The sequence below is a fragment of the Paraburkholderia xenovorans LB400 genome (assembly GCF_000013645.1).
Classification (GTDB): Bacteria; Pseudomonadota; Gammaproteobacteria; order Burkholderiales; family Burkholderiaceae; genus Paraburkholderia; species Paraburkholderia xenovorans.
In genome coordinates this window covers 2,584,530-2,641,826 of sequence record NC_007952.1, presented here as the reverse complement: position 1 = coordinate 2,641,826, position 57,297 = coordinate 2,584,530, and the positions used below count along the sequence as shown (strand labels likewise).

Sequence of the window (57,297 nt, the reverse complement as noted above, 5' to 3'; positions counted from 1 at the left end):
CTGCTGGGCTTCGCGATCCTGCTGCTGGTGATCGCGTTTCCGCAGGGGATCGTCGGCTTCATTCGCGAGCGTTTCGGCGACGATACTTTCGACCCGCCGGAAAAGAGCACCGTTTCGCCGTCTCAACGCGCGGCGATCGAGGAGGGGCTATGAGCTTGCTGCGCGTCAGCGGTCTCTCCAGATCGTTCGGCGGCCTCAAGGCGGTCGACAACGTCTCGTTCGATCTCGAAGCCGGTCAATTGCTGGCTCTGCTCGGGCCGAACGGCGCGGGCAAGTCCACCTGTTTCAACATGGTCAACGGGCAATTGCCGCCTTCATCCGGATCGATTCGCCTCGACGGTCACGAACTGGTCGGCATGCGTCCGCGTGAGATCTGGCGGCTGGGCGTGGGCCGCACGTTTCAGATCGCCGCGACCTTCAATTCCATGACCGTGATCGAGAACGTGCAGATGGCCCTGGTCTCGCGCGAACGCAAGACTTTCGGGCTATGGAAGGCCGCCCGCTCGCGCTACGCCGACGAAGCCTTCACGTTGCTCGAACAGGTCGGCATGGCCGCGGACGCGAACCGCGCGTGCGGCGTGCTCGCTTATGGCGACGTCAAGCGCGTGGAACTCGCGATTGCGCTTGCCAACCGCCCCCGGCTGCTATTGATGGATGAACCCACCGCCGGCATGGCGCCGAAGGAGCGTAATGAATTGATGGCGCTAACGAAGCGTCTCGTCACCGAACACAAGATCGGCGTGCTTTTTACCGAGCACAGCATGGACGTGGTATTCGCCTACGCCGATCGCATGATCGTGCTCGCGCGCGGCAAGCTGATCGCCGAGGGCGACGCCGACACGATCCGCAACGACCCGCGCGTCCAGGAAGTCTATTTCGGCACCGGCAAGACCTTCCAGCCGCACGCGCCGCTGCACGAGGCAGCGGGCGGTCATCAAGGCCAGGGAGCGCTGCAATGAGCGAGCCAATGCTGAAAGTCTCCGGTCTCAACGCGTTCTATGGCCGCGCGCATATTCTGTTCGACGTCGGCCTCGAAGTCGGCCGCGGTGAAGTCGTCGCGCTGATGGGCCGCAACGGCGCCGGCAAATCCACCACGATGAAAGCAGTGATGGGTCTGCTGCCGCGCCGCCAGGGCGAAGTGAATTTTCGCGGGCAGAACATCGCGGCGTTGCCGCCGTACAGGATCGCGCGCATGGGCATGGGCTTCGTGCCCGAGGATCGTCGCGTGTTCGCCGATCTGACCGTGATGGAGAACCTCGACACCGGCCGTCAGCCGCCGCGCGAAGGCGCACCGCAATGGACGCCGGAAAAACTGTTCCGGCTCTTTCCCAATCTCGGCGAAATGCCGCAGCGTCCGGGCGGCCAGATGAGCGGCGGCGAGCAGCAGATGCTCACCGTGTCGCGCACGCTGATGGGCAATCCGTATCTGGTGCTGCTCGACGAACCGTCCGAAGGCGTGGCGCCGGTGATCGTCGAACAGATGGCGAACATGATTCTCGAACTCAAGCGCGAAGGCCTGTCGATTCTGTTGTCCGAACAGAACCTGCACTTCGCCGAGCTGGTCAGCGACCGCGCGTATGTGCTCGAAAAAGGGCAGATCCGCTTCAGCGGCACGATCGGCGAACTCGCACAGAACGAAACAGTGAGGCGCGCTTATCTGAGCGTGTGATTTCTTCCATTGGCGCATGCGAAGTGCACGCTGTGGCACTTCGTGAGCGCCGGGCAGTCGTTGCGAAAGGAGAAGCAGATGGCAGCAGAGACGTTGACAGGCTTGTCGGGCAAGGTCGCGGTAACGAACATCGGGCTGCTGTTATCCGGCGACATCGACCGGCCGATTCTCGACGCCGACACGCTGGTGATCGACGACGGCGTGATCGTCGCGGTCGGCAAGGAAAAGGACTGCGATCTCGAAGGCGCGCGCACGACGGTGGATTGCAAAGGGACCACGGTCGCGCCCGGCCTGATCGACTCGCATGTGCATCCGGTATTCGGCGACTGGACGCCGCGCCAGAATCAGATGGGCTGGATCGAATCGAATCTGAACGGCGGCGTCACCACGATGATTTCCGCCGGCGAAGTGCATTTGCCTGGCCGTCCGAAGGATGTGCTCGGCGTGAAGGCGCTTGCGATTACCGCGCAACGCTCGTTCGAAGGCATGCGTGGCGCGGGTGTCGGCGGCGGCGTCAAGGTCATGGCGGGCGCGCCGGTGATCGAGAAGGGCATGGTCGAAGAGGACTTCAAGGAGCTCTCGGAAGCGGGCGTCAAACTGCTCGGCGAAGTCGGCCTCGGCAGCGTGAAGGGCGGCGAGGAAGCCGCGCAGATGGTCGCGTGGGCGCGCAAGTACGGCATTCAGAGCACGATTCACACGGGTGGTCCGTCGATTCCCGGCTCAGGGCTGATCGATCGCGACGTGGTGCTCGCCGCCGACGCGGACGTGATCGGCCACATCAACGGCGGCCATACGTCGCTGTCTTACCGGCATGTGTGCGACCTGTGCGAGCAATCGAGCCGCGCGCTGGAAATCGTCCACAACGGCAACGAACGGATCGCATTGCTGACGGCGCGTCATGCGATCGAATTGAAGTGTCCGCACCGGATCATTCTCGGCACGGACAGTCCCGCCGGCTCCGGCGTGCAGCCGCTCGGCATTTTGCGGATGATCGCGCTGATCTCGAGCCTCGCCGACGTGCCCGCGGAAATCGCCTTCTGCTTCGCGACCGGCAACACCGCGCGGCAACGCAATCTGCGGCAAGGGCTGATCGAAGTGGGCCGCCCCGCCGACCTCGTGTTCATGGATCGCGCGCAGCATACGGCGGCCGATACGCTGCTAGAAAGCGTTCAGCTCGGCGACATTCCGGGCGTGGGCATGGTGATGATCGACGGACTGATCCGTTGCCGGAGGAGCCGCAACACGCCACCGGCTACCGAAGTGCCGGTGGTGCTGTGAACGCGCTTCGCACGGTCAGGCCGGCACTGACATGAACCGCCCGGCGCCTCTTGCGCTGAACGTGAACGGCGCGACGCATCTCGTCAGCGCTGCCGCCGACACGCCGCTGCTCTACCTGCTGCGCAACGACCTCGCGCTGAACGGTCCGAAGTTCGGCTGCGGTCTCGGCGAATGCGGTGCATGCACGGTCCTGCTCGACGGCATGCCCACGCGTGCCTGCGTCACCACCGCGAAGGTCGCGTTGGGCCGCGAGATCACCACGCTGGAAGGTCTGGGCACGCGCTCCGCGCTGCATCCGGTGCAGCAGGCGTTTATCGAAGAACAGGCCGCGCAGTGCGGCTATTGTCTGAACGGCATGATCATGACGGTCAAGGCGCTGCTCGATCGCGATCCGCATCCGGACGTCGAGACGATCCGGCGCGAGTTGTCGCGCAATCTGTGCCGTTGCGGCACGCATGTCGAGATCGTGCGCGCGGTGCAGCGCGCCGCCGAATTGCTTGCCGCGCAAACGGCGGCGCAATCGGCCGTGCATGAAGGAGCGCGTGCATGACCGGGCCGGATTTCAGCATCGATCGGCGCACCGCGCCGCCGTCGCGGCAGCAGCTCTACGACGCGCAGAGTGTGCTGATCGTCGTGCGGCCGCCGCAGGCACCGGCGAAGCCGGCGATCGGTCAGCCGGGCTCGCGTTCGTCGTTCGTGCCGACCGAGGCGGACATGTTCCTCGTGGTGCGCGACGACGGCAGCGTGGTCGCGTTCAACGGCCACGTCGATCTCGGCACGGGCATTGGCACGGCGCTCGCGCAGATCGTCGCGGAAGAACTGGATGTGCCGTTGACGCGCGTGTCGATCGTGCTCGGCCATACCCGCGAAGCGCCGAACCAGGGGCCGACGATCGCCAGCGCGACGATCCAGATTTCGGCCGTGCCGTTGCGGCACGCGGCGGCGCAGGCGCGGCAATTTCTTCTAAAGGAAGCGGCTGCGCGGCTCAACGTTGGCGCCGAACAACTCGACGTGCGTGACGGTATCGTTTTTCCACGCGACGGCAACACTGCCGCGAAGGGCATCAGCTACGGCGGTCTGATCAGCGGAAAACGTGTCGAATTGCAACTCGCCACCGACGCGCCGCTGAAGTCGCCGGACACGTACAGAATAGTGGGTAGAAGCGCGCCGCGCATCGACATTCCGGCGAAGGCCACCGGCGAATTGAGTTTCGTGCATGACGTGCGCGTGCCGGGCATGTTGCACGGCCGCGTGGTTCGGCCGCCATATGCCGGCGTCGCGCAGGGCGAGTTCATGGGCAACACCCTGCTGCGCGTGGATGAAGATTCGGTCAGCGATCTGCCCGGCATCGTGAAGGTCGTGGTGATTCGCGATTTCGTCGGCATCGTGGCGGAGCGCGAGGAAGTCGCGCAGCAGGCCGTCAAGCGGCTTGGCGTGCAATGGAAAGCGGTTGAAGGTTTGCCGTCGCTCGAAACCAGCGAGGAAGTGGAAGCGGCCTTGCGCGCGAATCCCGCCAGCCGGCGCGATCTGGTGATCGAGGGCGATGTCGATGCGGCGCTCGCGCAGGAGTCCGCCCGCACGCTGGAACGCACTTACGTGTGGCCGTTCCAGATGCATGCATCGATTGGACCGTCGTGCGCGGTGGCGGACTATCGCGAGGGCGCGTTGAAGGTCTGGTCGGGCACGCAGAATCCGCATTCGCTGCGCGCCGATCTCGCGCTGCTGATGAACATGGACGAAGCGCGCATCGAGATCGTGCGGATGGACGCGGCGGGCTGCTACGGCCGCAATTGCGCGGACGACGTCGCCGCCGACGCCGCGCTGCTCTCGCGAGCCACCGGCAGTCCGGTGCGCGTGCAACTTTCGCGCGAAGACGAGCATGCGTGGGAGCCGAAAGGCGCCGCGCAATTGATGGACGTGCGCGGCGCGTTGACCGCCGAAGGCGAACTGGCCGCGTACGACTTTGCGACGCGCTATCCGTCGAACGACGCGCCTACGTTAGCGCTGTTGCTGACCGGCACGATCCCCGCGCGGCCGCAAGTGTTCGAAATGGGCGACCGTACGGCGGTGCCGCCGTACGACTACCGCACCATGCGCGTCGTTTGCGACGACACGCCGCCGATCGTGCGGGCGTCTTGGCTGCGCGGTGTGTCCGCGTTGCCGAACACGTTCGCGCACGAGTCGTTCATCGACGAACTCGCGGTGGAAGCTGGCGTTGATCCGGTCGAGTTCCGTTTGAAGCATCTGCGCGATCCACGCGCCATCGAACTGGTGAAGGCCGTCGCGGAGAAGGCCGGCTGGCAGCCGCGCAATACCGAGGCAAAAGAAGAAACGGGCGACATCGCGCGCGGACGGGGCATCGCGTACGCTCGCTACGTGCACAGCAAATTTCCCGGCTTCGGCGCGGCGTGGTCCGCGTGGGTGGCCGACGTCGAGGTCGATCGCAGGAGCGGCGAGCTCGCGGTGACGCGCGTGGTGGTCGGTCAGGATACCGGCACGATGGTGAATCCCGACGGCGTGCGTCATCAGATACACGGCAACGTGATCCAGGCGACGAGCCGCGCGCTGAAAGAGCGCGTGACGTTCGGCGAGAACGCGGTGACGAGCCAGGAGTGGGGTGCCTATCCGATCCTGACCTTCCGTGAAGTGCCGGTGATCGACGTGGTGATGATGCCGCGCCACGGCGAGCCGCCGATGGGCGCGGGCGAATCCGCGTCGCTGCCCGGCGCGGCGGCGATTGCCAATGCGCTCTTCGACGCCACGGGCGTGCGTTTTCGCAGACCGCCTTTCACGCCGGAAACGATTCGCGCCGCGCTCGCCGATGCGCAGGCCGAAGACCATGCGGCGCGCAAGAAGAAGCGCTGGCGATTGGGTTTTCTAGGCACGTTCGCGGCAGGCGCGCTCGGTTGGCTCGGCGCATTGTCGCTCGCGCCGCATGCTATCGCACCGGTCACGCCGCCGCTTGCTAGCGCGTTTGCGCCTGACCTGGTTGCGCGCGGCAAACTGCTTGCGTCGCTCGGCAATTGCGCGGTGTGCCATACGGCGCACAACGGCGTGCCGAACGCCGGCGGCAAACCGCTCGATACGCCTTTCGGCACCGTGTACAGCACCAATATCACGCCGGACGGCCAGACCGGCATCGGCAACTGGTCGCTCGAAGCGTTCATGCGGGCAATGCGGCAAGGCATCAGCCGCGATGGGCATCGTCTCTATCCAGCGTTCCCGTACACGTCGTTCCAGAACACCTCCGACGACGATCTGAAAGCGCTCTACGCGTATCTGATGGCGCAAACGCCGGTCCGCTCGCGTGCGCCGGAAACGAAGCTGGCGTATCCGTTCAGCGTGCGTCCGCTGATGGCCGCATGGAACGGACTCTTTCTCGGACGCACGGCATTCGCCGCCAGCGCGACGCAAAGCGCGCAATGGAATCGCGGCGCGTATCTGGTGAACGGGCTCGGCCATTGCAGCGCGTGCCACACGCCGCGCAACGCATTTGGTGCCGAGAAAACCGGCGCGGCGTTCATGGGCGGCGGGATCGCGGAAGGCTGGGAAGCGCCCGCCTTGTCGACGCTTTCGACCGCGCCCGTGCCCTGGAGCGAAGACGAACTGTTCAGCTATCTGCGCCACGGTCACGCGCCGCTGCACGGCGTCGCGGCGGGGCCGATGGCGCCGGTGGTCGGCGATCTGGCGGCGCTGCCCGACAGCGACATTCGCGCGATGGCCACGTATCTCGCATCGCTCAACCAACTCGAACCCAACGCGAATCCGGCAGCGACGGCGCATCAGGTCGAACAGGCCAGCGCGATCACGGGCATGCCTGCCGGCCTCGGTGCGCGGCTCTTCGACGGCGCGTGCGCCGCCTGTCATCACACGGGCAGCGGGCCGCAACTGTTCGGCGCGCATCCATCGCTCGCGCTGAATACGAATCTGCACAGCGCGACGCCCGATAACCTGATTCGCGTGATTCTCGACGGCATCGGCTCGCCTGCACGGCCCGAACTCGGTACGATGCCGGCTTACCGCGACAGTTTCAACGACGCCCAGGTCGCCGAACTCGTGTCGTACCTGCGTCAACAGTTTGCCGGCGGCAAGCCGGCATGGCAGGACGTCACGGCGAGCGTCGCCCGGATTCGCGCGACGCCGCGGGCCGAATGAGTCGCGAGCCGCTTGAACGCCTGATAACAACAACCCGCATTCCCGCAATTCTTTTGCTAACGGAGAAACGCATGACCACGCGCGCAGGATGGATTTCTCGCCTCATGGTGCCGACGGTACTCTCGCTCGCGGCTTTGAGCGCGAACGCACAGCAGACCATCAAGATCGGCGAGATCAATAGCTACAAGGCACAGCCCGCCTTTCTCGGGCCTTACAAGAACGGCTGGAATCTCGCGCTCGACCAGGTGAACGCCGCGGGCGGCGTGCTCGGCAAGCAGCTCGAAGTCGTATCACGCGACGACAACGGCAATCCTGGCGACACGATTCGCGTCGCGCAGGAACTGATCGCGCGCGAGCAGGTGCAATTGCTGTTCGGCGGCTTCCTGTCGAACACCGGCCTCGCACTGGCCGACTTCGCGAAGCAGAAGAGGATTTTCTTCCTGGCCGCTGAACCGTTGACCGACAAGATCGTCTGGGCCGACGGCAACAAATACACGTACCGTCTGCGTCCTTCCACGTATATGCAGGTGGCGATGCTCGTGCCGGAAGCGGTCAAGCTGAAGAAGAAGCGCTGGGCGCTGGTGTATCCGAACTACGAGTACGGGCAATCGGCGGTGGCGACCTTCAAGAAGCTGCTGACGGCGGCGCAGCCGGACGTGCAGTTCGTTGCCGAGCAGGCCACGCCGCTTGGCAACGTCGATGCGGGCGCGGTGACGCAGGCGATTGCCGACGCGAAGCCGGATGCGATTTTCAACGTGCTGTTCGGCGCCGACCTCGGCAAGTTCGTGCGCGAGGGCAATACGCGCGGGCTCTTCAAGGATCGCAGCGTGGTGTCCCTGCTGACGGGCGAGCCGGATTATCTGGACCCGTTGGGTGCTGAAGCGCCGACCGGCTGGATCGTCACGGGCTACCCGTGGTATTCGATCGATACGCCGGCCAACAAGAAGTTTGTCGATGCCTATCAGGCCAAATATCACGACTATCCGCGGCTCGGCTCGGTGGTGGGGTATTCGGCGTTGATGTCGCTTGCCGCGGGGATCAGGAAGGCTGGATCGGTCGATCCGGATAAGCTCGCCGCCGCGTTCAAGGGCCTCGGCGTGGAGACGCCGTTCGGGCCGATCACCTATCGCGCGCAGGACAATCAGTCGACCATGGGCGCGTATGTGGGCGTGACGGGCGTGAAGGACGGCAAGGGTGTGATGACGTCGTACCGGTATATCGACGGCGCGAGCGTTCAGCCGTCGGATGCCGAGGTCAGGAAGCTGCGGCCTGCCGAGTGAGGTTTTGACGCCTGCGGCGCGCGGCACCGCAGGCGTGTTTAAAAACGAACACAGTTACCTGAAGTGCCATAATTTTTAAATGCCGCTTTGCTTTTCGGACAACTCCGATTTCCGCGCACGCCGCTATTTAGCAAGGTACTGCTGGACCTCGGTGTTTTTCTGCTCGTTGGAACATTCGCAACAGAAATAGGCAACGCTGGGAAATACATAGTCACGACCGGAACCAGAATGGCTGACATTTTCATCAAGATCGACGGGATAGCGGGCGAATCGCAAGACGCGATACACCCCGACGAGATCGAAGTCTTAAGTTGGCATTGGAAGATGGCGCAGCAGTCCGCCATGCATTCGGGTTCTGGCGGCGGCGCGGGAAAGGCTACTGTTTCGGATTTGCATTTCATGCATGGGATTGACCGGGCGAGTCCCAATCTTGCGAGCTACTGTTTCCATGGAAAACATATACCGCAAGTTCTGCTCACCATGCGCAAAGCTGGTGGTATTCCTCTGGAGTATCTAAAAATCAGAATGTACGACGTGATCGTTTCGCACGTCGAGGCCGCGGTAGGTGATGGAATTGCCCTGGAACATGTGGCCTTATCTTTTGCCCGCATGAAAAAGGAATATGCGGTGCAAAGCGCTATAGGTGGCAGTCAAGGCATGGTGACAGCAATCATTGATGTGAAGCAAAACCTTGCCGATTGAAGACGGACTATTCAGGTGAGGAGAAAGCAAGCTGATGACTGAGTATGAGCATCTGATAAGCGACGCACCGATTCATTCGAATTTCTATCCCTATGGAGACGCAACGGGTCTCACACCGCAGCAACTTTATTTTGCAATACTGGTTGAGGAAACCTGCAATCGCCTGGGGGTTCACGATATTGCAGCTGCCGTTTCGATTGTCGCTGGCTGGCCTTTGCTTTCGACGCGCGCGAAACTGGCTGGAACAACAAAAGGAACATCCATTGCGTCACGTATCAGTCGGGAATTGCTCGATTGCAACGTGAGTATGCGTCTTCCTACGCTGACACTGAAGTCGATGCGGGAGTTGCGTTTCGCGTACACGCGAAATCTAGGAGCGTTCGTCGGGCGCTGGGTTCCCGGCATTGGCTATGCAATGACAGCATATGACGTTATCGCCATCAACATGCAAACCCTGAGGCGTTACAACCGATTGGTGAAACCCGAGGACCAGATAAATGACCTTGCAACCGGCACTCTCGGCTGAGTTGGTGGAGTTCATACGCGAACAGCTTGCGCTGAAGCCGGATCAACAGGTCAGCCCGTCAGACAGTCTCGAGGAAAAGTTTGGACTCACCGGAGATGATGCCGATGATTTTATGGGGGACTTTGGCAAGCGCTTTCACGTGGCGGGAGGCGATTTCGATTTCAATCGCTATTTCGTCACTGAAGGATTTCCTGGACCCTTCTTTATCGTTAGTTATCTTTGTTCGAAAAAAAAGCGCAGGAGATTAGAACGGGAACCCCTGACTGTTGCGATGCTTCAACATGCCATTAATCTTGGAGTATGGGACAGCCAACGTTTGATGGAATCGGCAAATCCCGGCCCGACAGATTGATTCCCGAAGCACTGAGGCTGGTGAGGTTTCTTCGGCCGGTGCTCGCAACCCGCGGACCGGACGGAAATACGCGTCACTCCCCAGGTTGCCAGCAACCGCGTCGCTACCCCAGCAGATCTGCCGGGGTGGGCCGCTTCAACTTTGCTCGACACGGTATGCGCGAGCGCACGCTATCAAGATCGCGGGCAAACCGTCTTCGCGGACCCAGTCAGGGAAACTTGATCTGAAACGGTGCACCGTTGGAAAGCGGGCCGGCGTATCGCCCTTGGGGCAAAGGAGGACTACTCCTCCGCGTCGTGCTCGATCACAAATCGTTTCAGATAAGCCAGTACGGCGGCCTCGACCGCGCGATGATCCGCGGTGCTTTTGGAGCCCGCGTTCTCCTCGTCGCCGAACAGCGTGGAGGGCGCGTTGTGCACATCCACTTCCTGGCCTTCGCGAAAGACGCGAATTTCATGGACGTCTTCGGCGTATTCGGCAATCCAGTGCACACCTTCAATGTGCGCGCCTGCGCGAACGGTAGGTATCTTCATGGACGTCTCCCGTCGGGCCGGACCACGCGCCAACCCTTACCAGCACCATACGCTGTCCGGATGCCCGGCGCGAGTCCTGGCCGGCCATTTCCTGAGCTTTCGCGGCGATTCGGTGCATTGCTCGAATTTTTGCCGGCGTACACGCGCGGCTTCGCAATTCCGTGCGCCGGGCGAAACGCCGCGACTATTCCCGCATGATGGCGTTCTCGCGGAGATTCGCCAGCGCAACCCGCCAAGGCACACCCGTTGCTGCATGACATAGGCCACAACCAACTGGAGGACTGTCATGCCCGAACAGAAAACCCTCAAGCGCGCCCACGCCGACAAGCGCGCCGGCAAGTCGTCGAGCACCCAGGCCGGCGAATTCGTCAAGGAACAGGTCGACAAGGTGCGTGCCGGCAAGCACGGTGTCAGGTCGGCCAAACAGGCGATTGCGATCGGTCTTTCGGAAGCGCGCCGCGCGGGCGTCGCCGTGAAGTCGCCGAAGAAGGGCGCGGCAAGCGAATCCACGCGTAAGAAAGCCGCCACGGATAACGCCGCGGGTCAGCACAGGAGCACGACGAAGAAGAGCACGGAGTCGACCGCGAAACGCTCACGCGCCGCGACCAATGCGTTGAAGCGGGAGGCAAGCGCCGGCGCGTCGCGCACGGCGTTGTCGAAGCAGACGAAGACGGCCGCGGCCAAACGTCCGGCGGCCAGCCGTTCCGCAGCGGCGAAGAAGGCTGCCGCGACCAAGGGTGCTGCAGGCCGTTCGGCGGCCGCGAAGAAAGCGGCTCAAACACGGGCTTCGCGCACGCATCATTGACGGCGGCACGCGTCTGAAAGAAGCGCATCCGGCAAAAGAAGGTGGCGCATGCAACATGCGCCGCCTTCTTTCTTGCGCTTCGGTTACGGCTTACTGCACCGTAGCCAGCACGTCGCCCACGGTCTTGAAGATGTGCGCGATCTGCTCTTCGTTGATGATGAGCGGCGGCGAGAACGCGAGAATGTCGCCCGTGAAGCGCACCAGCACGCCCGCTTCGAAGCATTTGACGAACGCTTCGTATGCCCGCGCGCCCGGCGCGCCGTCGCGCGATTCGAGTTCCACGCCGGCGATCAGGCCGATATTGCGCACATCCTTCACGTGCTTCGCGCCGCGCAGCGAATGGGCCGCAGCTTCGAACGTCGGCGCGAGCGTGGCGGCGCGTTCGAACAGACCCTCGCGGCGATACAGGTCGAGCGTGGCAATCGCGGCTGCCGTCGCGGCCGGGTGAGCCGAATACGTGTAGCCGTGGAACAGCTCGATTGCGCCTTGCGCGCCGCTGTTCACGATCGTGTCGTGGACCGTGCGGCTTGCGGCCACCGCGCCCATCGGAATCGCGGCATTGTTGATCGCCTTTGCCATCGTGATCAGATCCGGCGTCACGCCGAAGTACTCGCTTGCCGTGGCCTTGCCGACGCGGCCGAAACCGGTAATCACTTCGTCGAAAATCAGCAGGATGCCGTGCTTCGTGCAGATCTCGCGCAGCTTTTGCAAATAGCCTTGCGGGGGAATCAGCACGCCCGTCGAGCCGGCCACCGGTTCGACGATCACCGCCGCGATGGTCGAGGCATCGTGCAGCGTGACAATGCGCTCGAGTTCCTCGGCCAGGTGTGCACCCCACGCCGGCTGGCCTTTCGAAAACGCGTTCTGTTCGAGGTTATGCGTGTGCGGCAGATGATCGACCGCCGGCAGCAGCGCGCCCGAAAAGGTTTTGCGGTTCGGCGCGATGCCGCCGACGGAGATGCCGCCGAAGCCCACGCCGTGATAGCCGCGCTCGCGGCCGATCAGGCGGGTACGCTGGCCTTCGCCGCGCGAACGGTGATATGCCAGGGCGATTTTCAGGGCGGTGTCGACCGATTCCGAGCCCGAGTTCGTGAAGAAGATGCGGTCGAGGCCTTCCGGCATCAGTTCGGCGACTTTCGTGGCGGCTTCGAAGGCGAGCGGGTGGCCCATCTGGAAGGTCGGCGCGAAGTCGAGCGTGGAGAGCTGCTGGGTAATCGCGGCGATGATTTCCTCGCGGCCGTGGCCGGCGTTCACGCACCACAGACCCGCGCAGCCGTCGAGCACTTCACGCCCGTCCGTGCTGCGGTAATACATGCCCTTGGCCGATTCCAGCAGGCGCGGCGCGGCCTTGAACTGGCGGTTGGCGGTAAACGGCATCCAGAAAGACGACAGATCGTCGATGACGGGGCGCGAAGTCATGTGTATTTCCTCGAAGTGGGTTCCCCAAGGGGACTTCCTTTGGGGCATAGCAAAACTGTAGCGTTCGCGGTTTAATGGCGGCATAAACAGTTGACGCAGTGTGGCGCTAACTGTGTTGGTGGATCCGCACTAACTGTGCCGATGCGTGCCGGGGCTGAGCCTGGACACCGCATTCGCACGTCCGGCTGCCCGCCGCGGCCCGCTTCTTCATCCTGACCATGATCGAACTAGAACTCGAGCGCGACCGGCGCGCCGCTCCCACGCTCGTCGAGCAGGTGGTGCAAGGCTTCGCGTGCGCCATCGAGGCGCAATCGCTGCGCGCGGGCGCGCTCCTGCCGTCGGTGCGGCAACTCGCGCACAGCCACGACCTGAGCACCTTTACGGTCACGGAGGCTTACAACCGGCTCGTTTCTATGGGACTGGTGGTCGCGCGGCGTGGTTCCGGCTATCGCGTGGCGGCGCGTTCGCAGTCCGCGCGCGTCGCCGCGACCGACTGGCAGCCGCCGAGCCTCACCGCGACCTGGCTGCTGTCGGACGTGTTCGCCGACCATTCGGTGCCGATCAAGGCAGGCGGCGGCTGGCTGCCGAACGAGTGGATCAACGAGACCGGCTTGCAGCACGCGCTGAGGGCAGTGAGCCGGGTGCCGGCGGCGCGCCTCGGCGATTACGGGCATCCGTACGGATTCGCGCCGTTGCGCGAACGGATCGCCGAGCAACTCGACCGGCGCGGCCTGCCGGTGGATGTCTCCAACGTGCTGCTCACGCAAGGCGCGACTCAGGCGCTGGATCTGATCGTGCGCACCTTGCTGCGCGCGGGCGATGCGGTGATCGTCGAAGATCCCGGCTATTGCAATCTGCTGCAGATTCTCAAGCTGGCCGGGTTGGTGGTGCATGGCGTGCCGCGCACGCCGGCGGGCGTCGATACCGACGTGCTCGAAGCGCTGGTCGCCGAACACAAGCCCAAAGCGATCTTCGTCAACACGACGTTGCAAAATCCGACCGGCGCGACGTTCGGCATGTCGGCGGCGTTCCGCTTGCTGCAGATTGCCGAGCGGCAGCGCATGTGGGTGATCGAAGACGATGTGAGCCGCGAACTCGCGCCGTCCGGCGCCCCGCTTTTCGCGGCGATGGAAGGCTTGCAGCGCGTGCTCTATGTGGGCGGCTTTTCGAAGACGGTCACGCCGGGGCTGCGCTGCGGCTACGTGGTCGCCGAGCGCGCGGTGCTGCGCGAACTGGCGCGCACGAAGATGGCGGTGGGTTTGACCTCGTCGGAGGCGATCGAGCGGATCGTCGACAAGGTGTTGCTGGAGGGGCGCTACGCGCGTCACGTGGAAGCCGTCAACGAGCGCCTCAAGCTCGCCCACGCCACCGTTGAAGAGCGGCTCGATTCGCTCGGTCTCGAAGTGTTCCACCGGCCGCGCGCCGGGTTATTCCTGTGGGCGCGTTTGCCGATCGAAGCGGAGCGGGCCGGCGAAGTGGCGACGGCCGCGCTCACCCACGGCATCTGGCTCGCGCCGGGCTCCTACTTCCGTCCGGACGATGCCCCGAGCGCCTGGTTCCGCTTCAACGCGCCATACTCGACCGACGACGCGTTGTGGCGCTTCATCGAGCGAATCGGGCAGGGCGCGTTATAAAGGAGCGGCGGCAACCGCGCTCATGCAGATTCAGGCGCCCTGGCCGACCAGCTTCAGCGCGATCGGATACAGCGACAGCACCAGCAGCAGCGCCATCGCCACATTGAAGATGCGCAGGCGCTTCGGGTCCGACAACACCTGCCGCATGGCCGTGCCGAAACCTGCCCACAGGCAGATGCACGGAAAGCCGATCACGTAGAAGATCACCGCCATGACAACGGCGTTCACGCTGTAGCTCTCGCTGAGGTGGATCGTGGTGGCGGCGGTCAGCACCATCATCCATGCTTTTGGATTGACCCACTGGAAAGCAATCGCTTCGTAGAACTTCATGGGCCGGCGCTCGCCTTTTTTCACCTTCAACTCACCCGACGTGCCGATCTTCCACGCGAGATAGAGCAGATACGCGACGCTCGCGATCTCCAGCACGGTGTACAGCACGGGAAAATGGACGAAGGCTTCGCCTAGACCGATGCCGACCGACAGCATCAACAGCACGACACCGGCACTGATGCCCGCCAGATGCGGCAGCGTGCGGCGAAATCCGAAGTTGACTCCGGATGCCAGCAACATCGTGTTGTTGGGACCGGGCGTGATGGTGGTGACGAGCGCGAACAGGATGCCGGCGGGCAGCGCGCTGAGACTGAGATAAGACATGAGAAGCTCCGCTGTCGGTCGAGAGATATTGGGAGCATTCTAGCGATCGTGTCCGGTACAGTACCTGTACGGTTTTAAAGATGATGTCCGGTACGGGGGCGGCCGATTGCGGACGCCGACGCAGGAGTCGCCGGCAATCCCAGGCGAGAGCCGCCGGCGTGGAGTCAGGCGATTGCGGCCTTCGCCATCAGTCCCAGCGCAACGCATATCAGGATCGTCGCGAAACCGAGCTGAACCTGGTGTCCCGGCAGACGGTGCGACGCAATGCGTCCTCCCAGCATTCCGGCGGCAGTGGCGAGGCTGAACCACAGCACCACCTCCAGCGGCAGCGACGCGCCGTGATGCATCGTGGCGATCACACCGCCGCCGCCCACCAGCGTGATCACCATCAGCGAGGTGGCCACCACGCCGTGCATGGGCACGTTGGTCAGCTTGCGCATCATCGGCACGATGATGAATCCTCCGCCAACGCCGAGCAGGCCGGTCATCAGCCCGGTTACGGCGCCGGTTGCCGCGAGCGCCGCGCCCGTCGCCCACGACCAGGCGAGCCGGCCGGTCGCGGGGTTGAGACGCGCCACGCACAGCGCCGATTCGGGCTGCGGTGCCGCGCCGGCCCGCAGCGTCTGACGCAGCAGCCGAACCGCGACGATCAGCATCACGCCGGCAAAGAGCGCAAGCAGCAAACGCTGCGGCAACGCGCGTGCGAGGCGGGCGCCGAGCGCGGTCGCCGGAATGCCGGCGGCCGCCATGAACAGCGCGGCGCGATAGCGGACAAGGCGCTTGCGGAATGCTTCGAGCGCGCCGACCGCCGCGCTGCTCGATACGGCGACGAGCGCGACCGGCGTCGCCTGCTGGATCGGCCAGCCCATTCCGAACACCAGCGCGGGCACCGCCAGAATGCCGCCGCCGGCGCCCGTCAGACCAAGCAGCGCACCCACGATGGCGCCGAGAAGAACTGAGATCAGCATCGATAGCCTTAAACGATTGACGACGACAATCGGCCGCTCATTCGGCGAGCCGGGGATGGGCCAGCCATTCCTTGCCTTTGAGCATGCCGCGCCAATAGAGCGGGGGCAGGATGCGCTCCTTCAGCAGCCAGGCGAGCCTCGACGGACGCTTGCCGTCGATCAGCCAGGCGGGGAACGTCGGTGCGACCTTGCCGCCGTAGAGAAACTCGGCAAGCACGATCTTGCCGCGCTCGACCGTGAGCGGACACGAACCGTATCCGTCGTACGTTGCGATGCCCGACGTGCCGCCGAGCGCCGCGAGTACGTTGTGCGCGACGACGGGCGCCTGCTTGCGGGCGGCGGCGGCCGTCTTTGCGTTCGGGGTGTTCGTCACGTCGCCGAGCCCGTAGACGTTGTGAAAGCGCTTGTGCCGCAGCGTCGTTTGATCGACGTCGACCCAGCCCGCCGCGTCGGCGAGCGGACTGGCGCTGATAAAGTCGGGCGCCGTTTGAGGCGGTACTACGTGGATCATGTCGAATTCGGTCTCGAAGCGCTCGGCAGCGCCGCCCGCCACCGTGCGCGTGAAGGTCGCGCGCTTCGCCCGGCCGTCGATCGCGCTCAGGTTGAATCCGAAATTCAGCTTGATGCCGTAGCTCTCCACGTATTTCATCAGTGCCGGCACGTAGTCGGGCACGCCGAACAGCGCCGCGCCCGCGTTGTAGAACTCGACGTCGATGCCGTCGAGCCGCCCGCTGCGCTGCCAGTGATCGGAGGACAGGTACATTGCCTTTTGCGGCGCCCCGGCGCATTTGATCGGCATCGGCGGCTGCGTGAAGAGCGCGCGGCCGCCCTTCAGCTCCTGCACCAGACGCCACGTGTACGGGGCGAGGTCGTAGCGGTAGTTCGAGGTCACGCCATTGCGGCCGAGTGTCTGCGGCAATCCTTCGATCGCGTTCCAGTCGAGCTTGAGTCCCGGGCAGACGATCAGCTGACCGTATTTGACGACGCGGCAGCCCTCCAGCACCACTGCGTTGTTCTCCGGCTCGAATGCCGCCACGGCGGCCTTGATCCAGTGCACCTTGCCAGGCAGCACGTCGTCCATGGAGCGCGCCGTCGTCTCGGGCCGGAACACGCCCGCGCCGACCATCGTCCAGCCCGGCTGGTAGTAGTGCGTCGCGGCGGGGTCGAGCACGGCGATATCCAGACCGGGCGCGCGGGCGAGCAGGCTCGACGCCGTCGCGATACCCGCGGCGCCGGCCCCCACGATGACGATATCGTGCCGCTCCTGCGAAACCACGAGGGGCGACGCGATCCGTCCGGCGAGTCCGGTCAGATCGTAGCCGGCGGCATTCCCGGTGCCGACGATTTCCGTGAACGCCTTGCCGGAGGCGCAGGAGAGCGCCCACAGCGTCGCCGAGCGCATGCCGCTGCGGCAATACGCGAGCACCGGTCCCGGCAGGCTTCGCAGATGTTCGCCGAACAGCGCCGCGTCGCTGTCGTTCACCATCCCCGATTTGACGGGCAGATAGCGCGCCTCGATGCCTTCGTCGCGCGCGGCCTCGGCGATTTCGGCGAAGGTCGGCTGATCGGGGCCTTCGCCGTCAGGACGGTTGCATATCACGGTGCGAAAGCCCGCCGCGCGCAACGCGGGCAGGTCGGGCACCCGAATCTGCGGGGATACGCTCAGCGCATCCGTCAGCTTTTTGATTTCCATTGCTTCTCCTAACTGGTCTGCCGATGGTCAACGCCTGCGTCAAAGCGCATTCACCGGAATCTTGATGTACGAAACGCCGTTGCTTTCGGGCTCGGGCAGATGGCCGGCGCGCATGTTCACCTGCACGGACGGCAGGATCAGGACCGGCATGTCGAGCGTCGCATCGCGGGCCGTGCGCATTTCCACAAAGGCCTGCTCGGGCGTCCCTGTGCGTACGTGGATGTTGTGCTCGCGTTCGTCCGCCACGGAGCTCTCGTATTGCACCGGACGGCCGCCCGGCTGATAGTCGTGGCACATGTAAAGGCGGGTCTGCGGGGGCAGGCTGAGAACGCGGTTGATCGAGCGGTACAGCGTGGCTGCGTCGCCACCCGGAAAGTCGCAGCGGGCAGTGCCGTAGTCGGGCATGAAGAGCGTGTCGCCGACGAACGCCGCGTGATCGTCGCCGTCGCTTACCACATAGGTCACGCACGCCGGCGTGTGGCCGGGCGTGTGCATCACGCGCACGGGCAGTTGGCCCAGGCTGAAGGTTTCGCCGTCGGCAAAAAGATGATCGAACTGCGAGCCGTCGGTGGCGAATCCACAACCGGCGTTGAACAGCTTGCCGAACACCTGCTGCACGCGCGTCACCTGCTCGCCGATCGCGATTCGCCCGCCTAGCCGCGCCTTGAGATAGGGCGCGGCGGAAAGATGGTCCGCGTGCACGTGCGTCTCCAGCAACCATTGCACGCTCGCGCCGAGCGCTTCGACGCGTGCGGCGAGCCGGTCGGCCGACACGGTTCGCGTCCGGCCTGATTTCGGGTCGTAATCGAGCACGCTGTCGATCAGCGCGCATTGCCGTGTCTGAGGATCCAGCAGCAGGTAGCTGATGGTCCACGTGGCCGGATCGAAAAATCCTTCGACGATAAATTTGCTGGCGGTCATTGCAATCGTTCCCTTTGCCGGACAGGACGTCCGGCAGCTTCGGGAATGACATGAGTCAAGTTTCGTGCCAGTCGGGCCATCGCGTTGCGCCGCGATTGTAGATCCATGATCTGCATCGATTTTTATGCTTTGCACGCGGGCTTTGAAACGACATGCGCGTATGAGAATGCGCGACGTGAGACTGCCACTAACTGCCATTTGGCAGTCATGGCAGAAATGGCAGAAATGGCAGTCCGCGCGTATAGTGCGGGTTCTCCGCCATATGACCGGTCCGCGACCATGACCTTGCCCGAGCCCGCATCTCCTCCAGCCGCCGTGCCTGATTCGGCGCCTGCGCTGCCCGGCGCCCCCGAGATTGCCGCGCTCGTGTCCTATCTGGAATACGACCCGCAGCCCTCGATCGTGCTCGATCCGGACTACCGCATTCTTGCGGCCAATACCGCGTACCAGCGGCAGTTCGGCGTGGCAGGGCAGCCGCACGTGGGGCGCCGCTGCTACCAGGTATCGCACCACTACGAGGTGCCGTGCGATCAGGCCGGCGAGCATTGCCCGATGAAGCGCGCGTCCGATACGCGCAGCGCGGATCGCGTGCTGCACATCCATCACACGCCGCGCGGCCCCGAGCACGTGGACGTTGAACTGCGGCCGATCTTCGACACCCGGTCTGAGATCGTCGCGTATGTCGAGCGGCTCTCCACGGTGCGCGGCGCCTCCGCGCGGCCGAGCGTGGATGGCCTCGTCGGCCGCGCACCCGCATTCAACGAGGCGATCTCGGCATTGCAGCGTGTCGCGCCGTCGATGTTGCCCGTGCTGCTGCTCGGCGAGTCCGGCACCGGCAAGGAGCTGTTCGCCCATGCGCTGCACGAGGCAAGCGATCGGGCACAACGGCCGTTCGTCGTGGTCGATTGCTCCGGCATCACGGAGACGCTGTTCGAGAGCGAACTGTTCGGCTACGAGAAGGGCTCGTTTACCGGCGCCTCGACCCGCAAGCCGGGACTCGTCGAAACGGCCCAAGGCGGGACGCTGTTTCTCGACGAAATAGGCGACGTGCCGTTGTCGATGCAGGTCAAGCTGCTGCGTCTCATCGAGACGGGCGCGTTCCGCCGCGTGGGCAGCGTCGAGACGCAGCGCGCGGACTTCCGGCTCGTCGCGGCGACTCACAAGCCGCTCGAGCAGATGCTGGCGACCGGACAGTTCCGCTCGGACCTGTATTTCCGCATCAGCGCGTTCCCGATCCGCCTGCCGGCGCTGCGCGACCGTGCCGACGACATTCCGCTGCTGGTGGACTCGACTTTGCAGCGCATCGCCTCCGGGCGCAGCGCAGCACCGCGCAAGACCTCGGTCGCAGCGGATGCGCTCGCCCGGCTGTGCGCCTTTCGCTGGCCGGGCAACATCCGCGAGCTACGCAACGTGCTCGAACGCGCGAGCCTGCTGGCGGACGACGGTGTGATCCGCCCGGAACATTTGCCGGACACGGTCAGGGCCGACGTATCGCCGGCGAGTCCTGCGGCTGCGCCGCTGCGCCATTCCGCTCGCATCAAGCTCACGGACGCCGAACTGGCTCGCATGGCCGCGGATTTCGTGGGGAGGCGCAAGGAGCTCGCCGCACAACTCGGCATGAGCGAGCGCACGCTGTACCGGCGGCTAAAGGCTCTTGGCGAAGAGGACCCGCACGGCGAACGCTAAAAAAAGCATGATCATTTAAGACAGCCCGCAGTGACTGGCGCACATCCCTGCAAGCGAATCTCGCCTCGTCACGGAACCACAACTGCGTCCGGTTGCCTTGTCCCCAAACCTGAAAACTCATTTGCGCCGACGGGACTACCGGCGCGTTTTGCCAGAACGTAAATTCACTTCACGACTTCGCTGCAAACACAGCGGAGCTGGCAAACCTTTGATTTCAGGAGAAACAACATGCTCGATCGCACCGACGCAGCGCTTTTGGCAGACGACACGGATGTCACCGAAAGCGCGCAATACTTCGAATACACCAAGGCCGCCAACCCGATTGGCGCGAAGCTGATTTCACGCGTTCCGTTCAAGACGTTCCCCGCCGAGCTGTACGCCGATGGTCCGACTCGCGTCGTTCCGCTGGATCTCTCGGCGGAGCTCGGTTGCGACGCGCCGGCAACCGGACCGGGATTGATCGCGAACTTCGTGCGGATTCTGAAGGGAGAGCGGATCGAGCTGGATCCGCTGGCCACGTCGCAGATTTTCTATGTGATTCGCGGGACGGGATCCGCGGTGCAGGGCGGCCACACGATTCCATTTACGCAAGGTGCGTTCTTCTCGTTGCCCGGCGGTATCGAGTCCACGATCTCGGCGCTCGAAGACGTCGCGTTGTACTACGTCAACGACGCGCCCCTGTTGACTTACCTTGGCGTCGATTCGGTTTCGCCGCGCTTCGACCCGACCTTGTATCCCGCGGAACGCGCACAGGCCGAACTGCAAAAAGTCGCGAGAGATACCCATGCCGCTCTGCGCAGCCGCATTTCCGTTCTGCTCGGCAATGCCAATTTTCCGCAGACCCGCACGGTGACGCATGTGCTGTGGGCCATGTTCGGTCTGCTTCCAGGCAAGTCGGTTCAGAAGCCGCACCGTCATCAGTCGATTGCGCTGGATTTCATCGTCGACTGTCCGCGGGGATGCTACAGCCTCGTCGGCACGGAACTGGACGAGCAAGGCAATATCGCGGACGCAACGCGGGTTGATTGGGCGCCGGGCCTTGCGTTCGTGACGCCGCCGGGATACTGGCACGCCCATTTCAATGAATCGGACCAGGATGCCCGCCTGATTCCGATTCAGGACGCAGGTTTGCAAACCTATTTGCGGGCGCTGGACATTCGTTTTGCCAGATAGGCAGTCTGTCGCCGGGCAATAGAAAAGTCGCTGTCTGCGGTATTCAATGAGCCCGTCCCGCACTTTCAATTCGCGTGACGGGCTCATCGTTTGATTGCATCGAATGGAAGCGGACGCGGTACGTTGCGCATGCTGTCCGATCGGACGGCATCGGTTCGGCGCTGCCTGTCGGCCGTCTTCTCCGGCATGCGCATTCGAATCACGCGCGCCGCCGGTATTGCCGCTGATATCGTAAGCTACCGGCAATGACCGTGCGTGCCGGCCGACGCGCCCGAGCGCAGCCCACCTTGGATTCCGACATGGATTACTTCGCAGCAGTCCGGACGTTCGTGCGCGCAGCCGAACTGGGTAGTCTCACGCGTGCGGCGCAGGAGCTGTCCATCAAGACGTCCACCGCGTCGCGACATTTGAATGAACTCGAGGCCGATCTGCGCATCGCGCTGTTTAACCGCTCGACGCGAGGCCTCTCGCTCACGGAAGGCGGCAAGGTTTTCTACGCCCGCGTTTCGGAAGTACTGACTCAGCTGAAGGATGCAAGAGACGCGACGTCGTCGCTCAATCAGAGCCCTTCGGGGGTCTTGCGTGTCACGCTGCCTGTCTCGTTTGGCCGGAAACACGTCGTGCCGCACATTGGCGAATTCATGGACCGGTATCGCGATATCGACGTGGAGGCCATCTTCACCGACGACGTGCTCAATCTCATCGAGTCACAGATCGATCTCGGCATTCGCATAGGCGCGTTGCAGGATTCGTCGCTGATGGCCCGGCGACTTGCGCCGCACCGCGAGGTGGCGTGCGCGGCGCCTGCGTATGCCAGGGCATGCGGCGTACCGGTCACGCCCGGCGCGCTGAAGGATCACGCCTGCCTGATGTTCTCGCGAACAGTGGGAAATGTCTGGTACGTCAGGCCCCGCGAGGATACAGCGGCGGAGTGGCAGAAGGCGACGGTGAATGGCCGCCTCACCCTCGACGATACCGACGCGCTGCTTGCAGTCGCGCTGGCCGGAAGAGGGATCGCGTTGCTGCCCGGCTGGCTGGCGCACGAACCGCTCAGCGACGGCCGTCTCACGAGCATCCTGCCGGGCTGGGAGATCCGTTCGTCGCGCGAAGAGGCGTCGATCTGGGCGGTTTATCCGCGCAAGAAAACGGTGTCGTCCAAGGTCCGCTCGTTCATCGACTTTCTCGCCGACAAATTCGACGAGGCGCCTTACTGGCACTGACCGGCCGCCGAACGGCCCGGCAAAAAGAATCGCTATCGGTCAGCGCGGCGAGTGCGTGACTACTGCTCCTTGCACTGCACGTCGCGCTTCTGCACGACGATAATCACCGGGTACGTTCCCCGGTCGAGTTCGACACGCGCGACCACGGCCATTGTCGTGCTGTCGATGTCGTCATACACGCTGACCTCTTCATGCCGAAGGCTCGTGATGCCGGTACAGCCCGACGCGCGGCCCTCGTCGGAGACCTTGCACTGGATCGGGTTGTCCGCCAGAAAGCGGAATTTGTCTCTGTCCGGGGTTGCCAGGTACTCACGAAAGCTCTGTGCCGCGCCGCCGATGCCGGTGACATACCCGATGGCGCACTCCTGTTTGGGCGTGTCGCCGCCCGGCGATGTCTGGGCGTTCGTCGTCGTGCTCGCGGCCACGATGACCAACGCGAGTGTCGATGCAAGGAGATATTTCATGGCGCATATCACGGTTGGCGGATCGAAGTGCGGATTGTAAAGGCATCTCGTCCAACGCGGCGCCGTCCTCGCCGTGACCAGGTCTAGCGGATTTCTCTGGCCACGCTTTGCAACTTCAGGAAGGCGCGATACCGTGCCTCGTGCAGCCCCGCGATCTTGCCGGTGTCCGGTTGGTAGGTTTTGCTGATCTGCGACATTCTGGCCATTGCCGAGCGCACGTCGCCGAACTGGCCGCCGGCCACGCTTCCCAGCATCGCGGCACCGAGCAGCACCGGTTCTTCCGCCTGGGTGGCGAGCACGGGCTTGCCCGTCGCATCCGCGAGCAGTTGCCGAACCAGATCGAGCCGTCCCGCGCCGCCGCTGATCACCACCCGCGCGATCGGCGCACCGGCGTTCGCCTGCGCTTCGATGATCTGCCGAAGCCCGTAACCGACACTGCAAATGCCGGCAATGTAGAGCGCGACCAGGCTGTCCAGATCGTCTTCCATGCCGAGACCCGCAATCACGGCTCGGGCGTGCGGGTCGGCCAGCGGAGCACGATTGCCCAGAAACTCCGGGACCACATGCAGACCGTCGGCGAGCACTGCCGCTTCCGACAGACTGTCCGCCGCCTGCACGGCGAGGGCGGCGAGCATTGCCGGCAACGACTGGCCTTCGTGTTCCGCGCGGCGCTTTGCGTCGGCGGCCGCGGGATGCATCGCGAGCAGCCGTTCGATCGCCGCGCCCGCTACCGATTGACCACCCTCGTTGAGCCACGCATCCGGCACCATCGCCGAAAAGTACGGTCCCCACACGCCGGGCACGAAGACCGGACTGCGGGTCGTGGTCATCGTGCACGACGAGGTGCCGAACACGTAGGCGAGGCAGGCCTCGGGATCGCCATCGGCGCCGACCGTGCCGATGCCGCCGGCATGGGCGTCGATCACGCCCGTGGCGACCGGCGTGCCGGTGCGCAGGCCGAGCTGCGCGGCGGCGTCCGCGGTCAGTCCGCTTCCGAGCGGCGTACCCGGATCGACGACCGTTTGACCGATGCGCGCGAAGGCTTCGTCGGCCAGCACACCAAGGCCGACGCTGCGAAAGTAGCTCTCGTCCCAGCGCCGCTCGTGCGCGAGATAGGTCCACTTGCAGGTGACCGTGCAGGTCGATCGGGACAGGTCGCCGGTTGCGCGCCAGGTCAGGAAGTCGGTCAGATCGAAGAATTGCCGTGCCGCCGCGAAGACGGCCGGCCTGTTCTCGAGAAGCCACAGCAGCTTCGGCGTCTCCATTTCCGGCGAGATCTTGCCGCCGACATAGTTCAGCACCTCGTGACCCGTCGCGTTGATGCGCTCCGCCTGCGCCACGGCGCGGTGATCCATCCAGACGATGATGTCGCGCTCCGCCTGCTCCGACGGACCCACCGGCAATGGCCGGCCGCCCGCGCCCAGCACGACGAGCGAACAGGTGGCGTCGAAGCCGATGCCGGCGACCTGATCCGGCGACACCGCGGCCTGTGACAGCGCGTCTTTGACGGCATCGCAGACGGCGATCCAGATTTCGCCGCTCGACTGCTCGACAATGGAACCGCTCGCGTGGAACAGCGTGATGTCACGCTTTGCGGACGCCACCATGTGGCCGGCCAGGTCGAACAGGCCGGCGCGGGCACTGCCCGTGCCGACGTCCACGCCGATCACGTAGCGCTCGTCGCGCGCGCTGTGTGCTGCGCCGGAGGTCGGGTGTTCTGAAGTCATAGCTCGCTGTCTGGTTAGGAATAGTGTCGTGCATCGACGGCGGGCCGTACCGGACCCGCGCACCTCGAGCGTTTCACAGATCGACGTTGTTGGGAAGGGCGACGAGATCAGTCGCGCTCGCCGCATTGAGCTGCTGGAAGGCACGCCATCGCGAGGGCGGCATGTTCTTCAGCAACAGGAACTGGCGGTTGAAATTCGAGAGGTTATTGAATCCGACCTGGTAGCAGATATCGGTGATGGTCAACTCACCCGACATCAGCAACTGGCACGCGAGATTGATGCGCAGCCGGTTCACGTACTGTACGAACGGCACGCCGGTGTGGCGGCGGAAGAATCGCGAGAAGGCGCTGATGCTCTGTCCCGCCAGTTCGGCCAATTCCGTTTCGCGCAGCGCTTGCGACAGATTTTTGCCGATGTATGAAAGCACGTGATTGATGCGCGTCTCGGCATAGCGTGCGGGATCGGCACGGTAAGCGGCGCTCGCGAGCTTGATGGGCGCAGCGCTCTGCACGAGCAGATCGAACAGCGCAAGAAACAGCGTGATGCGCCGCATGCCTTGCGCGCCTAGCATCTCGCGCATGATCGGCTCGGCGGCGGCGCCCGTTTCCGGTGAGAACAGCAAACCCCAGCGCGACGCATCGAGCAAGAACTCCACGCGCTTGAGTCCAGGCAGCGCCTGGATGGCGCGCGCGATGAACGGGACATCGCACTGCAGGATCAGGCAGCGTTCATCCACCCGATCGCCGCGCGGTACATTGCTGACCCAGTTGTGCGGCAGGTTCGATCCCACCATCACGAGATTGCCCGGCGCGAAGTTGCCGATGTAATCGCCGACGATAACCATGCGACCAGACCTTGAACGACTCGTCGCGCGGCACGGCGACCCGTTCCAGATCCGGCGGGACGATTTTGGCGCAGCGGGCATGCACGGCGGCACCCACGGCGACGCCGCCTGCGGGAATGGCGGGCGGCGTGCGGCGGGCCGCTGTCCGACGCGGCGTGGTGTGGCGTCGGCAAACGTACGGAAGGAAATCAGAAGCTGACGAATGTGACGAACGCGTGCACGAGCCGGTTGAAAGCGCCGGCATTCGAGACGTTCATGCCATGCGACGCGCCGGCGATGGTTTGCCTCTCAGCATAGCCGATCCATTCTGCGAGCTTCTCGACGTTGTTGCGGAACATGCGGGGACTGCGCTGGCCGTCGATCAGCAAGGTCCGGCATTTCACGTCGCGTGCCACCTCGTGGGAATAGGCGGGCAGGGGATCGCGGAACTGCTTGGGCAGCGTGTCCGCGTTGTCGATTGCCATCGTGCGGAAGGCCGCCGGACTCTTGCGCCAGGATCCGGGTGCGCTCACCGAGTCGACGAACAGCTCCAGTCCCGCGTCGATCTCCCGGCTTTCGATCAGGTCGGCCACGCGTGCGCGCAGCACGTTGGTCGCGCCCGGCAGCGACGCGTCCGGCATGCCTTCGAGCTGCAGCGGGCCGCCCGGGTCCGCGAGCGTCAGCGATTTCACGAGCCGCGGATATTCACGCGCGACATGAAACGCCACGCAGCCGCCGCGCGAATGACCGACCAGATGCACGGGGCCGAGGTTGATCGCCTCGATGAATTCGGCCAGTTCGGCAACATGCGTCTGCCAGCCGAACTCGCCCTGGATGCAAGCCTCGTTGGCCGGCCAGTAGTGGCTCAAGCTCACCGAGATGCAGCGGAAATGCTGCGACAGCGCCGCGGTCTGCGCGCTCCAGTAGCGATAGTCGCAAAGCGAGCCGTGCACGAACACCAGCGGTTCGCCTTCTCCGCACTCGACGTACGGCACGCAGATGCCCGATGCGATGGTCGCAAACGACAGTTCCGCTACGGCAAGCACTGAGAAATCGGTACGGGCATTCATTGACTGGCTCCTTTGCGGTCACTATGCCCGATGTCGCCGTCTTAGAAAATCGCGTAATATTGATTGGATCTATCTACTTTTCTGATACCAGACCCAATTGAAAGCGCTCGACCTGGACGTCATGACCATGATTGTCGCCGTTGCCGACACCGGCAACATCAGCCGGGCGGCGGAAGTCGTGCATCGCTCGCAATCGGCGGTGAGCATGCAGATCAAGACCCTCGAAACCGCGCTCGGCAAGCCGCTGTTCGTGCGCAAGCCGAGAAGCGTGATTCCGACGCAGGACGGCGAAGTGCTGCTGACTTACGCTCGCCGCATGCTCGCCTTGCGCGACGAGGCGTGGGCTGCGGTGGTCCGGCCGGACGTGACCGGGCGCGTGAGTATCGGCGTGCCGGACGACTACGCTTCGTCGCTGTTGCCGCCCATTCTGAAGAAATTTTCCGCCAGCTATCCGAAGGTGGAGATTCAGGTTGTCGGTTTGCCGAGCGTCGCACTGGCGCCGATGGTGAAAGACGGTTCGGTCGATCTGGTGTGCGCGACGCGAGTCAAGGGTTTGTCGGGCGAGTTCATCCGGCTCGAACCGATGGAATGGGCGGCGGCGCCGAGCGCCGATGAAATCTGGCGCGAGCGGCCGCTGCCGATCGCCGTGTTTCTGCCGGGCAGCGTCGCGCGCGAGAACGCGATCCGCAGCCTCGAACGCGCGAAGATTCCCTATCGGACCTCGTATGAAAGTCCGAGTCTGCTCGGTCTGCTGTCAATGGCCGAAGCCGGGCTGGCCATCGTGCCGCTCGCGCGCTGCGCGGTTCCGGCGCACTTCACGCTGCTCGGGCGTGCGCACGGATTGCCCGAGATCCCCGCGCTCGAAATGGTGCTGGCGCGCAGCAGCGCTTCGAAGCGTCCGCCGTGCGATTTTCTGGCGGAGAAGATCGTCTCCGAACTGCGGCGCTAGGTTTCGGCGGCTCGCCGCGCTGTCCGTGTCATGTGCCGGTTCCAGCGGCCTCGAGCGCGGCTACCGTGCCGCGTTTCTATTTGCTGCACCAGGCGAAAGCACGGCACTGGACCTACCGGCCGGATACCCCCCTGCCTACAATTTCCTCACGGATCGCCAGCCGATGGCGGCGTCTCATGCCTTATCGAAAGTCATCCAGGAGGAGAGAGCAATGGCTCAAACACAGACCCCACTGCAGCATGTCACGGCCGACACGCTGGCCGCGTTTTCCGATGCGTTCAACCGTCATGACGCTCACGCGTTGATGGCCTTCATGACGGAAGATTGCGTATTCGATGCAGCAGGCGGTCCGGAAGTCTTCGGCACGCGCTTCGTGGGCCGCGAGGCCACGCGCGCGGCGTTCGAAGCGGTGTTCCAGACCTTTCCCGATGCACATTGGGGCAAGGGCCGCCACTACGTGAGCGGCGAACGCGGCGTGTCGGAGTGGGTATTCACCGGAACGCACGCGGAGGGCTGGCGTATCGAGGCGGAAGGTTGCGACCTGTTCGAGTTTCGCGACGGCCTCATCGCGGTGAAGCGCGCTTTCCGCAAGGAGCGTCCGAAGCAGAACCTCGCACGCTGACCGGGAGCTTCACATGGAGCACAGTGAAATCGAACGCGTCGCGCAAGGCATGCTGCCGTCCGGCCGCGATGACGATACGCGCTACGATCCGGCGTACGACCCGCTGGTGTCGCCAGGCCCCGGCTGGGGCAAGCAATACGCGCCCACCTACTGGGTCGCGACCGCGGGCACGCCGCCCGAAGACGACGGCCCGATCACGGCCGACGTCGACGTGGACGTGGCGATCATCGGCGGCGGCTACACCGGCCTCGCCACCGCGCTTTGCCTCGCGCGGGAGCACGGCATCAAGGCGGTCGTGCTGGAAGCCAACAAGACGAGCTGGGGTTGCAGCAGCCGCAACGGCGGGCAAGGTCAGAACGCCTCGGGCCGGCTGTCGCGTTCCCAATGGATCGAGCGCTGGGGTAAAGACGTCGCATTGAAAATGCACGATGAAATTCAGGAAGGGTTCGATAACTTCAAGTCGCTGATCGCGCAGATCGATTGCGATCCGCAACCGGGCGGCCACTTTCTGATTGCGCACCGCCCGCGCATCATGCAGAAGCTGGCAGCCGAGGCGAAGGTGTGGAAAGACGTGTTCGGCTACCCGTCCGAACTGATCGACAAGCGCACGCTCCAGCGCGACTATGTCAACGACGCCGAGGCGGCCGGGGCGCTTCACGAGCCGGAGGGCATCGGCATTCATGCGCTGAAGCTCGCGTTCGGCTACCTGCGGCTTGCCCGCGAAGCGGGCGCCAGGGTGCATCCGGCGAGCCCCGTGCTCGGCTGGGAAACCATCAACGGCGTGCATCATTTGCGTACGCCCGGCGGCACCGTGCGTGCGCGTGCGGTCGGCATCGCGACCGGTGCGTACACGGCGCAAACGCTGCACGCTTCGCTGCGCAGCCGCATCATGCCGATCCTGTCGAATTCGATGGTCACGCGCCCGCTCACGAAACAGGAAATCGCCGCGTGCAACTTTCGCACGACCCAGGTGCTCACCGATACGCGCACGTTGCGCTTCTACTATCGCTTCCTGCCGGACAACCGTTTGCAGATCGGCAGCCGTTCCGCGATCACCGGCGCCGACGCGCCGAATTCGCGCCACTACGATCTGCTGGTGGAAGGCATGGTCCGCAAGTTTCCCGCCTTGCGCGGCGTGACGATCGACTATTCATGGTGGGGCTGGGTGGACGTCAGCCACGACATGATGCCGCGCGTGTATCAGCCGGATCCCATGCAGACGGTCTACTACGCGCTCGGCTACGGCGGCAACGGCGTGTCGTATTCGCAGCAGGCCGGCCGCCGGCTCGCCGAACGCATTGCCGGAAAGGGCGCGAAGCAGACCTTGCCGATCTTCACGTCGCCTTTGCCCGGACATCCGTTCGCGCCGTTCCGGCGAATCGGCCAGCGGATGCTGTATCAACTCTATTTTCGCCGCGACGAGAAACCCTGACGCGGCGCGCGGCACGCAGCCGGTTGCCCGCGCGGCATGCCGCGCGCGGTTCGGATAAGGCCGACCGCATGGGGCAAACGGTGCACGCTTGCACCATGCGCCCGCGTCGTGCGGTACGTCATAACAAATCTATCTGGCGAGACGCGGAAGCGTCCTCGCCCCATCCGGTATTGAAGACGTCGTGACCCCGGCGGCTGCGCAGGCAGACCGGCCCGGCTCGCGAGCGGATGATGGAACGTGGAGGTGACATGCAGCGATCTACAGAGACAACGGAATTGAAGGCGGGCCTCAAGCAGCGCCACATGACGATGATCGCCCTCGGCGGCGTGATCGGCGCGGGGCTCTTCGTGGGCAGCGGGGTGGTCGTGCAGCAGGCCGGCCCCGCGGCGGTGTTGTCGTTTCTGATTACCGGCGCGCTGGTGGTGCTGGTTATGCGGATGCTCGGCGAAATGGCCTGCGCGATGCCGGCCGTCGGCTCGTTCTATGAATACGCGCGGCTCGCGTTCGGCGGCAAACGCGCCTGCGGCAATCTGGCCGGCTTTCTGACCGGCTGGATGTACTGGTATTTCTGGGTCATCGTCGTGGCGGTGGAGGCCGTCGCGGGGGCGAAACTGGTGCAGTTCTGGTTGCCCGATGTCCCCGCGTGGGCGATCAGTCTCGTATTGCTCGTGACGCTCACTGCAACCAACCTGGTCTCGGTCGGCAGTTACGGTGAATTCGAGTTCTGGTTCGCGTCGATCAAGGTCGCGGCGATCATGGTGTTTCTGTTTCTCGGCAGCATGTACGTGCTGGGACTGTGGCCCGCGTCGAAGCACGTCACGGAGGTGCTGCCGACGCTGTTCTCACACGGCGGCCTGATGCCCAAAGGAATCGGACCGGTACTGAGCGGCGCGGTCGCCGCCACGGGTTTTTACTTCGGAGCGGAAATCGTCACCATTGCGGCAGCCGAGGCACAGGAGCCCGCGAAGGCCGTCGCCAGGGCGACCAACTCGGTGATCACGCGCGTGCTGGTTTTTTACGTGGGCTCGATCCTGCTCGTCGTCGCGCTCGTGCCGTGGAACTCGCCGAAGATGGCGACGCCGTATGTGAGCGCGCTCGACGCAATGGGTATTCCCGCCGCCGCCAGCGTCATGAACGCCATCGTGCTCACCGCGGTGCTGTCGGCGCTCAATTCGGGACTCTATGCGGCGTCGCGGATGATCTTCGCGCTGACCCGCCACGGCGACGCGCCCGCCGCGCTCGCCAGGGTCAACCGGCGTGGCGTGCCGGTGCGCGCGATTCTGATCGGCACCGTATTCGGCTATGCGTCGGTCGTAATGTCGTATGTCTCGCCGGATACGGTGTTCGCGTTTCTCGTGAATTCGTACGGCACGGTGGCGATTTTCGTCTATGTGCTGATTGCGATCTCGCAACTGAAACTGCGGGCCCGGATCGAGCGGGATGCGCCGCAGACACTTCGGGTGAGGATGTGGTGCTATCCGTACCTCACGTGGGTTTCCATTATCGGCATGGTCGGCATTCTGGTTGCGATGGCCTTCATTCCGGAGCAGCGCCAGCCGCTATGGTTCGGGGTCGCGAGTCTGGGCGTGCTGCTGCTCGCCTATCCGCTGCGAGGGCGCCGGAGCGACGCGATGCCCGGCGAGCCGGAGACGGTCGAGTACCGGCATCATCATCGATAAAAAACGAGATGAATTGTATCGAAAAAAGAAAGTGCGTATGATGAACCGGCGAGGCCGCGCCGCCTGACCGGGCGTCGGCCACCGTCGTGGCGAAGTGCGGAGGAGACCGTAGTGACCGATATCGTGACAGGCAAACCGGACCGGATGGTCGCGGTGCGCACGCTGTTTGGCATCGATTCAGGCTTGATGGTGCCGGCCTTTAGCGAACGCGATGACCACGTTCCGGAAATCGACGAGGCGTACCGCTTCAATCCTGAAGTGACGCTGGCCATTCTCGCCGGCTTCATGCGCGAGCGCCGCGTGATGGTGCAGGGCCTGCACGGCACGGGCAAATCGACTCACATCGAACAGGTCGCGGCCCGGCTCAACTGGCCGTGCGTGCGTGTGAATCTGGACGGGCATATCAGCCGTCTCGACCTGGTGGGCAAAGACGCCATCATCGTGCGCGACGACCTGCAGGTCACGGAGTTCCAGGAAGGCATCGTGCCCTGGGCGCTGCAACGGCCTATGGCGCTGATCTTCGACGAATACGACGCCGGCCGTCCCGACGTGATGTTCGTGATCCAGCGCATTCTTGAGCGCGACGGCAAATTCACGCTGCTCGATCAGAATCGCGTGATTCATCCGCATCCTTATTTCCGGCTGTTCGCCACGACCAATACGGTCGGGCTCGGTAATCTGAACGGGATGTACCACGGCACGCAGTTGTTGAATCACGCGCAGATGGACCGCTGGAACGTCGTGGCCACGCTCAACTACCTGCCGCGCGCCGAGGAAGCCGGCATCGTGCTGGCGCGTGTGCCGCAGCTTGCCGACGAGGCCGGCCGCGCGCTGCTCGAGTCGATGATCAGCGTCGCGGAACTGACGCGCAAAGGCTTTGCCGCCGGCGATCTGTCCACGCTGATGTCGCCGCGCACGGTGATCGACTGGGCGGAGAACTGCCAGATTTTCCGCGATCCGGGCATGGCGTTTCGCCTGACCTTCGTCAACAAATGCGACGAGGCCGAACGGCCCATCGTGGCCGAGTATTTCCAGCGCTGCTTCGACAGGGAGCTGGACAGCGTGGCGGAGCGCGCCGCGCGCCCGACGGCGGCGCCATGACCGCAGCGCCGCGGCAGGCCACCCGCCGCGCGGAGCAGCGTCAGAACCTGTGCGCGGCGACGGTGCGCGCGTTGACCGGGGACGCCGCGCTGCATTACCGTGGCGGCCGTCTGTACCGCGGCTTGCGGCCGCTGCCTTTTCATGCGCCGCATTTGCGCACGGACGCGCAGCTCGACGACCTGGTTTCCCTGCGCGGCGCGGCGGACGGCGCCGCGTTGCGCGTCACCCATTCCGATGCCGCTCTCCATGCGAGCTTGTGTCCCGCTGAACCGTTCGAACGACTCCTGTTCGAACTGTTCGAGCAGTTGCGTTGCGAAGCGCTCGCGCCCGTCGGCATGCCGGGGCTTGCGCAGAATTTGCGCCGCCGCTTCGAAACCTGGTCGCGCTCTTTCCATCGTGCCGGACTGGCCGACGGGCATCTCGGCATTCTGCTTTACACGGTGGCCCAGATCGTCTGGTCACGCCTGTCGGGCTGGCCCGTGCTGGAAGAGACGGAAGGCCTGATCGAAGCCACCCGCGCCGCGGTCACGCCGAGCCTGGGCGTGCCGCTGGCGGGGTTGCGCCGGCATCGAACGGAGCAGGGCGAGTTCGCGGTTCATGCGCTCGAACTGGCCCGGCTCGTCAGCCAGATGATGCGTGACGCCCGTGCGCAGTCTGTCGAAGAAGACGGGCAGGCGCCGGAAGACGACGAAGCCGTGCGCGCCATGTTCGCGCTCTGGTTCGATACCGACGAAGGCGAGCAGGTCGACATGGGTCTCGCCGCCACCGGCGACAGCCGTGTTCTGCGCGACGCCGGGCATCGCTACCTCGCGTACACCACGCGCTACGACCGCGAGCTGGCGCCGGGCTCGCGGATCCGGAGCGAACTGCTTGCCGGCTATCGCGACCAGCTCGACAAGCGGATCGCCGCGCAACGCATCAACGTGCCGCGGCTCGCGTATGCGCTGAAGGCGGCGCTCGCGGTGCCGCAACGCGATGGCTGGTCGTTCGGCGAGGAGCACGGCCGTATCGACGGGCGGCGTCTCGCGCAACTGGTCAGTTCGCCGGCCGAGCGGCGTCTGTTCCTGCTCGAACGGCACACGCCGCTCGCGGATTGCGTGGTGAGCTTTCTCATCGATTGTTCGGGGTCCATGCGAACGTATATCGAGCCGGTGGCGATGCTGGTCGATGTGCTCACGCGCGCGCTCGATCAGGCCGGTGTGGCGAGCGAGGTGCTGGGTTTCTCGACCGGCGCATGGAACGGCGGCCGCGCCCGGCTCGACTGGCTGGCCGCCGGCCGGCCGCATCATCCGGGCCGGCTCAACGAAATCGCCCATCTCGTCTTCAAGGATGCCGCGACGAGCTGGCGGCGCGCTCGCGCCGACATTGCCGCGTTGTTCAAGGCCGATCTGTTCCGCGAGGGCGTGGACGGCGAAGCGGTCGACTGGGCCTGCACGCGGCTGCGGGCGCGTGGCGAGGCGCGGCGCATCCTCGTCGTGATCTCGGACGGCAGTCCGATGGACAGCGCGACCGCCCAGGTCAACGACAGCTACTACCTCGACAATCACCTGAAACAGGTGGTAGCGCGCAACGAAGCCGCACGCGACGTCGAATTGCTCGGCCTTGGCGTCGGACTCGATCTCAGTCCGTACTACCGCCGTTGTCTTGCCGTCGATCTGTCCGCGCCGCCTGACATGGCGCTGTTCGGCGAACTCGCCGGATGGATCGGCGCGCGCCGGTAGCGTGGCTGTCAGGCCCGCGCGTCAGCGGAGCAACTGCTGCAACGCCTGCAGAATCAGCGAGGCGCCGATCACCACCAGAATCGCGTACGCGATGCGGCGCGTCGTCGCCCCCGACAGCGGCGGCGGATACTGCCGCGCCACCATCGTCATGAGCGCGACTACCGGCACGGCGAACGCGGCCTGCATCCAGAGATCGGCGTCGAGTTGGCCCTGATACGCGCAGAACAGCGTACGCGTGATCGAGCTCACCGTGAAAATCAGAATCAGCGCGTAGCGGATCTGCATGAGCGAGAGCGGCTGACGATAGAACTGAAAAATCAACGGCGGCCCGGATACGCCGAACATGCCGCTCAGCAGACCGCCGAACAGTCCGCTGATGAAGAAACTGCGATCGCCGGAACGGCGCGCAAGCGGGGCCGGGCGCAGTGCCGCGCTCAGGCCGCCGTACAACACCACGGCGCCCAGCAGCAGTTGCAACACGCTGGACGCCGCATGGCCCAGCAGATTCAGGACAAGCACGCCCGCCACCACGGAGGGCAGCACGCCGAGCGTGGCGGCCGCTACCGCGCGCCAGTCGATGTGATGAAATTTGCCGGGCAGCGCGGTCGCGCTATTGGCGAGTGTCACGAGGCTGAGCAAGGCGGCGAGACTCGTCACCGGCGCCAGCTGGAGGCCGCTGGCCGCGCCGATGACGATCATGTTGAGGCCGAAGCCCGTAATGGTTTGAAAATAACTCGCCACACCCATCAGTGCGAGCAGAGGCAGCAACTTCTGAACGATCATGAATGGGACGGTGTGAGGAGAGCGTCGGGATGCGTGAGCGCGGCCTGCGCCTGAACCGCGGTGACGGCGATCACGTAGTAGATGTCGTCGGCGCTGCAGCCGCGCGACAGGTCGTTGGCCGGCTTGCGCAAGCCTTGCAGCAAGGGGCCGATCGCCTTCGCGCCGCCGATCCGCTCGGCCAGCTTGTAGCCGATGTTGCCGGCTTCCAGGCTCGGAAACACCAGCACGTTGGCGTGGCCTTCCACCTGCGAGTGTTTGACCTTGCGCAGCGCGATTTCGGAGACGATCGCCGCGTCGAGTTGCACGTCGCCGTCGATCGCGAGATGCGGGCGGCGTTCCTGCACCATGTGGGTCGCGTTGACCACTTTGTCGACGGCCGCGTGGTGGGCGCTGCCGCTCGTCGAAAACGACAGCATCGCCACGCGCGGTTCGTCCATCAGCAGGCTTTTCGCGCTGTCCGCGGCGGCGATTGCAATCTCCGCGAGTTGGCCTGCATCCGGTTCCACCACCAGTGCGCAGTCGGAAAAGATCAGGCCGCCTTTGAGCGTGTGGAACGGCTCGCACAGCATCATCAGAAAGAAGCTCGACACGAGCTTGAACGAAGGCGCGATACCGATGATCTGGAGCGCGGTGCGCACGACCTCGGCGGTGGTGTTGACCGCACCGGACACGGAACCGTCCGCGTGGCCGAGACGCACCATCAGGTTCGCGAAGCAGAGCGGGTTGAGGATTTCGCGCTGCGCCTGTTCTGGCGTCATGCCTTTGTTGCCGCGCAGTGCGAACAGTTCGTCGGCATAAGACGCTGCGAGCGCCGACGCGGCGGGGTCCACCAGCTCCATCCCGGACAGATCGACGTCGAAGCGGGCCGCCGCCTCGCGAATGCGCGCGGCGTCGCCCGCGAGCAGAATCCGGGCAATGCCTTCGTGGCTCGCGCGTTGCGCCGCCTGCAACACGCGCGGATCCTCGGCCTCGCTCAGCACGATGCGCATCGGCGAACGGCGCGCTTGTTCAATGATGCGGTTGATGGCTTTCATGGCAATGGCCGATCGAGGAGGGCGCGAGACTCGCAACAAAGCAGCCGGAGACAGAGCGCCCGGCAAGGCACGCCCTGTTTCCGGGCAGTGGGCGCTGCGGGCTCCGTGCGCCTGGGTACGGAGCCCGCCGGCGCCTGAACGCTCAGACGTAGTCCTTGTACTTGTCGAGCATGCGCACGGGCTTGGAGAGTGCGTCCCGGCGGAACGGATCGCCCAGTTCACGGGTGCACATGATCTCGATGATCGTGGTCTTGCCGCGGTTCATCTGCGCGTCGATCGCACGCTTGAGCGCGGGGCCGACGTCTTCCAGGCGATCCACCACGACGCCCTCGGCGCCCATCGCGCGCGCAATGGCCGCGAAGCTCTGGTTATCAAGCTCGCCCGCCACGAAGCGGCGATTGTAGAAGTCCACCTGGTTCTTTTTCTCGGCGCCCCACTGGCGGTTATGGAACACCACCGCCGTCACCGGAATGTTGTGGCGCACGCAGGTCATGGTTTCCATCAGGCTCATGCCCCATGCGCCGTCACCCGCATACGAAACGGCCGGACGGTGCGGCGCCGCGACCTTGGCGCCGATGATGGTCGGAAACGCGTAGCCGCAATTGCCCCAGCTCATCGCCGCGAAGAAGCTGCGCGGCTTGTTGAAGCGCAGATAGCTGTTGGCCACCGAGTTGATGTTGCCGATGTCGGTCGACACCATCACGTCTTCCGGCATGGCCTTTTCCAGTTCGCGCAGCACCTGGCGCGGATGAAGATAGGCGCCGCCGCCGGGCGTGCGCTCGTGCTTCTGTTCCTCGATCATGTCGAGGCTGTAGGCGTCGCGTTCGTGCGTCCACTCGTCGAGCTCTTTCTCCCACGCCGCTTTTTCGGCAGCGATCTGAGCGCCGCGTTCCTCGCGCGTGGCGTCGCTTGCAATCGTGCGTCCGGCGAGGCGTTCGGTCAGTGCGACAGCGGCGGCCTTCGCGTCGCCGCAGATGCCCACCGAGATTTTCTTCACGAGGCCGAGCATCTTGTGATCGGCGTCGATCTGGATGATCTTCGCATTGGTCGGCCAGTAGTCGAGGCCGTGCTGCGGCAGCGTGCCGAACGGTCCGAGACGCGAGCCGAGCGCGATCACGACGTCGGCGCGCGAGAGCAGCTTCATTGCCGCCTTCGAGCCTTGATAGCCGAGCGGGCCGCACCACAGCGGATGATTGGCCGGGAAGGAATCGTTGTGCAGGTAGCTGTTGACGACCGGCGCGTTCAGACGTTCGGCGAGCGCCTTGCACTCTTCGATCGCATCGGCCATCACCACGCCGCCGCCGGAAATGATCACCGGAAATCTGGCTTGCGCGAGCAGCTCGGCCGCTTCGTTCAGGCGCTGCTCACCGCCCGCGCCGCGATCGAGACGCTGCGGCTGCGGGATTTCCACTTTGACCTGGCCGTAGAAGTAATCGCGCGGGATATTGAGCTGGGTCGGTCCCATCTCCGCCATTGCGCGGTCGAAGCAGCGGCCCGTGAATTCCGCCATGCGCGCCGGATGGGTCACATGGCCCTGGTACTTGGTGAACTCCTGGAACATGGGCAGTTGTTTGGCTTCCTGGAAGCCGCCGAGACCGATGCCCATCGTGCCGGCTTCCGGCGTGACGATCACCACCGGGCTGTGCGCCCAATAGGCCGCCGCGATCGCCGTGACGCAGTTGCTGATGCCCGGGCCGTTCTGGCCGATCACCACGCCGTGGCGTCCCGACACGCGCGAGTAGCCGTCGGCCATGTGACCGGCGCCTTGCTCGTGCACCACCGGAATCAGGCGGATGCCGGCGGGCGCAAAAATGTCCATCGCGTCCATGAATGCGGAGCCCATGATGCCGAACATATCGGTCACGCCGTTGGCCGCCAGGGTTTCGACAAATGCCTCCGATGGCGTCATGGCCTGCGGGCCGCTGACACGGTTCTCAGCGGTGGCGTCGCGCGGGGAAGGATTCTGCTCGCTCATGGGGTGTCTCCGATTCTTCGAAATAAGTGGAACAAAAAATACCGAAAAATGCTTGGTGTCTAAAATGTAGGGCAGGTGTTTCTGCGCGTCAACCTAAATTCAAATAAATGGAACGATTTGTATCAAAAATGAATCGGTCAGTGCGGATGTGCCGGCGCTTGCGGAGTCGCGACGGGCGCAGAAACGCTTCCGCTTTTGACGATGGCGTTCACATGGCCCCTGACTGGATCGACGCTCGTGGAAGGTAAATGTCTTACCGTTGCGACCGATATTGCCGTTGGGCGCGGCAGCGGGGTAGAGCCAGCGCGGGGGAGTCGCTGAGTCCAGCGCGGTGTCGCCCGCGACGCGAGGCGAAAGAAGAAAGAAGAAAGGGCCCGAAGGCCCTTGCTGGTAAAAAACGGCGATGCGCGCTCAGACCTTCCCTTTCCAGGGCACCAGCACGCGTTCGATATACCGCATCAGCAGATCGAAGCAGAGCGCGAAGAAGCCGATCACGATGATCCCCATGATCACGACATCGCTGGCCAGAAATTCCGCCGCGTTGAGCACCATGAAGCCGAGGCCGCTGGTCGACGCGACCATTTCGGCGGCCACCAGCGTGGTCCAGCCGACGCCGATGCCGATTCTCATGCCGGTAAAGATCTCCGGCATCGCCGACTTGAGGATCACGTACAACACGACTTGTGTGCGCGAGGCGCCCATCGAATACGCGGCGTGAATCTGTTCGATCGAAACCGAACGCACGCCGGCTCGGGCCGCGATGGCGAGCGGCGCGAAAATGGCGAGGTAAATCAGCAGCACCTTCGAAAATTCGCCGATGCCGAACCAGATGATGATGAGCGGCAAATAGGCGAGAGGCGGCAGCGGCCGGTAGAACTCGATCGGCGGATCGAATGCGCCGCGCGCGAAGCGCGACACGCCCATCATCACGCCGACGGGTATCGCGCTCAGGCAGGCGAGCAGGAATGCGCCGAAGACCCGCAGCAGGCTGATTCCCGTGTGCTGCGCGAGCGTGGAATTGGCAAAGCCTTCCGTGGCGACAAAGATGAACTTCGCGTAGACGGCCTGCGGCGACGGCAGAAACAGCGGCTTGATCCAGTGCAGGTTGGTGGCCGCGAACCACAGCCCGATGAATGCGGCCACGGTGACGAGGCTCGTGGCGACGCTGCTGCCTTGCCCCGGCACGCCGAACGTGTCGCCGGGCCGGGCGGGTTTCTTCGCGAGCATGCGGGGCCCGCGGCCCGGGCGGCGCGGCGGCCGGACCGGCGTGTTCGTCTGCATGGGTGCGGCCTCGCCGGGCAGAACGGCCTGAGCGGATTTTGAACTAAACATGAGCGACTCCGGCCCCGGCGGCATGCATCTTCTCGTCGCCGTAGATGATGTTGAGGACGCGCTCGCGCATTGCGATGAAATCGGGACTCGATTTGATCGCCCGTGCGTCGCGCGTTTCGAGAAAACGGCGATTGAAGTCCAGATCGTAGGTGTGGGTGATACGGCCGGGACGCGGCGACATCACGATCAGGCGGCTCGCGAGGAACAGCGCTTCCTCCACGCTGTGCGTGATAAAGAAAAACATCTTGCTGGTCTTCTTCCAGACATCGAGCAGCAGTTCCTGAATGGTTTCGCGGGTCAGCGCGTCGAGCGCGGCCATCGGCTCGTCCATCAGCAGCATCGCCGGATCGCAGGTGAGCGCGCGGGCAATGCCGACGCGCTGCTGCATCCCGCCCGAGAGCTGATAGATCATGTGCTTGTGGAAATCCTGCAGGCCGACGAGCGCCAGGTTGCGCACGGCAATGTCACGCCGCTGCGCGCGCGGCACGCCTTGCAGTTTGAGACCGAATTCCGCGTTGTCGATCACGTTGAGCCACGGCAACAGCGCATGTTTCTGGAACACCACGCCACGATCCGCGCCCGGTCCCGCAATGGGTTCGCCGCCGAGCAGCAGTTCGCCCCGGCTCGGCGCGATGAAGCCGGCCATTAGCGATAGCAGCGTGGTCTTGCCGCATCCGGACGCGCCCAGCGCGACCACGAAGTCGCCTGAGCGGATCGTCAGGTTGATGTCGTCGAGCGCCTGGACGGTCTGGCCGGGACCGCGCCCCGGAAACACCACGCTCACGTTCCTGACAGTCATGTTTTCCATTTTGCCTCCCGATCCCGTGGATCACGGTTACGTCATTTGAGTTTCGCGGCGGCTTCGGCGTAGGCCGGCGTGACGAATTTCGAATAGTCGGGCAAGACAGTGCCGATCTGCTTCTGGCTCTTCAGGAACTCCGAAGTGTCCTTCAGCGCGAGCGCGGCGCGGCTCGCCGTACCGCCGCCCAGCCATTGCGCGGATGCCTGCTCGCCGAGCGTGGGGAACGCATAGAGCGACAGGGACGCCGGCACGTCAGCCGCCGAGCCGCCGATCATCTTCGCGATGGCCGCGGCTTGCGGCGACGTCGCATTCCATTGCGACGGATTGCTGCGGTATTGCTGGTCGGCCTCGGCGATTGCCTTGACGAGTCTCGCCATGAAGTCCTTGTGATCCTCGCCCCATTTGCGATCGACCGCAATGCCGTCGAAGGTCGGCTTGCCGAGCTTCGAGAGATCGCCGGACGTGATCAGCACCTTGCCGCTTTTCTTCAGTTCGGCGAGCGCCGGATCCCACACATAGGCCGCGTCGATGTCGCCGCGCGACCAGGCCGCGACGATCTGATTGGGCTGCATGTTGAGGATCTTCAGGTCAGACGGATTGATGCCCCAGTGCTGCAGCGCGAACATGGTGTGATAGTGGGTGGTCGAAACGAACGGTACGCCGATGGTCTTGCCCTTCAGGTCCGCCGGCTTCGTGATGCCGGAGCCGTTGCGCACCACCATCGCTTCGGCCTGGTTGATGTTGTCGAGAATCCAGAAAAGCTGCAGATCGAGGCCTTGACTCACGGCGGCGGCGAGCGGACTCGAACCGATCACGCCGACCTTGACGTCGCCGGATGCCAGCGCGGTCGCGACCTTCGCCCCGGATTCGAATTGCCGCCAGTTGATCTTGTAGCCGGTGGCCTTTTCGATGGACCCGTTCGCGATGCCGACTACCCACGGATCGACGATCTGCTGATAGGCGATCGTGACTTCCTTGTCTTGCGCATGGCTTGGGGTCGTCGCGAAACTCGCCGTGGCGGCGAAAACCAGCGACAGGACGCAGCGTGCCGTCCATTGGAACCACGGCCGTGATGTCGGATTTTTATGGCGTTTCATAATAGGTCTCAAAAGTGGCTGTCTGTGGAGCATGGAAGTCGTGGGGCCACGACCGGTGCTTGTCCCGATCGCCTTGCACGGGGTGAGTCGAGTATCGTCAGTAAAAAATAGAGCAAGTTAGTGCCAGACGGCGCCGATCGTTGAGTCCACATCGGCGCTCGGGGACCGCTCGGGAACCGCCTGGAAGTCGCTCTGGCCGGCCCGCGTCATGACCGCGCTCGCGCCGGGCGGCCGTTTCGCCCGGCGCCGCGCAGGCTGGCGTGGTCTGTTCACCTGAGGAGGAAGCATGTCTAGCCGTACAGCGACGGCCCTTTGGACGCAGCGTTTTCAGCGTCCGCGCGACTCGAACATGAGCCTGCAAGGCCAGATTCGCCAGATGCTGGTGGCCGCGATTCTGGACGGCCAACTGCCGCCGCAAACCGCGTTGCCGTCCAGCCGGGAATTGGCCGATCAGTTGAGCGTCGCGAGAAATACGGTCGTGCTGGCGTACCAGCAACTCGTGGAAGAGGGCTATCTGATTTCGCGCGAACGCAGCGGGCACTTCGTCAATCCGGCCATGCTGGAGGGCCGCCACGGCTTCAGGCCGATGCAGACGGTCCCCGTCCGCGAGCACGAAGCGGCGCCCACGCGGCCCGATTGGGCGCAGCGCGTGCAACGGCGGCCGTCCGCGCAGCGCAATATCGTCAAGCCGGGCAACTGGCAGGACTACGAATATCCATTTGTCTACGGGCAGTTCGACCAGTCGCTGTTCCCGACCAACGACTGGCGCGAATGCTGCATGAAGGCGCTTTCGGTGATGGAGATCCGCAACTGGGCGCCGGATCTGATCGGCCGCGACGACGACACGCTGATCCAGCAGATCCGCACGCGCGTGCTGCCACGGCGCGGCGTGTTTGCGATGCCGGACGAGATCGTCATCACGATCGGCTGTCAGCAGGCGTTATATCTGGTCGCCGATCTGCTGGCGCGCGAGCGCACCACGGTGGGATTCGAGAACCCCGGCTATCCGGACGCCCGCAATATCTTCGAGAACCGCAATGCGCGACTGGTGCCGCTGCCGGTGGACGAGGGCGGCGTGCGGCCCGTCGAGGACGCGCAGCTGTTTGCCCAATGCGATTACGTCTACGTGACGCCGAGTCACCAGTGCCCGAGCACCGCCACCATGCCGATCGATCGCCGGCATGCGCTGCTCGAACTCGCGCAGGAGCATGACTTCGTGCTGATCGAGGACGACTACGAAAGCGAGAACAACTTTTCGGGCCTGCCGCATCCGGCGCTCAAGAGTCTGGACAAGGCGGACCGCGTGATCTACATCGGCAGTCTGTCGAAGACCTTCGCGCCCGGCTTGCGGCTCGGCTATATCGTGGGGCCGCGCGAACTGGTGCATGAGTTGCGCGCGCTGCGCCGCCTGATGGTGCGGCATCCGGCGGCGTACATCCAGCGTGCGTTCGCGACGTTTCTCGCGCTCGGTCATCACGACGCGTTGCTGCGCAGACTGGCCCACGCGTACCGCGAACGCGCGCTGGCGCTGACGGCGGCGCTGGACAGGTACATGCCGCAAGCGCGCTATATTCCGGTTACGGGCGGGGCGTCGTGCTGGGTGGAAGGCCCGCCCTGGCTCGACGCCGGGCGCCTGGCCGCCGACGCCGAACAGCACGGCATCCTGATCGAGCTGGGCAGCGTGTTCTTCATGAACGGACTGGAGCAGAACCACTGCTTCCGCATGGGCTTCTCGGCGATCAGGCTCGACAGGATCGACGCCGGCGTACGGCTGCTGGCCGAACTCGTGCGCAAGCAGAAGCCGGCGCTATGAGCGCGCGCCGCGCCGGGTACGGCGGGTGGGGGCTCGCGTCAGAAGGTGGCTGCGAGTTCCCGCGCGGCTTCCTGAAGACGCGGCACGAATTCGAGCGCACGCGACAGCGGCGCGCGCGAGACCGGCGCATGCACGGCGACCGCCGCGATACAGGTGCCGTTCCCGTCTACGACCGGCGCCGCCACACACACGATGCCCGCCAGAAACTCCTCGTTATCGATCGCAATGCGTTTGTGCGCGGTCCGGTCGAGTTCCGCTTCGAGCAATTCGGGATCCGTGATGGTGTTCTGCGTAAAGCGTTCGAGTTTCAGCGCGCGCACGAGTGCCGAGCGCTGTTCGCGCGGCAGCATGGCCAGCAACAGTTTGCCGCTCGCGCTGCAATGCGCGGGCACATGCGAGCCGGGTTTGAGATCGAGGCGCAACGGCCACGGCGCTTCCATCCGGTCGAGATACAGCACCTCGTTCTCGTGCAGCATGGTGAGATTGCAGGTCTCGCCGAGATCGGTCACCAGACGCGCGAGAATCGCGTGACGCAGGCGCCGCGCGCCGGAATGCATCATCACCCCCAACGCGAGTTGCGCGAGGCGCGGGCCGATCACATACGCGTTCTTCTGACCGGGTTCGCGGATCACGAGCCCGCCGGCTTCCAGCGAAGCGAGCATGCGATGCAGCGATGCCTTGGGTAGCGCCACGTCTTGTGCGATATCGGCGAGCGACACCGGGCCGTCCGAGTTGACGAGGTGTTCTAGCAACGCAAACGCGCGCAGCGTCGGAGTATCCGCTTTGGTCATGCCTGCCGTTCCGGAAAATGGATCGGCGCCATTGTACAACCGCGCTTCGGGCCGTCCGGCCTTCGCGCCGCCGGGGAGGACGCCGGCGGAGGAATCCGCCGGATCGAATGCTTCGCTCATGGGAAAAGCCTCAACGCTCATGGTGCGCGTGCTCCGTGAAGGGGCCCGCGGATAACAGCGGGGCGAGCTTCAGCGCCGCGTCCTTGAGTTTCGGCACGGTCTTCAGCAGGTCGTTCAGACTCGCGCGCGCGGTCGGCGCGTGAATTGCCAGTGACGCAAGCACATGCCCATCGGCCGCGTCGCGCACCGGCACCGCGACCGCCACCATGCCGCGAACCAGTTCCTCGTTGTCGATGCCGATACCGCGCACCGCGAGGCGGTCGAGTTCCGCGCCGAGCAGATTCAGTTCCGTCAGGGTGCCTTGCGTTCTTCGCTCCAGCGTCAGCCTCGCGAGCACGAGGCGGCGCTCGGCCGGCGGCATCTGCGACAGGAACAGTTTGCCGCTGGCGGTGCAGTGCAACGGCACGCGCGTGCCGGGCTGCAAATGTAGCCGCAGCGGTTCGGTGGTTTCCACGCGCTCCAGATAGAGCACGGTGTCGTGATCCAGGGCGGTGAGGTTGCAGGTTTCGCCGAGCGCGTCGACGAGCGAGCGCAGCAGCGAACGGCAGGCGCGCCCGAACGTATTGTTGGACAGCGTGGTGAGCGCGAGCTGCGCCGCTTTCGGCCCTAGCGTGATGCCGCGGTCCGTGCCGCGCGAATCAGGCAGATGAGTCACGTAACCCTGCGCTTCGAGCGACTCGATCAAACGCATCAGCGTCGCCTTGGGGATGCGCAGGCGCAGCGAGAGTTGCGAGAGCGAAAACGGCTGCCCGGCGGCCGCGAGCTGTTCGAGCACGGCCAATGCGCGCAAAGCCCGCGAGTCCTCGGCCACGGGTTCGCTGCGTGAGGACGGGCAGCGTGCTTGCATACACCTCCTTGCTCGGATCAGTGAATGTCCAGCGTCCACGTACATTGCGCAGGCCGGTTGGCAATTGCTAAAAGTGAAACAAAAAACGCTGTTTCTGTTTCACATGGGCCGATATTAGCGGGAATTTCTTGAACAGGAAATGGGCTGAACATAAATTTCAACGAAACATACCGGTTTTTATAAAACGTGCAGGAGACACATCACATGGCAGACCGATTCGACTTTGTGGTCGTCGGCGCGGGTTCGGCGGGTTGCGTGCTCGCGAACCGGCTTTCCGAAGGCGGCCGCTACTCGGTATGTCTACTCGAAGCCGGCCCGGCCGATCGCTTCATGTGGATTCATATCCCCATCGGTTATGGCAAGACGATGTTTCACCCGGTCTATAACTGGGGCTTCTATACCGATCCCGATCCGAACATGCACAATCGCCGGCTCTACTGGCCGCGCGGCCGCACGCTGGGCGGCAGCAGTTCGATCAATGGCCTGATCTACGTGCGCGGGCAGAAGGACGATTACGACCACTGGGCGCGGCTCGGCAATCGCGGCTGGGGCTGGCAAGACTGCCTGCCGTATTTCAGGCGGCTGGAACACAACGAATTGGGCGAGGGGCCCACGCGCGGTGTCGACGGCCCACTGTGGGCCTCGACCATCAAACAGCGGCATGAGCTGGTCGATGCGTTCATTGCGGCGTCGAATTCGTTAGGCGTGGAAACCGTCGAGGACTTCAATACGGGCGATCAGGAGGGCGTCGGCTACTATCAGCTGACTACCCGCCGCGGCTTCCGGTGCTCGACCGCCGTCGCCTATCTGAAGCCCGCGCGGCAACGCAGGAACCTGCGGGTGGAAACCGATGCGATGGCCTCGAAAATCCTGTTCGAGGGAACCCGCGCCTGCGGGGTGCAGTATCGGCAACACGGCGAGTTGCGGGAAGTGCGCGCCGATCGCGAAGTGATCCTGACTGCCGGCGCGCTGCAGTCGCCTCAATTGCTGCAACTGTCCGGCGTGGGACCGGCGGCATTGCTGCGCGAGTTCGGGATTCCCGTGGTGGCCAATCGCGCGGGCGTCGGCGAAAACCTGCAGGACCATCTGCAAATCCGGCTGATCTATGAGGTCACCAAACCGATTACGACCAACGATCTGCTGCGCTCGTGGACCGGGCGCGCCAGAATGGGCCTGCAATGGGCGCTGATGCGCGGCGGCCCGCTCGCGGTCGGCATCAACCAGGGCGGCATGTTCTGCCGGGCGTTGCCGGAGGAATCGGCGACGCCGGACATCCAGTTTCATTTCTCCACGTTGTCGGCGGACTCCGCCGGCGGCAATGTTCATGACTTTCCCGGCTGCACTTACTCGATCTGCCAGTTGCGGCCGCAATCGCGAGGGGTGGTGCGCATTCGCAGCGTCGATCCGCGTGAAGCGCCGTCCATTCAGCCGAACTATCTGGACACCGATCTGGACCGGCGCACGACGATCGCCGGTGTGCGTTTCGCGCGCCGCGTCGCGGCCGCCGAGCCGATGGCCGCGCTGATGAAACGCGAGTTGCGCCCAGGCGCGCATGCGCAGACCGACGACGAACTGCTGGATTTCTGCCGGGAGTACGGACAGACAATTTTCCATCCATCTGGTACAGCAAAGATGGGCACGGCCGGCGATCCGCTCGCGGTGGTCGACGAGCGCCTGCGCGTGTACGGCACACAGGGGCTGCGCGTGGTCGATTGCTCGATCATGCCCACGCTCGTGTCGGGCAATACGAACGTGCCGATCGTGATGGTGGCTGAAAAGGCGTCGGACATGATTCTGCACGACGCAAGCGGTGTCGATCGTGGAGTCGAGACGACACCCGCGGCGAAAGTGGCCGCGTAGCAGGCGCAATACAACGGCGGGCACTGTCCGCCGCAATACGCAGCCGCGAGTCGTCCGATGAATGGACGGCCGCGGCTGCACATAAACCGCCCCGGAGGAGACAACTGGGGTTATCGGCTGGCCGCCTGCGGACGCAGGCGGCATGGCTGTCCATTGAGGAGCTGCTGCTATGGCAATCGATCCCCGCGCTATCCGCCGTGTTGCGTTCGCCAGCGTGATCGGCGCAACCGTCGAATGGTATGACTTTTTTCTTTACGGCGTTGTGGCCGGCATCGTATTCAACAAGCTCTACTTTCCCGCGAACGATCCGCTGGTGTCGACGCTGCTCGCCTATTCGACCTTTGCGGTAGGTTTCGTCACGCGGCCTCTCGGCGGCGTGATATTCGGCCATTTCGGCGATCGTATCGGCCGCAAATCGGCGCTGATCCTGACGCTGATCATCATGGGAATCTCGACGGCAGGCGTCGCGTTCGTGCCGACCTATGCGCAGATCGGCATCTGGGCGCCTATCCTGCTGTTGTCGCTGCGCGTGCTGCAAGGTATCGGGCTCGGCGGCGAATGGGGCGGCGCGGTTTTGATGGCCTATGAATATGCGCCTCCCGCTCAACGCGGTCTCTATGCGAGCCTGCCGCAGATTGGTTTGTCGATCGGGCTATGCCTTGCATCCGGAATGGTCGCGAGCCTCTCGCGTCTGCTGCCCGAAGCGGCGTTTCTGTCGTGGGGTTGGCGGATCGCGTTCGGCGCGTCGCTCGGTCTGGTTCTGATCGGCCTGTATATTCGCGCCAAGGTCATGGAGACGCCCGAATTCATCGCGCTCAAACGCAATCGGCGCGAGGCAAAGATTCCGTTCATCGACATGATGACGCGCTATCGCGGTGCCGTGGTGCTCGGCATGGGCGCGCGCTATATCGACGGTGTGTTCTTCAATATCTTCGCTGTATTCTCGATCGGCTACCTCACGCAACATATCTCGATGAGCCGCACCGACGCATTGCTCGGCGTGATGATCGCGGCCGGCGTGATGTGCTTCTTCATCCCGCTGTTCGGCAGCATGTCGGACAAGCTTGGCCGCGCGCGCGTCTATTTCTGGGGCTCGCTGATTTGCGGTGTGTCGGTGTTTCCGGCTTTCTGGCTTATCGAAATGCAGCCGGCCAGCACGCTGTTGATCTGGGCTGCGATCGTGGTGCCCTTTGGCATCTTCTACGCGATGGTGTACGGTCCGGAGGCGGCATTGTTCGCCGAACTGTTCGACGCCGAAGTGCGCTATACGGGTATCTCGTTCGTCTATCAGTTCTCGGGCATCTTCGCGAGCGGGCTCACGCCGATCATCGCGACGATCCTGATGCGGCTGAACGGCGGCAAACCGTGGACCGTATGCGCGTATGTGTTGTTCTCGGCCTTGATATCGGCGCTGTCGGTGCGGGCGATCGAACGCAAGCGGGCCGGTGCGTTCGATGCGGTCGTCCATGCGCGGTCGTGACCCGCGGCGTCATTCCCGAAACGTTTTCGCCGTCTCTTCCGCGGCATGACGCAGATCGGGCACGAAGGCGAGCAGATCGTCGAGCGTGACCCGGCCCACCGGCGCCTGCACCGCAATCGCCGCGCAGGCGCGATTGCGATCGAGCATGACGGGCACGGCAATCGCGATCAACCCTTGCAGATGTTCCTGATTGTTGATCGCGAGCAGCCGGCGCCGTGTCGTGCTCAGTTCTTTGCGCAACAGGTCGCGGTCGGTAATCGTTCGCTCGGAATAACCGCGCAGCGGCAGCGTTTCAATCACGCGTTCGCGTCTGTCTTTCGGCAGAAAGCTCAGCAGCAGCTTGCCGCTCGCCGAGCAGTGCAGCGGCACGTGTGAGCCAGGCTGCAGGTGCATGCGCAGCGGCCAGCCGGTTTCGACGCGGTCTACATACACCACGTCGTTGCCGGAGAGCATGGTCAGATTGCACGTCTCGCCGATTTTCGCCACCAGTTGTTCGAGCAGCACGTGGCGAGCGGCCGCCGGTCCCGCATGCATCAACACGTTGACGGCGAGCATGCGCACGCGCGGCGAGCATTCATAGAGACGGTCGCCGGCGCCGCGCGTGACGAGCCACGCATCCATCAGTTGCACGAGGATCCGGTGGACGGTCTGCTTGGGCAGGCCGAGCGCATTGACGAGTTCCGTCATCGAGAGCGGGCCGCCCGCTTCGGCGAGTGTTTCGAGAACGCGAAAGGCTCGCACTGCAGCTGCATTCGACTGGTTTGATGTCGACATCCCACTTCCGCGGCGGCGTAATCACAGGGTTGATTTTGCATCGACTTCATTGCTTTTCGGGACTATGGAAAGTACCGAATTTTGCGTTTTCCGATGCTGACGACCGTAATGCAATGGATAGCTCAAAAAACGGGACTTCGCTCGAGGCGCGGCTGGCTAGATTGATAGCACTGCAATCCATCCACTCAAGCGGAGCGAACTCATATGAACGTCAGAGCCACCGGCGCCGAAGTCGCGGCACACCGTGCGGACGATGAAGCCGAACGCATCGTTGCGCCGCTCGTAGCGAGGGCGCGTGCGGCGCAGCGCGATTTCGAAAACGCGGGACAACAGGCGCTCGACACGGCCGCCGCAGCAGCAGCGTGGGCCATCATGGAACCGCAGCGCAACCGGCAACTGGCGGAGCGCGCCGTACACGATACGGGCCTCGGCAACGCCGACGACAAGTTCCGCAAGAACTATCGCAAGACGCTCGGCCTGCTGCGCGATCTGCATGGACAGAAGACCACCGGCGTGATCGCGGAGGACAAGGCGAGCGGTATCGTCGAGATCGCGCGCGCCGTCGGCGTGGTGGCGGCGGTTACACCGTCCACCAATCCGGCTGCCACGCCGGCCAACAAGATCGTCAACGCGCTCAAATGCGGCAATGCGGTAATCGTCGCGCCATCGCCCAAAGGCCACTCGTCCTGCGCGTTGCTGATCGAATTCATTCACGCGCAATTCGCCAGAGCCGGTATCGACGCCGACCTCGTGCAGATGCTGCCCGCGCCGATCAGCAAGGCGGCCACGGCCGCGCTGATGCGGCAGTGCGATCTGGTCGTGGCGACGGGTTCGCAGGCGAACGTACGCATGGCGTATGCAAGCGGGACGCCCGCATTCGGCGTGGGCGCCGGCAATGTCGCCTCGATCGTCACGGCGTCTGCCGATCTGCATGATGCGGCGCGCAAGATCTTGCGCTCGAAAACCTTCGACAACGCGACGAGCTGTTCGTCTGAAAACAGCGTCGTGATCGAAGAGGCGGTCTATGCGCCGATGCTCGCCGAGCTGGCCGCGTGCGGCGGCGTGCTCCTCGATGCCGCGCAGAAGGCCCGCTTGCAGGCGGCGATGTGGGCCAACGGCAAGCTCTCCGAACAATGCACGGCGAAGTCCGCCGAGGTGATCGCCCGTGTGGCGGGTCTGGACGACATCGCGGCGCGTCATCCCGCCTTCCTGATGGTAGAAGAAGCCGGCGCGGGCAGCGACTATCCGTTTTCCGGCGAGAAACTCGCACCGGTTCTTGCCGTGTATCGTGCCGCCGATTTCGCTGCCGCGGCCGACGTGGTGCGCGACATTTACGCGTACATGGGCGCAGGTCATTCGGTCGGATTGCATTCGGCCGATCCCGCGCAAGCGGTCCGGCTCGGCGTAACGTTGCCGGTTGCGCGCGTGATCGTGAATCAGGCGCACTGTCTCGCCACCGGCGGCAACTTCGATAACGGCTTGCCGTTCTCGCTGTCGATGGGCTGCGGCACGTGGGGCCGCAACAACTTCTCGGGGAATCTGGGCTTTCGCCATTATCTGAACACCACGCGGGTCGCCTATCCGATCGAGGAGCGCGTGCCGGAGACGGACGAATTGCTCGGCGATTTCTTCGCGAGGTACGGCCGATGAACCCGCCCGCCACCCTTCGCGCGCTGATCGACGAGCGCGCCTCGCAATATCCGGAGAAGCCCTTTCTGCTGGCCGCATCCGACGACGATGAACCGGCGGCCCCCGACCGGCGCGCGACCGTGCTGACGTTTCGCGAGTTGCGAGACGACTGCCGCGTGCTGGAGGCACGTTTCAGGCAGGCCGGCCTGCAACCCGGCGACGTCGTTTCGGTGTTCATGGGCAATGGCATCCAGACCGCCCGTCTGTTGCTCGCGGCCATGTATAGCGGGCTCGTGGCGAATCCGCTGAATCTGCTTTGCCAGCCCTCGCAGGTGCGCTATATCGTCGACCATTCCGACACGCGGATGATTTTCGCCGCGCGCGATACGCAAGCGGTAATCGATACCGCCGTCGCCGAACTGCGCGACGCCGGGCTCAGCCGCGAGATCGCATTGATCGGCACCGAACCGGCGCAGGCGGCGCCGCCTGTGCTCACGAAGCGCGAGCCTGCGTTGGCTGAAGCCGGCGCGCGGATCGCAAGCGGCTCCGCTGCTGCCGCAGCGGCACATGCGTTCGCGATGCGCGGCGCACGGCACGAGGAGGACACCGCGCCAACGCACGAACCGGCCGCGGACGACGTTGCGCTGCTCATGTACACCTCGGGCACCACCGGCACGCCCAAAGGCGTTTTGCTGACGCATCGCAACCTGGTCGCAAATGCTCGCAATATCAGCGCCGAACACCGGCTGACGGCCGACGATCGCGTGCTGGCGTCGTTGCCGCTGTATCACATCAACGGGCTTGTGGTGACGCTGCTCGCGCCGCTCTTTCATGGCGGCTCGGCGGTCATGACGTCGCGCTTTTCGGCGCGCACGTTCTGGCGCGACGTCGCGCTTCATGCCTGCACGTGGATCAACGTGGTGCCGACCATCGTCGCGTATCTGCTCAATGCCGACGAAACGTGCACCTACGATCTGTCGGCGCTGAAGTTTTGCCGCAGCGCGTCGGCGGCCTTGCCCGCCGATCACCATCGCGCGTTCGAGGCGCGCTTCGGGATCGGCGTGATCGAAACGATGGGCATGACCGAAACCGCCGCGCCGGTTTTTAGCAATCCCTATGAAATGAACCGGCGCCGCGTGGGCAGCGTCGGCCTGCCTTCGGGCGGCGAGGCGAGGGTGATCGACCGTGAAGGGCGCGAGTGCGCCGCCAATGAATGCGGCGAGCTGGTGTTGCGCGGCGAACAGGTGATGGGCGGCTATTACAAGCGGCCCGAAGAGACGGCGGCGGCGTTTACGGCGGATGGCTGGCTGCGCACCGGCGACCTCGGTTATCGCGACGCGGACGGCTATTTCTACATCAATGGCCGCGCCAAGGAATTGATCATCAAGGGCGGCGAAAACATTGCGCCGCGCGAGATCGACGAAGCGCTGTTGCGGCATCCCGATGTGCTGGATGCCGCGGCGGTCGGCGTGCCCGACCCGGCTTACGGTCAGGAGATCGTGGCGTTCGTGGTGCCGCGCCTGAGCGACGGACGGGCCGCGCCCGACCCGGCGGACTTGCGCGAACACTGCATGCGCGAACTCGGCCGTTACAAGACGCCGAAGGAGTTCCGGTTCGTCGACGAACTGCCGCGCGGGCCTTCCGGCAAGGTGCAGCGCCTGAAGCTGGTGCCCGGCTGATGGCGCGCGGCCGGCGGCCGGCGGCCAGCGGCAGTCAGCGCGAAGCAGTCATGTCTTGAGTCGCATCGCGGTAAATCGGACGGCCGGTCATGGCCGTGGTCGATACACATAAGAGAGAAACAGGAGACAGCATGGAAACGCGTATCCGGCGTGTCAAGACACGCCATATCATCCTGGCGGTCATGTGCCTGATGTATTTCATCTCATACATCGATCGGGTCAACATTGCCGTGGCCGGCCCATTGATTCGTCACGAGATGGGTCTCACGACCGTTCAACTGGGACTGGTGTTTTCGGCTTTCGCTTATCCGTATGCGGCAATGCAGATTATCGGCGGCTGGCTCGCCGACAAGTTCGGGCCGAAACTGGTGCTGACGGTGCTCTCGCTGATCTGGGGCGTGGCCACGTTGGCCACCGGCTTTGCCGGCAGCGTCACGATGCTGGTCCTGATGCGCTTCGCGCTCGGCGTCGGCGAAGGCGGGGCGTTTCCCACCGCGACGCGGGCCTTCACCTACTGGATGCCGGTCGCCGAGCGCGGCTTTGCACAAGGCATTACCCACAGTTTCGCGCGCCTGGGCGGCGCGGTCACGCCGCCGCTGGTGCTGGCCGTGGTGGCCACGGGCGGCTGGCGCGATGCATTCATTCTGCTCGGCATCGCGAGCCTCGCCTGGACTGTGCTCTACCTGTTCGTGTTCACCAACTCGCCGGAACAGAACCGGCGCATCACACCCGAGGAAACCGCGGAAATCGGCTACCGCGCCGGCGACTGCGACCGCGCCAAACACGCGGCCACGCCGTGGCGCAAACTGGTGCGCCGGATGTGGCTCGTCACCTTTGTCGACTTCTGCTATGGCTGGTTGCTGTGGGTCTATCTGACCTGGTTGCCGTCCTATCTGCGCGAATCGCGAGGCTTCGATCTCAAGCAACTGGCGCTCTTCACCGCGCTGCCGCTGCTGGCGGGAGTGGTCGGCGACACGCTCGGCGGCGTCGTGTCGGACAAGCTTTACAAGATCACCGGCCGGCTGCGCTTTGCGCGCTGTGCGGTGCTGGTGGTGGGCATGGGCGGCTCGCTGGTGTTTCTGCTGCCGATGGTGTCCGCTACCGATCCGCTCACCGCCGTGTGGTTCCTGTCGGCTTCGTTCTTCTTCCTGGAAATCACCAACCCGGTGCTGTGGACGTTGCCGCTCGACATTGCCGGCAAGTACGCGGGCACGGCCGGCGGCATGATGAACACGGGCTTCGGTGTCGCGGGGATGATCTCGCCGGTGGCGTTCGGCTTTCTGATCGAGAAGACCGGCAGCTACAACGTGCCGTTCAATATCTCCGCGGGACTGCTCGCGGTCGGTATCGTGGCGGCGCTATTCATCGACACCGGCAAGACCGTCGAGGCCGACGAGGAGCGCGAGCGCGCCGCCGGCGCGGAGCTCGGCGGCATGCCGTCGTTCCTGCACGCGGGGGCGGCGGTTCGGCTGGAGCGCCATCACTTGCGCCGGCCATTGCGGTGGCGCAAGTGAGGTAACCGACCGAAGCCGGCAACCGAAGCCGGCGACCGAAGCCGGCAACCGAAGCCGGCAACCGAAGCCGGCAACCGAAGCCGGCAACCGAAGCCGGCAACAACTGAAGCAAGGTGGCGGGCGGCCGCCTACGGGCGCGCCCGCCTTGGGCTCACCTGGCCGGCTTGAGCGCGCGCAAACGCCAGATCAGGCTCGAGGTGTCGAAGCGGTTGCCGCCGAGCGCCTGCACGTCCGCATAGAACTGGTCGACGAGGGCGGTCACGGGCAGCGACGCGCCATTGCGCTTTGCTTCATCCAGACAGAAGCCGAGGTCCTTGCGCATCCAGTCGACGGCAAAGCCGTAATCGAACTTGCCGTCGATCATGGTCTTGCCGCGATTGTCCATTTGCCAGCTCGCTGCCGCACCCTTGCCGATCACCTCCAGCACGAGCGGCATGTCGAGGCCGGCGAGCTGGCCGAAGTTGATCGCCTCGGAGAGCCCCTGCACGACGCCGGCGATACAGATCTGGTTGACCATTTTCGCCAGTTGCCCGGCACCGACGGCGCCGACCAGCGTGACGGCCGCCGCATAGTGCGCGAGCACCGGCGACGCCTGTTCGAAGACGGCCGGCTCGCCGCCGCACATGATTGTCAGCTTGCCGTTCTGCGCGCCGGACTGGCCGCCCGACACGGGCGCGTCGATGAAATGCAAATCTTTCTGGCCCGCGACTTCCGCCAGTTCGCGCGCCACGTTCGCCGAGGCCGTGGTGTGATCGACAAACGCGGTATTCCGCGCCATGCCGGCGAACGCGCCGTTCTCACCGAGCGTGACGCTGCGCAGATCGTCGTCGTTGCCGACGCAGGCGAGGACCAGATCGGCGCCGTCCGCGGCTTCGCGGGGCGTGGCGGCGGCGCGGCCGCCGTACTCGGCCACCCATTGCTGCGCTTTCGAGGCGGTCCTGTTGTACACGGTCACGTCGAGGCCTGCTTTCGCGAGATGGCCGGCCATCGGATAGCCCATCACGCCGAGACCGAGAAACGCGACACGGCGAACGGTGGATGGGGCGGGCTGTGCTGTCGGATGATTCATTGGGGCTCCGTAGACTGGGCTGGGTTTGGGGTGCGGTAATTATGAGGCGCGCGGCCGTCCGGCCGGCGCCGAAGATGACAAAAATCTCATATTTCTACCATGTTGGCACTGCGGCAGCGCCGTAGCATCGGTCGCACCTGGTCAACATCTCACATAGCCATGCTTACCCGCAACCTTGCTGCCGTCCTTGCGCTTGCTGCGGTGAGCACGGCTTTCGGACAAACGGCTGCGCCCCTGGCGCCGGGTTCTTCAGCCGCGCCGTCGATAGGACAGGCCCCGGCGCAGGAAGGCGCTGCCTTGCCGCTCGACGAGGCGCTCGGCATCGCAGCCGGGAACAACCCGTTGCTGCGCGGCGCGCGTGCCGACGTGGATGCGTCGGGCGGCGCGTTCATGCAGGCGGGCGCCCGGCCCAATCCGCAGCTATCGCTGCTGCAGGAGGGGTTCGGCGGAACCGAGCGCACCTCGACGGCGCTCCTCAACCAGACCGTCGAGCTCGGCGGCAAGCGTCAGGCGCGGCTGGACGTCGCTTCCTATGGGCGTGAAGTGGCGCTCGCATCGCTCGACGCGCGCGCGGCGGCGCTGCGCTCGGACGTCATCGCCGCGTTTTACGGATTGCTTGCGGCGCAACGCCAGTTGCGGGTCGCGCAGGAGTCCGCCGATATCGCGGAGAGGTCGGCGGAGCTGGCGGAAAAACGCGCGCGGGCGGGCAAGGTGTCGCCGGTCGAGGCGACGAAGGCGCGGGTCGCCGCGACCGGAGTTCAGATCGAACTGGCCAACGCCGCCGCGCGGCTGACGATTGCGGCGGAGAAGCTCGTGAACGTGACGGGCAGTCCGCTCGTGCGAGGACGCCCCGTTAGCGGCGACATCGAGAGCGTGCCGGTGGTCGGCTCGCTCGCCCAACTCCTGCCTCAGCTGTCCGACGCGCCGCTTGCCCGAGCGGCGAAGGCGGAGACGCTTCGGGCCAACGCCGCCATTTCCGTGGAGCGCGCAAAGCGCATCCCCGACGTCACGTTCAGCGTCGGCATGAAGCGGGTCGTGACGGGCGGCGTTCCCGGCAACCAGGCGGTGGTCGGCGTGTCCATTCCGCTTCCGCTTTTCGACAGCAACAAGGGCGCGCTGCTCGAATCCGTTCACAAAGCCGGCAAGGCGAGCGCCGGCTTCGACAGTGAAACGGCCCGCCTGCAACTGGAATTGACGCAGGCGTACGCCAATTACGAGAGGTCGAGCCTGGAGGCGCGACGCCTGAAAGCCGATGTGCTGCCGGCCGCGCGCGAGGCGCTCGATGCCATGTCGCGCGGCTACGAACTCGGCAAGTTCGGCTTTCTGGATGTGCTGGACGCGCAGCGCACGTTGTTCCAGGGCCAGTCGCAATACGTGCAGGCATTGACGGATGCGCACCTTGCCTATGCCGATATCGGACGGCTTGTCGGCGTCCCCCTGAACGACGTTGCTGACTCGACGCCACGCCTGCCTTGAAGGATCCGTCATGCCGCGCAGAAAACTCATCATCGCCGCCGTGGCGACCCTCGGTAGCGTGAGCATCGCGCTCGCCGCATTTGCGCTCACGCGCGAGCCGTCGAATGGCGCAGGCGCTGCGGGTGCCGCCGACACACCGGCGAGTGCTCAGACTTCGCCTGGCCGGCATGGTGGCACCGTTCTCACGGAAGGTGCCCTGTCCGTCGAAATCGTTCTGTCCGGAAAGCCGGGGGACGCACGCCTCGTCGTCCATCCGCTTGTCGAGGGCAAGCCCGCGGATAAAGACGTGGCCGTGTCGGGTTCCATGACTCGCTACGACGGTTCGACGCTACCGCTCCGGTTCGTGCGCGCAGGCCAGAAGTGGACGTCCGCCGAACCGGTCGGCATGCCTCACGTATTCGATGCGGCCATTCAACTCAGGTGGCGCGAGCAATCCGTGTCATTCGTTTTTTCGCGGGCCGATGGTGCGATCGCGCTCAGTGCGGCGCAAATCGAGGCGGCGCGGATTCGCCTGGGCGAGGCCGGTCCTGCCCAGGTTCTCACCGCCTTCCAGCTTCCCGGCGAAATCAGGTTCAACGAGGATCGCACGGCTCACGTCGTGCCGCGGGTGGCGGGCATCGTGGAGCGGGTCGGCGTATCGGCCGGCGAGAACGTGGAGCAGGGGCAGGTGCTGGCGGTCATTGCCAGCACCGATCTCGCCGATCGCAGGAGCGAACTGCTGAGCGCGGAGCGCCGGCTCGCCGCGGCGAGAACTTCGTATGCGCGCGAGAAGACGTTGTGGCAGGAACGCATCTCCGCCGAGCAGGACTATCTGCAGGCGCAGGTTCAATTGCGCGAAGCCGAAATCGCCACGCAGAACGCCCGCGCCAAGCTCGCCGCGCTGAATGCGCCGGCGGCGGCCGGCGCATTGAACCGTTATGAATTGCGCGCGCCGTTCGCCGGCACCGTGGTCGAGAAACATGCGAC

Annotated in this window: 48 protein-coding genes and 1 pseudogene (2 of these 49 running past the window's edge); 29 read left to right on the top strand and 20 right to left on the bottom strand. The window is 64.6% G+C overall.

The annotated features are described in order from the left end of the window. From BXE_RS33615 to BXE_RS33570, 10 genes are all read left to right on the top strand, one after another. Positions 1–153 carry the 3' end of an ABC transporter permease gene (locus tag BXE_RS33615; protein ID WP_011492587.1) on the top strand. The gene continues 1,788 nt to the left of window position 1, outside the view, so 153 of the gene's 1,941 nt are visible here — the last part of the coding sequence; its start codon lies off the left edge, out of view; the stop codon is at positions 151–153. Next, positions 150–959, top strand: a complete 810-nt coding sequence (locus tag BXE_RS33610) for an ABC transporter ATP-binding protein (protein WP_011492586.1) — start codon at positions 150–152, stop codon at positions 957–959. The genes BXE_RS33615 and BXE_RS33610 overlap by 4 nt, the downstream gene beginning before the upstream one ends. Further along, positions 956–1,669: an ABC transporter ATP-binding protein gene (locus BXE_RS33605; protein ID WP_011492585.1), complete on the top strand. Its 714-nt coding sequence runs from the start codon at positions 956–958 to the stop codon at positions 1,667–1,669. Before BXE_RS33610 ends, BXE_RS33605 begins: the two co-directional genes overlap by 4 nt. A gap of 78 nt (positions 1,670–1,747) precedes the next feature. Further along, on the top strand, positions 1,748–2,947 hold the full coding sequence (locus BXE_RS33600; RefSeq protein WP_007178050.1) for an amidohydrolase family protein: 1,200 nt from the start codon (positions 1,748–1,750) through the stop codon (positions 2,945–2,947). A gap of 31 nt (positions 2,948–2,978) precedes the next feature. Next, positions 2,979–3,497, top strand: a complete 519-nt coding sequence (locus tag BXE_RS33595; protein ID WP_011492583.1) for a (2Fe-2S)-binding protein — start codon at positions 2,979–2,981, stop codon at positions 3,495–3,497. Next, entirely contained in the window at positions 3,494–7,102 is a 3,609-nt protein-coding gene (locus BXE_RS33590) for a molybdopterin cofactor-binding domain-containing protein (protein ID WP_011492582.1), read from the top strand. Before BXE_RS33595 ends, BXE_RS33590 begins: the two co-directional genes overlap by 4 nt. 71 nt (positions 7,103–7,173) lie before the next feature. Further along, positions 7,174–8,382: an ABC transporter substrate-binding protein gene (locus BXE_RS33585; protein ID WP_011492581.1), complete on the top strand. Its 1,209-nt coding sequence runs from the start codon at positions 7,174–7,176 to the stop codon at positions 8,380–8,382. 228 nt (positions 8,383–8,610) lie between these two features. Then, the gene (locus BXE_RS33580; protein WP_011492580.1) at positions 8,611–9,084 is read left to right on the top strand and encodes an Hcp family type VI secretion system effector; all 474 of its coding nucleotides are present in this window, start codon (positions 8,611–8,613) and stop codon (positions 9,082–9,084) included. A 34-nt stretch (positions 9,085–9,118) separates the two neighbouring features. Then, entirely contained in the window at positions 9,119–9,610 is a 492-nt protein-coding gene (locus BXE_RS33575) for an STM2901 family protein (protein ID WP_011492579.1), read from the top strand. Beyond that, positions 9,582–9,962 carry a DUF1493 family protein gene (locus BXE_RS33570; RefSeq protein WP_011492578.1) on the top strand — a complete coding sequence of 127 codons (381 nt, stop codon included), beginning with the start codon at positions 9,582–9,584 and terminating at the stop codon, positions 9,960–9,962. The genes BXE_RS33575 and BXE_RS33570 overlap by 29 nt, the downstream gene beginning before the upstream one ends. Positions 9,963–10,243: 281 nt before the next feature. Here BXE_RS33570 and BXE_RS33565 read toward each other — a convergent pair whose 3' ends face one another. After that, positions 10,244–10,495, bottom strand: coding sequence for a hypothetical protein (locus BXE_RS33565; RefSeq protein WP_007178046.1), 252 nt, complete (start codon positions 10,493–10,495; stop codon positions 10,244–10,246). Between the two features lie 286 nt (positions 10,496–10,781). Here BXE_RS33565 and BXE_RS33560 point away from each other — a divergent pair, with 286 nt between their 5' ends. Further along, positions 10,782–11,300, top strand: coding sequence for a DUF6496 domain-containing protein (locus BXE_RS33560; protein WP_011492577.1), 519 nt, complete (start codon positions 10,782–10,784; stop codon positions 11,298–11,300). A 90-nt stretch (positions 11,301–11,390) separates the two neighbouring features. On the opposite strand, the gene BXE_RS33555 is transcribed toward BXE_RS33560, so the two are convergent. Further along, positions 11,391–12,719 (bottom strand): aspartate aminotransferase family protein, encoded by a 1,329-nt coding sequence (locus BXE_RS33555; protein ID WP_011492576.1) that lies wholly within the window; start codon positions 12,717–12,719, stop codon positions 11,391–11,393. Positions 12,720–12,937: 218 nt separating this feature from the next. Here BXE_RS33555 and BXE_RS33550 point away from each other — a divergent pair, with 218 nt between their 5' ends. Beyond that, positions 12,938–14,353, top strand: a complete 1,416-nt coding sequence (locus BXE_RS33550) for a PLP-dependent aminotransferase family protein (protein ID WP_011492575.1) — start codon at positions 12,938–12,940, stop codon at positions 14,351–14,353. A 30-nt stretch (positions 14,354–14,383) separates the two neighbouring features. On the opposite strand, the gene BXE_RS33545 is transcribed toward BXE_RS33550, so the two are convergent. The 4 genes from BXE_RS33545 to BXE_RS33530 form a co-directional block, all read right to left on the bottom strand. Next, positions 14,384–15,007, bottom strand: a complete 624-nt coding sequence (locus BXE_RS33545) for a LysE family translocator (RefSeq protein WP_011492574.1) — start codon at positions 15,005–15,007, stop codon at positions 14,384–14,386. A gap of 164 nt (positions 15,008–15,171) precedes the next feature. Beyond that, positions 15,172–15,975, bottom strand: a complete 804-nt coding sequence (locus BXE_RS33540; RefSeq protein ID WP_011492573.1) for a sulfite exporter TauE/SafE family protein — start codon at positions 15,973–15,975, stop codon at positions 15,172–15,174. Between the two features lie 37 nt (positions 15,976–16,012). Continuing rightward, complete coding sequence (locus BXE_RS33535; RefSeq protein WP_011492572.1) at positions 16,013–17,668, bottom strand: bifunctional protein tyrosine phosphatase family protein/NAD(P)/FAD-dependent oxidoreductase; 1,656 nt, start codon at positions 17,666–17,668, stop codon at positions 16,013–16,015. A 39-nt stretch (positions 17,669–17,707) separates the two neighbouring features. Beyond that, on the bottom strand, positions 17,708–18,589 hold the full coding sequence (locus BXE_RS33530) for an MBL fold metallo-hydrolase (RefSeq protein WP_011492571.1): 882 nt from the start codon (positions 18,587–18,589) through the stop codon (positions 17,708–17,710). Between the two features lie 279 nt (positions 18,590–18,868). Here BXE_RS33530 and BXE_RS33525 point away from each other — a divergent pair, with 279 nt between their 5' ends. From BXE_RS33525 to BXE_RS33515, 3 genes are all read left to right on the top strand, one after another. Continuing rightward, a complete protein-coding gene (locus BXE_RS33525) occupies positions 18,869–20,275 on the top strand; it encodes a sigma-54 interaction domain-containing protein (protein WP_049782310.1) in 1,407 nt (468 codons plus the stop codon). Between the two features lie 228 nt (positions 20,276–20,503). Further along, positions 20,504–21,448, top strand: a complete 945-nt coding sequence (locus BXE_RS33520) for a cupin (protein ID WP_011492569.1) — start codon at positions 20,504–20,506, stop codon at positions 21,446–21,448. A 299-nt stretch (positions 21,449–21,747) separates the two neighbouring features. Further along, positions 21,748–22,668 (top strand): LysR family transcriptional regulator, encoded by a 921-nt coding sequence (locus BXE_RS33515; RefSeq protein WP_040124462.1) that lies wholly within the window; start codon positions 21,748–21,750, stop codon positions 22,666–22,668. Between the two features lie 59 nt (positions 22,669–22,727). On the opposite strand, the gene BXE_RS33510 is transcribed toward BXE_RS33515, so the two are convergent. The 4 genes and pseudogenes from BXE_RS33510 to BXE_RS33495 form a co-directional block, all read right to left on the bottom strand. Further along, positions 22,728–23,132 (bottom strand): hypothetical protein, encoded by a 405-nt coding sequence (locus BXE_RS33510; RefSeq protein WP_011492567.1) that lies wholly within the window; start codon positions 23,130–23,132, stop codon positions 22,728–22,730. 83 nt (positions 23,133–23,215) lie between these two features. Further along, positions 23,216–24,859, bottom strand: a complete 1,644-nt coding sequence (locus tag BXE_RS33505) for an FGGY-family carbohydrate kinase (RefSeq protein ID WP_011492566.1) — start codon at positions 24,857–24,859, stop codon at positions 23,216–23,218. A 73-nt stretch (positions 24,860–24,932) separates the two neighbouring features. Further along, positions 24,933–25,767 (bottom strand): annotated as a pseudogene (locus BXE_RS33500) (helix-turn-helix domain-containing protein). A 124-nt stretch (positions 25,768–25,891) separates the two neighbouring features. Next, a complete protein-coding gene (locus tag BXE_RS33495; protein ID WP_011492564.1) occupies positions 25,892–26,752 on the bottom strand; it encodes an alpha/beta fold hydrolase in 861 nt (286 codons plus the stop codon). A gap of 127 nt (positions 26,753–26,879) precedes the next feature. Between BXE_RS33495 and BXE_RS33490 the strand changes: the two genes are divergently transcribed. The 6 genes from BXE_RS33490 (at position 26,880) to BXE_RS33465 (ending at position 34,256) form a co-directional block, all read left to right on the top strand. Continuing rightward, positions 26,880–27,701, top strand: coding sequence for a LysR substrate-binding domain-containing protein (locus BXE_RS33490; protein ID WP_171912226.1), 822 nt, complete (start codon positions 26,880–26,882; stop codon positions 27,699–27,701). A 211-nt stretch (positions 27,702–27,912) separates the two neighbouring features. After that, positions 27,913–28,323 carry a nuclear transport factor 2 family protein gene (locus BXE_RS33485; RefSeq protein ID WP_011492562.1) on the top strand — a complete coding sequence of 137 codons (411 nt, stop codon included), beginning with the start codon at positions 27,913–27,915 and terminating at the stop codon, positions 28,321–28,323. Positions 28,324–28,336: 13 nt separating this feature from the next. Continuing rightward, complete coding sequence (locus BXE_RS33480) at positions 28,337–29,755, top strand: NAD(P)/FAD-dependent oxidoreductase (protein WP_011492561.1); 1,419 nt, start codon at positions 28,337–28,339, stop codon at positions 29,753–29,755. Positions 29,756–30,003: 248 nt separating this feature from the next. Next, positions 30,004–31,434 (top strand): amino acid permease, encoded by a 1,431-nt coding sequence (locus BXE_RS33475; RefSeq protein WP_040124466.1) that lies wholly within the window; start codon positions 30,004–30,006, stop codon positions 31,432–31,434. Positions 31,435–31,545: 111 nt separating this feature from the next. After that, positions 31,546–32,535 carry an AAA family ATPase gene (locus BXE_RS33470; RefSeq protein WP_011492559.1) on the top strand — a complete coding sequence of 330 codons (990 nt, stop codon included), beginning with the start codon at positions 31,546–31,548 and terminating at the stop codon, positions 32,533–32,535. After that, complete coding sequence (locus tag BXE_RS33465) at positions 32,532–34,256, top strand: cobaltochelatase CobT-related protein (protein ID WP_011492558.1); 1,725 nt, start codon at positions 32,532–32,534, stop codon at positions 34,254–34,256. Before BXE_RS33470 ends, BXE_RS33465 begins: the two co-directional genes overlap by 4 nt. Before the next feature lie 21 nt (positions 34,257–34,277). On the opposite strand, the gene BXE_RS33460 is transcribed toward BXE_RS33465, so the two are convergent. The 6 genes from BXE_RS33460 to tauA form a co-directional block, all read right to left on the bottom strand. After that, positions 34,278–35,039 carry a sulfite exporter TauE/SafE family protein gene (locus tag BXE_RS33460; RefSeq protein ID WP_011492557.1) on the bottom strand — a complete coding sequence of 254 codons (762 nt, stop codon included), beginning with the start codon at positions 35,037–35,039 and terminating at the stop codon, positions 34,278–34,280. Continuing rightward, positions 35,036–36,073, bottom strand: coding sequence for a phosphate acetyltransferase (gene pta / locus BXE_RS33455; protein WP_011492556.1), 1,038 nt, complete (start codon positions 36,071–36,073; stop codon positions 35,036–35,038). The genes BXE_RS33460 and pta overlap by 4 nt, the downstream gene beginning before the upstream one ends. A gap of 142 nt (positions 36,074–36,215) precedes the next feature. Further along, on the bottom strand, positions 36,216–38,048 hold the full coding sequence (gene xsc / locus BXE_RS33450) for a sulfoacetaldehyde acetyltransferase (RefSeq protein WP_011492555.1): 1,833 nt from the start codon (positions 38,046–38,048) through the stop codon (positions 36,216–36,218). 411 nt (positions 38,049–38,459) lie between these two features. Beyond that, positions 38,460–39,380, bottom strand: coding sequence for an ABC transporter permease subunit (locus tag BXE_RS33445; protein WP_011492554.1), 921 nt, complete (start codon positions 39,378–39,380; stop codon positions 38,460–38,462). Continuing rightward, entirely contained in the window at positions 39,373–40,188 is an 816-nt protein-coding gene (locus BXE_RS33440) for a taurine ABC transporter ATP-binding protein (protein WP_011492553.1), read from the bottom strand. The genes BXE_RS33445 and BXE_RS33440 overlap by 8 nt, the downstream gene beginning before the upstream one ends. A 32-nt stretch (positions 40,189–40,220) precedes the next feature. Continuing rightward, positions 40,221–41,279 (bottom strand): taurine ABC transporter substrate-binding protein, encoded by a 1,059-nt coding sequence (tauA, locus tag BXE_RS33435; protein ID WP_040124469.1) that lies wholly within the window; start codon positions 41,277–41,279, stop codon positions 40,221–40,223. Positions 41,280–41,565: 286 nt separating this feature from the next. On the opposite strand from tauA, the gene BXE_RS33430 reads away from it, so the two are divergent. Beyond that, complete coding sequence (locus BXE_RS33430; RefSeq protein ID WP_011492551.1) at positions 41,566–43,092, top strand: PLP-dependent aminotransferase family protein; 1,527 nt, start codon at positions 41,566–41,568, stop codon at positions 43,090–43,092. Positions 43,093–43,130: 38 nt separating this feature from the next. Here BXE_RS33430 and BXE_RS33425 read toward each other — a convergent pair whose 3' ends face one another. Next, positions 43,131–43,883 carry an IclR family transcriptional regulator gene (locus BXE_RS33425; protein WP_011492550.1) on the bottom strand — a complete coding sequence of 251 codons (753 nt, stop codon included), beginning with the start codon at positions 43,881–43,883 and terminating at the stop codon, positions 43,131–43,133. A gap of 130 nt (positions 43,884–44,013) precedes the next feature. After that, a complete protein-coding gene (locus tag BXE_RS33420) occupies positions 44,014–44,850 on the bottom strand; it encodes an IclR family transcriptional regulator (RefSeq protein ID WP_040124471.1) in 837 nt (278 codons plus the stop codon). Positions 44,851–45,054: 204 nt separating this feature from the next. Here BXE_RS33420 and BXE_RS33415 point away from each other — a divergent pair, with 204 nt between their 5' ends. Together BXE_RS33415 and BXE_RS33410 are read left to right on the top strand one after the other, a co-directional pair. Next, positions 45,055–46,710 carry a GMC family oxidoreductase gene (locus BXE_RS33415; RefSeq protein ID WP_011492548.1) on the top strand — a complete coding sequence of 552 codons (1,656 nt, stop codon included), beginning with the start codon at positions 45,055–45,057 and terminating at the stop codon, positions 46,708–46,710. 169 nt (positions 46,711–46,879) lie between these two features. Further along, on the top strand, positions 46,880–48,190 hold the full coding sequence (locus tag BXE_RS33410) for an MFS transporter (RefSeq protein WP_011492547.1): 1,311 nt from the start codon (positions 46,880–46,882) through the stop codon (positions 48,188–48,190). Positions 48,191–48,199: 9 nt separating this feature from the next. On the opposite strand, the gene BXE_RS33405 is transcribed toward BXE_RS33410, so the two are convergent. Further along, positions 48,200–48,964, bottom strand: a complete 765-nt coding sequence (locus tag BXE_RS33405) for an IclR family transcriptional regulator (RefSeq protein ID WP_011492546.1) — start codon at positions 48,962–48,964, stop codon at positions 48,200–48,202. Between the two features lie 204 nt (positions 48,965–49,168). Between BXE_RS33405 and sauS the strand changes: the two genes are divergently transcribed. The 3 genes from sauS (at position 49,169) to BXE_RS33390 (ending at position 53,786) form a co-directional block, all read left to right on the top strand. Further along, entirely contained in the window at positions 49,169–50,614 is a 1,446-nt protein-coding gene (sauS, locus tag BXE_RS33400; protein ID WP_011492545.1) for an acylating sulfoacetaldehyde dehydrogenase, read from the top strand. Continuing rightward, the gene (locus BXE_RS33395) at positions 50,611–52,272 is read left to right on the top strand and encodes an AMP-binding protein (RefSeq protein ID WP_011492544.1); all 1,662 of its coding nucleotides are present in this window, start codon (positions 50,611–50,613) and stop codon (positions 52,270–52,272) included. The genes sauS and BXE_RS33395 overlap by 4 nt, the downstream gene beginning before the upstream one ends. A 131-nt stretch (positions 52,273–52,403) precedes the next feature. Beyond that, positions 52,404–53,786, top strand: a complete 1,383-nt coding sequence (locus BXE_RS33390) for an MFS transporter (protein WP_011492543.1) — start codon at positions 52,404–52,406, stop codon at positions 53,784–53,786. A gap of 151 nt (positions 53,787–53,937) precedes the next feature. Here the strand turns inward: BXE_RS33390 and BXE_RS33385 are convergent, their stop codons facing one another. Beyond that, on the bottom strand, positions 53,938–54,855 hold the full coding sequence (locus BXE_RS33385) for an NAD(P)-dependent oxidoreductase (RefSeq protein ID WP_011492542.1): 918 nt from the start codon (positions 54,853–54,855) through the stop codon (positions 53,938–53,940). Between the two features lie 159 nt (positions 54,856–55,014). Between BXE_RS33385 and BXE_RS33380 the strand changes: the two genes are divergently transcribed. Beyond that, entirely contained in the window at positions 55,015–56,331 is a 1,317-nt protein-coding gene (locus BXE_RS33380) for a TolC family protein (protein WP_040124473.1), read from the top strand. 10 nt (positions 56,332–56,341) lie between these two features. Further along, on the top strand, positions 56,342–57,297 hold the 5' portion of the coding sequence (locus tag BXE_RS33375; RefSeq protein ID WP_011492540.1) for an efflux RND transporter periplasmic adaptor subunit. 520 nt of this gene lie beyond the right edge of the window; 956 of the gene's 1,476 nt are visible here — the first part of the coding sequence; it begins with the start codon at positions 56,342–56,344; its stop codon lies off the right edge, out of view.

Excerpts from the sequence above, each read along its gene's own strand:
- BXE_RS33480 (WP_011492561.1), top strand. The coding sequence starts at position 28,337 with ATGGAGCACAGTGAAATCGAACGCGTCGCGCAAGGCATGCTGCCGTCC.
- BXE_RS33610 (WP_011492586.1), top strand. The coding sequence starts at position 150 with ATGAGCTTGCTGCGCGTCAGCGGTCTCTCCAGATCGTTCGGCGGCCTC.
- BXE_RS33385 (WP_011492542.1), bottom strand. The coding sequence starts at position 54,855 with ATGAATCATCCGACAGCACAGCCCGCCCCATCCACCGTTCGCCGTGTC.
- BXE_RS33585 (WP_011492581.1), top strand. The coding sequence starts at position 7,174 with ATGACCACGCGCGCAGGATGGATTTCTCGCCTCATGGTGCCGACGGTA.
- BXE_RS33560 (WP_011492577.1), top strand. The coding sequence starts at position 10,782 with ATGCCCGAACAGAAAACCCTCAAGCGCGCCCACGCCGACAAGCGCGCC.
- BXE_RS33550 (WP_011492575.1), top strand. The coding sequence starts at position 12,938 with ATGATCGAACTAGAACTCGAGCGCGACCGGCGCGCCGCTCCCACGCTC.
- BXE_RS33545 (WP_011492574.1), bottom strand. The coding sequence starts at position 15,007 with ATGTCTTATCTCAGTCTCAGCGCGCTGCCCGCCGGCATCCTGTTCGCG.
- BXE_RS33565 (WP_007178046.1), bottom strand. The coding sequence starts at position 10,495 with ATGAAGATACCTACCGTTCGCGCAGGCGCGCACATTGAAGGTGTGCAC.
- tauA (WP_040124469.1), bottom strand. The coding sequence starts at position 41,279 with ATGAAACGCCATAAAAATCCGACATCACGGCCGTGGTTCCAATGGACG.
- BXE_RS33570 (WP_011492578.1), top strand. The coding sequence starts at position 9,582 with ATGACCTTGCAACCGGCACTCTCGGCTGAGTTGGTGGAGTTCATACGC.
- BXE_RS33410 (WP_011492547.1), top strand. The coding sequence starts at position 46,880 with ATGGCAATCGATCCCCGCGCTATCCGCCGTGTTGCGTTCGCCAGCGTG.
- BXE_RS33495 (WP_011492564.1), bottom strand. The coding sequence starts at position 26,752 with ATGAATGCCCGTACCGATTTCTCAGTGCTTGCCGTAGCGGAACTGTCG.
- BXE_RS33490 (WP_171912226.1), top strand. The coding sequence starts at position 26,880 with ATGATTGTCGCCGTTGCCGACACCGGCAACATCAGCCGGGCGGCGGAA.
- BXE_RS33505 (WP_011492566.1), bottom strand. The coding sequence starts at position 24,859 with ATGACTTCAGAACACCCGACCTCCGGCGCAGCACACAGCGCGCGCGAC.
- BXE_RS33580 (WP_011492580.1), top strand. The coding sequence starts at position 8,611 with ATGGCTGACATTTTCATCAAGATCGACGGGATAGCGGGCGAATCGCAA.
- BXE_RS33600 (WP_007178050.1), top strand. The coding sequence starts at position 1,748 with ATGGCAGCAGAGACGTTGACAGGCTTGTCGGGCAAGGTCGCGGTAACG.
- BXE_RS33535 (WP_011492572.1), bottom strand. The coding sequence starts at position 17,668 with ATGGAAATCAAAAAGCTGACGGATGCGCTGAGCGTATCCCCGCAGATT.
- BXE_RS33575 (WP_011492579.1), top strand. The coding sequence starts at position 9,119 with ATGACTGAGTATGAGCATCTGATAAGCGACGCACCGATTCATTCGAAT.
- BXE_RS33510 (WP_011492567.1), bottom strand. The coding sequence starts at position 23,132 with ATGAAATATCTCCTTGCATCGACACTCGCGTTGGTCATCGTGGCCGCG.
- BXE_RS33430 (WP_011492551.1), top strand. The coding sequence starts at position 41,566 with ATGTCTAGCCGTACAGCGACGGCCCTTTGGACGCAGCGTTTTCAGCGT.
- BXE_RS33475 (WP_040124466.1), top strand. The coding sequence starts at position 30,004 with ATGCAGCGATCTACAGAGACAACGGAATTGAAGGCGGGCCTCAAGCAG.
- BXE_RS33415 (WP_011492548.1), top strand. The coding sequence starts at position 45,055 with ATGGCAGACCGATTCGACTTTGTGGTCGTCGGCGCGGGTTCGGCGGGT.
- BXE_RS33465 (WP_011492558.1), top strand. The coding sequence starts at position 32,532 with ATGACCGCAGCGCCGCGGCAGGCCACCCGCCGCGCGGAGCAGCGTCAG.
- BXE_RS33530 (WP_011492571.1), bottom strand. The coding sequence starts at position 18,589 with ATGACCGCCAGCAAATTTATCGTCGAAGGATTTTTCGATCCGGCCACG.
- BXE_RS33390 (WP_011492543.1), top strand. The coding sequence starts at position 52,404 with ATGGAAACGCGTATCCGGCGTGTCAAGACACGCCATATCATCCTGGCG.
- BXE_RS33380 (WP_040124473.1), top strand. The coding sequence starts at position 55,015 with ATGCTTACCCGCAACCTTGCTGCCGTCCTTGCGCTTGCTGCGGTGAGC.
- BXE_RS33395 (WP_011492544.1), top strand. The coding sequence starts at position 50,611 with ATGAACCCGCCCGCCACCCTTCGCGCGCTGATCGACGAGCGCGCCTCG.
- sauS (WP_011492545.1), top strand. The coding sequence starts at position 49,169 with ATGAACGTCAGAGCCACCGGCGCCGAAGTCGCGGCACACCGTGCGGAC.
- BXE_RS33460 (WP_011492557.1), bottom strand. The coding sequence starts at position 35,039 with ATGATCGTTCAGAAGTTGCTGCCTCTGCTCGCACTGATGGGTGTGGCG.
- BXE_RS33420 (WP_040124471.1), bottom strand. The coding sequence starts at position 44,850 with ATGCAAGCACGCTGCCCGTCCTCACGCAGCGAACCCGTGGCCGAGGAC.
- BXE_RS33405 (WP_011492546.1), bottom strand. The coding sequence starts at position 48,964 with ATGTCGACATCAAACCAGTCGAATGCAGCTGCAGTGCGAGCCTTTCGC.
- BXE_RS33520 (WP_011492569.1), top strand. The coding sequence starts at position 20,504 with ATGCTCGATCGCACCGACGCAGCGCTTTTGGCAGACGACACGGATGTC.
- BXE_RS33515 (WP_040124462.1), top strand. The coding sequence starts at position 21,748 with ATGGATTACTTCGCAGCAGTCCGGACGTTCGTGCGCGCAGCCGAACTG.
- BXE_RS33440 (WP_011492553.1), bottom strand. The coding sequence starts at position 40,188 with ATGGAAAACATGACTGTCAGGAACGTGAGCGTGGTGTTTCCGGGGCGC.
- BXE_RS33595 (WP_011492583.1), top strand. The coding sequence starts at position 2,979 with ATGAACCGCCCGGCGCCTCTTGCGCTGAACGTGAACGGCGCGACGCAT.
- BXE_RS33445 (WP_011492554.1), bottom strand. The coding sequence starts at position 39,380 with ATGTTTAGTTCAAAATCCGCTCAGGCCGTTCTGCCCGGCGAGGCCGCA.
- BXE_RS33555 (WP_011492576.1), bottom strand. The coding sequence starts at position 12,719 with ATGACTTCGCGCCCCGTCATCGACGATCTGTCGTCTTTCTGGATGCCG.
- BXE_RS33425 (WP_011492550.1), bottom strand. The coding sequence starts at position 43,883 with ATGACCAAAGCGGATACTCCGACGCTGCGCGCGTTTGCGTTGCTAGAA.
- BXE_RS33590 (WP_011492582.1), top strand. The coding sequence starts at position 3,494 with ATGACCGGGCCGGATTTCAGCATCGATCGGCGCACCGCGCCGCCGTCG.
- pta (WP_011492556.1), bottom strand. The coding sequence starts at position 36,073 with ATGAAAGCCATCAACCGCATCATTGAACAAGCGCGCCGTTCGCCGATG.
- BXE_RS33525 (WP_049782310.1), top strand. The coding sequence starts at position 18,869 with ATGACCTTGCCCGAGCCCGCATCTCCTCCAGCCGCCGTGCCTGATTCG.
- BXE_RS33540 (WP_011492573.1), bottom strand. The coding sequence starts at position 15,975 with ATGCTGATCTCAGTTCTTCTCGGCGCCATCGTGGGTGCGCTGCTTGGT.
- BXE_RS33485 (WP_011492562.1), top strand. The coding sequence starts at position 27,913 with ATGGCTCAAACACAGACCCCACTGCAGCATGTCACGGCCGACACGCTG.
- BXE_RS33605 (WP_011492585.1), top strand. The coding sequence starts at position 956 with ATGAGCGAGCCAATGCTGAAAGTCTCCGGTCTCAACGCGTTCTATGGC.
- xsc (WP_011492555.1), bottom strand. The coding sequence starts at position 38,048 with ATGAGCGAGCAGAATCCTTCCCCGCGCGACGCCACCGCTGAGAACCGT.